Annotated in this window: 54 protein-coding genes and 3 pseudogenes (2 of these 57 running past the window's edge); 26 read left to right on the forward strand and 31 right to left on the reverse strand. The window is 63.2% G+C overall.

Features of this window, described 5'->3' with window-relative positions; translation table 11 throughout:
* The 4 genes in view from RBJ75_RS28990 to RBJ75_RS29005 are tightly spaced (at most 45 nt apart) and all read right to left on the reverse strand, a layout consistent with a single transcriptional unit that may run on beyond the window.
* Window positions 1-1,102, reverse strand: partial view of an acetate/propionate family kinase gene (locus RBJ75_RS28990; RefSeq protein ID WP_044409438.1) — the 5' portion only. Its footprint begins 29 nt before the window's first position; the window shows 1,102 of its 1,131 coding nt (coding positions 1-1,102); the start codon lies at window positions 1,100-1,102; its stop codon lies beyond the left edge, outside the window.
* Between the two features lie 12 nt (window positions 1,103-1,114).
* A complete protein-coding gene (locus tag RBJ75_RS28995) occupies window positions 1,115-3,496 on the reverse strand; it encodes a phosphoketolase (protein ID WP_044409440.1) in 2,382 nt (793 codons plus the stop codon).
* 45 nt (window positions 3,497-3,541) lie between these two features.
* Window positions 3,542-4,804: a DUF763 domain-containing protein gene (locus RBJ75_RS29000; RefSeq protein WP_044409443.1), complete on the reverse strand. Its 1,263-nt coding sequence runs from the start codon at window positions 4,802-4,804 to the stop codon at window positions 3,542-3,544.
* Window positions 4,804-5,412, reverse strand: coding sequence for an alpha-ketoglutarate-dependent dioxygenase AlkB (locus RBJ75_RS29005; protein WP_234707380.1), 609 nt, complete (start codon window positions 5,410-5,412; stop codon window positions 4,804-4,806). The genes RBJ75_RS29000 and RBJ75_RS29005 overlap by 1 nt, the downstream gene beginning before the upstream one ends.
* A gap of 278 nt (window positions 5,413-5,690) precedes the next feature.
* Between RBJ75_RS29005 and RBJ75_RS29010 the strand changes: the two are divergent.
* Window positions 5,691-6,884, forward strand: a pseudogene (locus RBJ75_RS29010) (SulP family inorganic anion transporter); the annotation flags it as partial.
* An 825-nt stretch (window positions 6,885-7,709) separates the two neighbouring features.
* Window positions 7,710-8,324 carry a diguanylate cyclase domain-containing protein gene (locus tag RBJ75_RS29560; protein WP_411194540.1) on the forward strand — a complete coding sequence of 205 codons (615 nt, stop codon included), beginning with the start codon at window positions 7,710-7,712 and terminating at the stop codon, window positions 8,322-8,324.
* Between the two features lie 117 nt (window positions 8,325-8,441).
* Here the strand turns inward: RBJ75_RS29560 and RBJ75_RS29020 are convergent, their stop codons facing one another.
* The 12 genes from RBJ75_RS29020 to RBJ75_RS29075 all read right to left on the reverse strand — a co-directional run bounded on the left by RBJ75_RS29020 (window position 8,442) and on the right by RBJ75_RS29075 (window position 21,977).
* On the reverse strand, window positions 8,442-8,756 hold the full coding sequence (locus tag RBJ75_RS29020) for a DUF736 domain-containing protein (protein WP_411194539.1): 315 nt from the start codon (window positions 8,754-8,756) through the stop codon (window positions 8,442-8,444).
* Between the two features lie 655 nt (window positions 8,757-9,411).
* The gene (locus RBJ75_RS29025; RefSeq protein ID WP_276156829.1) at window positions 9,412-10,338 is read right to left on the reverse strand and encodes an ArdC family protein; all 927 of its coding nucleotides are present in this window, start codon (window positions 10,336-10,338) and stop codon (window positions 9,412-9,414) included.
* Window positions 10,339-10,641: 303 nt separating this feature from the next.
* Window positions 10,642-11,229, reverse strand: coding sequence for a hypothetical protein (locus RBJ75_RS29030; RefSeq protein ID WP_044416859.1), 588 nt, complete (start codon window positions 11,227-11,229; stop codon window positions 10,642-10,644).
* 385 nt (window positions 11,230-11,614) lie between these two features.
* Window positions 11,615-11,941 carry a hypothetical protein gene (locus RBJ75_RS29035; RefSeq protein WP_044416856.1) on the reverse strand — a complete coding sequence of 109 codons (327 nt, stop codon included), beginning with the start codon at window positions 11,939-11,941 and terminating at the stop codon, window positions 11,615-11,617.
* Window positions 11,938-12,189, reverse strand: coding sequence for a hypothetical protein (locus RBJ75_RS29040; RefSeq protein ID WP_044416855.1), 252 nt, complete (start codon window positions 12,187-12,189; stop codon window positions 11,938-11,940). Before RBJ75_RS29040 ends, RBJ75_RS29035 begins: the two co-directional genes overlap by 4 nt.
* On the reverse strand, window positions 12,186-12,389 hold the full coding sequence (locus RBJ75_RS29045) for a hypothetical protein (RefSeq protein ID WP_044416853.1): 204 nt from the start codon (window positions 12,387-12,389) through the stop codon (window positions 12,186-12,188). The genes RBJ75_RS29040 and RBJ75_RS29045 overlap by 4 nt, the downstream gene beginning before the upstream one ends.
* A 3-nt stretch (window positions 12,390-12,392) precedes the next feature.
* The gene (locus RBJ75_RS29050) at window positions 12,393-13,265 is read right to left on the reverse strand and encodes a DUF7007 domain-containing protein (protein WP_044416852.1); all 873 of its coding nucleotides are present in this window, start codon (window positions 13,263-13,265) and stop codon (window positions 12,393-12,395) included.
* The gene (locus tag RBJ75_RS29055) at window positions 13,262-13,738 is read right to left on the reverse strand and encodes a hypothetical protein (protein ID WP_044416850.1); all 477 of its coding nucleotides are present in this window, start codon (window positions 13,736-13,738) and stop codon (window positions 13,262-13,264) included. The genes RBJ75_RS29050 and RBJ75_RS29055 overlap by 4 nt, the downstream gene beginning before the upstream one ends.
* Before the next feature lie 88 nt (window positions 13,739-13,826).
* Complete coding sequence (locus tag RBJ75_RS29060) at window positions 13,827-15,503, reverse strand: ParB N-terminal domain-containing protein (RefSeq protein WP_044416848.1); 1,677 nt, start codon at window positions 15,501-15,503, stop codon at window positions 13,827-13,829.
* A 252-nt stretch (window positions 15,504-15,755) separates the two neighbouring features.
* Window positions 15,756-20,858, reverse strand: coding sequence for a DEAD/DEAH box helicase family protein (locus RBJ75_RS29065; RefSeq protein ID WP_317529053.1), 5,103 nt, complete (start codon window positions 20,856-20,858; stop codon window positions 15,756-15,758).
* Window positions 20,859-20,965: 107 nt separating this feature from the next.
* Window positions 20,966-21,367 carry a DUF3085 domain-containing protein gene (locus tag RBJ75_RS29070; RefSeq protein ID WP_044416760.1) on the reverse strand — a complete coding sequence of 134 codons (402 nt, stop codon included), beginning with the start codon at window positions 21,365-21,367 and terminating at the stop codon, window positions 20,966-20,968.
* 10 nt (window positions 21,368-21,377) lie between these two features.
* Window positions 21,378-21,977 carry a DUF1419 domain-containing protein gene (locus RBJ75_RS29075; RefSeq protein WP_044416761.1) on the reverse strand — a complete coding sequence of 200 codons (600 nt, stop codon included), beginning with the start codon at window positions 21,975-21,977 and terminating at the stop codon, window positions 21,378-21,380.
* 290 nt (window positions 21,978-22,267) lie between these two features.
* Here RBJ75_RS29075 and RBJ75_RS29080 point away from each other — a divergent pair, with 290 nt between their 5' ends.
* Window positions 22,268-22,549: a metal-sensitive transcriptional regulator gene (locus RBJ75_RS29080; protein WP_173427391.1), complete on the forward strand. Its 282-nt coding sequence runs from the start codon at window positions 22,268-22,270 to the stop codon at window positions 22,547-22,549.
* Between the two features lie 54 nt (window positions 22,550-22,603).
* Complete coding sequence (locus tag RBJ75_RS29085) at window positions 22,604-23,308, forward strand: MauE/DoxX family redox-associated membrane protein (RefSeq protein ID WP_044416765.1); 705 nt, start codon at window positions 22,604-22,606, stop codon at window positions 23,306-23,308.
* 24 nt (window positions 23,309-23,332) lie between these two features.
* On the opposite strand, the gene RBJ75_RS29090 is transcribed toward RBJ75_RS29085, so the two are convergent.
* On the reverse strand, window positions 23,333-24,259 hold the full coding sequence (locus RBJ75_RS29090; protein ID WP_044416768.1) for a DUF3991 and toprim domain-containing protein: 927 nt from the start codon (window positions 24,257-24,259) through the stop codon (window positions 23,333-23,335).
* 402 nt (window positions 24,260-24,661) lie between these two features.
* Here RBJ75_RS29090 and RBJ75_RS29095 point away from each other — a divergent pair, with 402 nt between their 5' ends.
* The 3 genes from RBJ75_RS29095 to RBJ75_RS29105 are packed head-to-tail and all read left to right on the forward strand — an operon-like array spanning window position 24,662 to window position 27,862.
* Window positions 24,662-25,897: a tyrosine-type recombinase/integrase gene (locus RBJ75_RS29095; RefSeq protein WP_002718979.1), complete on the forward strand. Its 1,236-nt coding sequence runs from the start codon at window positions 24,662-24,664 to the stop codon at window positions 25,895-25,897.
* Window positions 25,894-26,859, forward strand: coding sequence for a tyrosine-type recombinase/integrase (locus tag RBJ75_RS29100; RefSeq protein WP_002718980.1), 966 nt, complete (start codon window positions 25,894-25,896; stop codon window positions 26,857-26,859). The genes RBJ75_RS29095 and RBJ75_RS29100 overlap by 4 nt, the downstream gene beginning before the upstream one ends.
* Window positions 26,852-27,862 (forward strand): tyrosine-type recombinase/integrase, encoded by a 1,011-nt coding sequence (locus RBJ75_RS29105; RefSeq protein WP_002718981.1) that lies wholly within the window; start codon window positions 26,852-26,854, stop codon window positions 27,860-27,862. The genes RBJ75_RS29100 and RBJ75_RS29105 overlap by 8 nt, the downstream gene beginning before the upstream one ends.
* A 74-nt stretch (window positions 27,863-27,936) precedes the next feature.
* Here RBJ75_RS29105 and RBJ75_RS29110 read toward each other — a convergent pair whose 3' ends face one another.
* Entirely contained in the window at window positions 27,937-28,116 is a 180-nt protein-coding gene (locus RBJ75_RS29110) for a hypothetical protein (RefSeq protein WP_044407375.1), read from the reverse strand.
* Between the two features lie 914 nt (window positions 28,117-29,030).
* On the opposite strand from RBJ75_RS29110, the gene RBJ75_RS29115 reads away from it, so the two are divergent.
* The 3 genes from RBJ75_RS29115 (at window position 29,031) to RBJ75_RS29125 (ending at window position 30,442) form a co-directional block, all read left to right on the forward strand.
* Entirely contained in the window at window positions 29,031-29,327 is a 297-nt protein-coding gene (locus RBJ75_RS29115; RefSeq protein WP_152647630.1) for a hypothetical protein, read from the forward strand.
* Between the two features lie 214 nt (window positions 29,328-29,541).
* Complete coding sequence (locus RBJ75_RS29120) at window positions 29,542-30,165, forward strand: acyl-homoserine-lactone synthase (RefSeq protein ID WP_044407372.1); 624 nt, start codon at window positions 29,542-29,544, stop codon at window positions 30,163-30,165.
* 31 nt (window positions 30,166-30,196) lie between these two features.
* Window positions 30,197-30,442 carry a hypothetical protein gene (locus tag RBJ75_RS29125; RefSeq protein ID WP_044407388.1) on the forward strand — a complete coding sequence of 82 codons (246 nt, stop codon included), beginning with the start codon at window positions 30,197-30,199 and terminating at the stop codon, window positions 30,440-30,442.
* Window positions 30,443-30,453: 11 nt separating this feature from the next.
* Here RBJ75_RS29125 and RBJ75_RS29130 read toward each other — a convergent pair whose 3' ends face one another.
* The 8 genes from RBJ75_RS29130 to RBJ75_RS29165 form a co-directional block, all read right to left on the reverse strand.
* Window positions 30,454-31,158 carry a hypothetical protein gene (locus RBJ75_RS29130; RefSeq protein WP_044407369.1) on the reverse strand — a complete coding sequence of 235 codons (705 nt, stop codon included), beginning with the start codon at window positions 31,156-31,158 and terminating at the stop codon, window positions 30,454-30,456.
* A gap of 24 nt (window positions 31,159-31,182) precedes the next feature.
* Window positions 31,183-31,896, reverse strand: coding sequence for a hypothetical protein (locus tag RBJ75_RS29135; protein WP_234707335.1), 714 nt, complete (start codon window positions 31,894-31,896; stop codon window positions 31,183-31,185).
* Complete coding sequence (locus tag RBJ75_RS29140; protein ID WP_044407363.1) at window positions 31,893-32,378, reverse strand: hypothetical protein; 486 nt, start codon at window positions 32,376-32,378, stop codon at window positions 31,893-31,895. The genes RBJ75_RS29135 and RBJ75_RS29140 overlap by 4 nt, the downstream gene beginning before the upstream one ends.
* 176 nt (window positions 32,379-32,554) lie before the next feature.
* Window positions 32,555-33,067: a hypothetical protein gene (locus tag RBJ75_RS29145; RefSeq protein WP_234707334.1), complete on the reverse strand. Its 513-nt coding sequence runs from the start codon at window positions 33,065-33,067 to the stop codon at window positions 32,555-32,557.
* A 32-nt stretch (window positions 33,068-33,099) separates the two neighbouring features.
* Window positions 33,100-33,690, reverse strand: a complete 591-nt coding sequence (locus tag RBJ75_RS29150; RefSeq protein WP_044407357.1) for a thermonuclease family protein — start codon at window positions 33,688-33,690, stop codon at window positions 33,100-33,102.
* Window positions 33,677-34,015: a single-stranded DNA-binding protein gene (locus RBJ75_RS29155; RefSeq protein ID WP_044407353.1), complete on the reverse strand. Its 339-nt coding sequence runs from the start codon at window positions 34,013-34,015 to the stop codon at window positions 33,677-33,679. Before RBJ75_RS29155 ends, RBJ75_RS29150 begins: the two co-directional genes overlap by 14 nt.
* Before the next feature lie 33 nt (window positions 34,016-34,048).
* Window positions 34,049-34,660, reverse strand: coding sequence for a thermonuclease family protein (locus RBJ75_RS29160; RefSeq protein ID WP_044407350.1), 612 nt, complete (start codon window positions 34,658-34,660; stop codon window positions 34,049-34,051).
* A 1-nt stretch (window position 34,661) separates the two neighbouring features.
* Window positions 34,662-35,162 carry a hypothetical protein gene (locus tag RBJ75_RS29165; protein WP_044407346.1) on the reverse strand — a complete coding sequence of 167 codons (501 nt, stop codon included), beginning with the start codon at window positions 35,160-35,162 and terminating at the stop codon, window positions 34,662-34,664.
* Between the two features lie 100 nt (window positions 35,163-35,262).
* Here RBJ75_RS29165 and RBJ75_RS29170 point away from each other — a divergent pair, with 100 nt between their 5' ends.
* The 15 genes from RBJ75_RS29170 to RBJ75_RS29240 all read left to right on the forward strand — a co-directional run bounded on the left by RBJ75_RS29170 (window position 35,263) and on the right by RBJ75_RS29240 (window position 50,092).
* The gene (locus RBJ75_RS29170; RefSeq protein ID WP_044407343.1) at window positions 35,263-35,997 is read left to right on the forward strand and encodes a lytic transglycosylase domain-containing protein; all 735 of its coding nucleotides are present in this window, start codon (window positions 35,263-35,265) and stop codon (window positions 35,995-35,997) included.
* A 13-nt stretch (window positions 35,998-36,010) separates the two neighbouring features.
* Complete coding sequence (locus RBJ75_RS29175; RefSeq protein WP_044407340.1) at window positions 36,011-36,313, forward strand: TrbC/VirB2 family protein; 303 nt, start codon at window positions 36,011-36,013, stop codon at window positions 36,311-36,313.
* Window positions 36,310-36,606, forward strand: coding sequence for a type IV secretion system protein VirB3 (locus RBJ75_RS29180; protein ID WP_044407337.1), 297 nt, complete (start codon window positions 36,310-36,312; stop codon window positions 36,604-36,606). Before RBJ75_RS29175 ends, RBJ75_RS29180 begins: the two co-directional genes overlap by 4 nt.
* A gap of 9 nt (window positions 36,607-36,615) precedes the next feature.
* Window positions 36,616-39,027: a VirB4 family type IV secretion system protein gene (locus RBJ75_RS29185; RefSeq protein WP_044407334.1), complete on the forward strand. Its 2,412-nt coding sequence runs from the start codon at window positions 36,616-36,618 to the stop codon at window positions 39,025-39,027.
* Window positions 39,024-39,920 carry a hypothetical protein gene (locus RBJ75_RS29190; RefSeq protein WP_044407331.1) on the forward strand — a complete coding sequence of 299 codons (897 nt, stop codon included), beginning with the start codon at window positions 39,024-39,026 and terminating at the stop codon, window positions 39,918-39,920. The genes RBJ75_RS29185 and RBJ75_RS29190 overlap by 4 nt, the downstream gene beginning before the upstream one ends.
* 10 nt (window positions 39,921-39,930) lie before the next feature.
* Window positions 39,931-40,647 carry a type IV secretion system protein gene (locus RBJ75_RS29195; RefSeq protein ID WP_044407329.1) on the forward strand — a complete coding sequence of 239 codons (717 nt, stop codon included), beginning with the start codon at window positions 39,931-39,933 and terminating at the stop codon, window positions 40,645-40,647.
* A gap of 204 nt (window positions 40,648-40,851) precedes the next feature.
* Complete coding sequence (locus RBJ75_RS29200) at window positions 40,852-41,046, forward strand: hypothetical protein (protein ID WP_044407326.1); 195 nt, start codon at window positions 40,852-40,854, stop codon at window positions 41,044-41,046.
* An 8-nt stretch (window positions 41,047-41,054) separates the two neighbouring features.
* Window positions 41,055-42,185, forward strand: coding sequence for a type IV secretion system protein (locus tag RBJ75_RS29205; protein ID WP_044407323.1), 1,131 nt, complete (start codon window positions 41,055-41,057; stop codon window positions 42,183-42,185).
* On the forward strand, window positions 42,182-42,898 hold the full coding sequence (locus RBJ75_RS29210; protein ID WP_044407320.1) for a virB8 family protein: 717 nt from the start codon (window positions 42,182-42,184) through the stop codon (window positions 42,896-42,898). The genes RBJ75_RS29205 and RBJ75_RS29210 overlap by 4 nt, the downstream gene beginning before the upstream one ends.
* Window positions 42,895-43,698, forward strand: coding sequence for a P-type conjugative transfer protein VirB9 (gene virB9 / locus RBJ75_RS29215; RefSeq protein WP_044407317.1), 804 nt, complete (start codon window positions 42,895-42,897; stop codon window positions 43,696-43,698). The genes RBJ75_RS29210 and virB9 overlap by 4 nt, the downstream gene beginning before the upstream one ends.
* Window positions 43,699-43,704: 6 nt before the next feature.
* The gene (virB10, locus tag RBJ75_RS29220; RefSeq protein WP_044407314.1) at window positions 43,705-45,054 is read left to right on the forward strand and encodes a type IV secretion system protein VirB10; all 1,350 of its coding nucleotides are present in this window, start codon (window positions 43,705-43,707) and stop codon (window positions 45,052-45,054) included.
* Entirely contained in the window at window positions 45,017-46,075 is a 1,059-nt protein-coding gene (virB11, locus tag RBJ75_RS29225) for a P-type DNA transfer ATPase VirB11 (RefSeq protein ID WP_044407311.1), read from the forward strand. The genes virB10 and virB11 overlap by 38 nt, the downstream gene beginning before the upstream one ends.
* Window positions 46,053-48,203, forward strand: coding sequence for a type IV secretory system conjugative DNA transfer family protein (locus tag RBJ75_RS29230; RefSeq protein WP_044407308.1), 2,151 nt, complete (start codon window positions 46,053-46,055; stop codon window positions 48,201-48,203). The genes virB11 and RBJ75_RS29230 overlap by 23 nt, the downstream gene beginning before the upstream one ends.
* 265 nt (window positions 48,204-48,468) lie before the next feature.
* Window positions 48,469-48,810 carry a helix-turn-helix domain-containing protein gene (locus RBJ75_RS29235; protein WP_044407305.1) on the forward strand — a complete coding sequence of 114 codons (342 nt, stop codon included), beginning with the start codon at window positions 48,469-48,471 and terminating at the stop codon, window positions 48,808-48,810.
* Window positions 48,800-50,092, forward strand: a complete 1,293-nt coding sequence (locus tag RBJ75_RS29240) for a type II toxin-antitoxin system HipA family toxin (protein ID WP_044407301.1) — start codon at window positions 48,800-48,802, stop codon at window positions 50,090-50,092. The genes RBJ75_RS29235 and RBJ75_RS29240 overlap by 11 nt, the downstream gene beginning before the upstream one ends.
* A 396-nt stretch (window positions 50,093-50,488) precedes the next feature.
* On the opposite strand, the gene RBJ75_RS29250 is transcribed toward RBJ75_RS29240, so the two are convergent.
* The 5 genes and pseudogenes from RBJ75_RS29250 to RBJ75_RS29270 all read right to left on the reverse strand — a co-directional run bounded on the left by RBJ75_RS29250 (window position 50,489) and on the right by RBJ75_RS29270 (window position 55,216).
* Window positions 50,489-51,328, reverse strand: a complete 840-nt coding sequence (locus RBJ75_RS29250) for an HNH endonuclease (protein WP_152647629.1) — start codon at window positions 51,326-51,328, stop codon at window positions 50,489-50,491.
* Window positions 51,329-51,331: 3 nt separating this feature from the next.
* The gene (locus RBJ75_RS29255; RefSeq protein WP_080900916.1) at window positions 51,332-52,846 is read right to left on the reverse strand and encodes an ATP-dependent nuclease; all 1,515 of its coding nucleotides are present in this window, start codon (window positions 52,844-52,846) and stop codon (window positions 51,332-51,334) included.
* A gap of 366 nt (window positions 52,847-53,212) precedes the next feature.
* A pseudogene (locus tag RBJ75_RS29260) lies at window positions 53,213-53,713 on the reverse strand (MFS transporter); the annotation flags it as partial.
* Window positions 53,699-54,845: pseudogene (locus tag RBJ75_RS29265) on the reverse strand (NAD(P)-binding domain-containing protein); the annotation flags it as partial. The pseudogenes RBJ75_RS29260 and RBJ75_RS29265, both read right to left, overlap by 15 nt.
* Before the next feature lie 50 nt (window positions 54,846-54,895).
* Window positions 54,896-55,216 carry an ArsR/SmtB family transcription factor gene (locus tag RBJ75_RS29270; RefSeq protein WP_044407298.1) on the reverse strand — a complete coding sequence of 107 codons (321 nt, stop codon included), beginning with the start codon at window positions 55,214-55,216 and terminating at the stop codon, window positions 54,896-54,898.
* A 124-nt stretch (window positions 55,217-55,340) separates the two neighbouring features.
* Between RBJ75_RS29270 and RBJ75_RS29275 the strand changes: the two genes are divergently transcribed.
* Window positions 55,341-55,429, forward strand: the 5' portion of a protein-coding gene (locus tag RBJ75_RS29275) for an ArsR/SmtB family transcription factor (protein WP_044407296.1). Its footprint extends 274 nt past the window's final position; only the first 89 of its 363 coding nucleotides appear in the window; it begins with the start codon at window positions 55,341-55,343; the stop codon falls past the right edge of the window.

Below are 55,429 nucleotides of genomic sequence, written 5' to 3' on the forward strand. Positions count from 1 at the left end.
CGATAACGAACTCTTCGTCAGTAGGAATTGCACGAACCGCAATGCGATGATCTGTACTGGCGCTTTCGCCCTCTTTTGAGAGGCCGATCCATTTCAGTCGCGCGCAAACGTTGTCGCGAATTTCCTGGCTGTGTTCGCCAATTCCCCCGGTGAAGACCAGCACGTCCACTCCATTCATGCTCGTCGCCATCACGAGGATCTGCTCGGCGACGCGGGCGCAGAACTGGTCAACGGCCTCCCTAGCTCTCGAATCCGAACTCGCGAGCAGCGTCCTCATATCGGCGGAAAGGCCGGACACGCCGAGCAGCCCGGATTTATGATAAAGCAGGTCCTCAATCGCGGCCGCGGACATGCGCTCCGACTGTTGCAGGTAAAGCAAGACGCCGGGATCGATAGAGCCGCTTCGCGTTGCCATCATGAGGCCATCGAGCGGCGTGAGACTCATCGTGGTGTTGACGCTTCGTCCATTGCGGATCGCACAGAGACTGCTTCCGCTTCCGAGATGAGCGACAACTATCCGCAGGTCACGCTGCTCGTATTGCTTCGCGATGTACTCGAAAGACAATCCATGAAAGCCATAGCGGCGAATGCCTTTCGCTTCATATTCGAGCGGCAGCGCAAAACGGCGATAAATCGGGGAAAGGTCGTGATGGAAGGCGGTGTCGAAGCACGCGACCTGGCGCAGCTTGTGTCGCGACGCCAGGAGACTGCGAACAAGATCGAGACAGGCCGGCTGGTGAAGCGGCGCCAGCGGCGTCAATCGATCGAAGTCCTGGACGATTTCGGTATCGATCAGGACGGGCGCCACATACTTCAAGCCCCCATGAACGATCCGATGACCAACCGCCACGAGCTCTCGGCCGTCGAGAAGCTGCTCCACTCGGTTTAACAAGGATGTGGCGAGATCGGCTTGCGGATCGACCGTCGGCGAATCAGCGCCTTGAACCGGCTTTCCAGCCGCATCCTTGATCGCGAAGTGGCCGTCCTTGCCGTGCAAATCCAGCAAACCGCGATAGAGAAGGACGGGCTCTGATGTATGCGGTTCGTACAAAGCGAATTTGACGCTCGACGAGCCGGAATTGAGGGCCAGGATGGCTTTCATTTTTTCACGCCCTCAGTCCATCGCTTCCTTGTTCTGCCAGTGCCAGTCCTGCACCTCCGGCATGTCTTCGCCATGTTCGCGAATATAGCGGTGGTGCTCGATCAGCTTGGCATGAAACGTCTGCCGCGCCGACGTGCCTGTGCGAGCAAGCGCTGGAACGCGTTCGATCGCCGCGATCGCCAGATGGTACCGATCAAGCTCGTTGAGGACGACCATGTCGAACGGCGTCGTCGTCGTGCCTTTTTCGCGAAAGCCGTGGACATGCATGTTGTCGTGATTGGCCCTGTTATAGGCCAGGCGGTGGATCATGTAAGGATAGCCGTGGTAAGCAAAAATCACCGGCGTGTCGGGTGGAAGTATCCGATCGTACTCCTTGTCGGAAAGACCGTGCGGATGCTGTTCCTGCGGCTGCAGCGCCATCAGGTCCACCACGTTCACCACGCGGATGCCGAGATCAGGAAAGGCTTCACGCAGTAGCGTGACGGCAGCGAGCGTCTCCAATGTCGGAACGTCGCCGGCACAGGCCATCACCACATCCGGAGATTCGGCTTTTTCCGTTCCGGCCCACGACCAGATGCCGATGCCGGCGGCGCAGTGTGCTTCGGCTTCCGGCATCGAGAGCCATTGCGGCGCCGGCTGCTTGCCGGCAACGATGACATTGATACGATCGTAGGTCCGTAGGCAGTGATCGGTCACCCACAAGAGGGTGTTGGCATCGGGCGGGAAGTAGATGCGGACAATGTCGGCATCCTTGTTGGCAACGAGATCGACGAACCCGGGATCCTGATGACTGAAGCCGTTGTGATCCTGGCGCCAGACATGCGAACTCAGGAGATAGTTAAGCGACGCGATCGGCCGCCGCCAAGGAAGACGTCGCGACACTTCCAGCCACTTCGCATGCTGATTGAACATTGAATCGACAATGTGAACGAATGCCTCGTAACAATTGAACAGACCGTGCCGTCCGGTCAGGAGATAGCCTTCGAGCCAGCCCTGGCACAGGTGCTCGCTCAGGACTTCCATGACGCGGCCGTCTTGCGCGAGATGGACGTCATAATGCTTGATCGGTTCCATCCACACCCGGTCGGTTGCCTCGAACACGTCATCCAACCGATTTGAGCTGGTCTCGTCGGGGCCCATCAGCCGGAATGTTCTTGCTTCCGCGTTGAGCCGGATCACGTCACGCAGAAAGCTGCCCATGACCCGGGTCGCTTCAGCCATAAGAGTGCCGGGTGCCGATACCTCGACCGCGTGCGCGCGATAGTCGGGCAGTTCCAGCTTGCGCTTTAGCGTTCCGCCATTCGCGTGCGGATTGGCGCCCATCCGGCGGCCGCCGACCGGGGCTAGCGCCTGCAGATCCGGGAGCAGACGCCCATCGGCATCAAATAGCGTTTCGGGCAGATAGCTCCGCATCCAGGCTTCGAGGATATCTAGGTGGGCGGGATTGGTCCTCACTTGGTCGATAGGCACCTGGTGCGCCCGCCAGAAGCCTTCGACCTTTTTGCCATCGACTTCCTTTGGACCGGTCCAACCCTTGGGGCTACGAAGCACAATCATCGGCCAACGCGGCCGGCTCACTTTGCCGGCGCTCCTGGCATCGCGCTGGATATCCGCGATCCGATCGAGCGCCTCGTCGACCACCACCGCCATCCGCTGATGCATCTTGGCAGGGTCATCCCCTTCGACGGCCAGCGGCTCGTGTCCATAACCTCTCAGCAGATTGAACAACTCGTCATCGTCAAGACGGCCGAGGATGGTCGGATTGGCGATCTTGTATCCGTTGAGATGCAGGATCGGCAGGACGGCGCCATCATGGACCGGATTGAGGAATTTGTTCGAGTGCCAGGATGCTGCGAGCGGACCGGTCTCAGCCTCACCGTCACCAATGACGCAGGCGACAACGAGATCCGGATTATCGAAAGCGGCGCCATAGGCGTGAACGAGCGCATAGCCGAGTTCGCCGCCTTCATGGATCGAGCCGGGCGTCTCCGGCGCGGCGTGGCTGGGAATGCCACCCGGAAAGGAAAACTGACGGAAGAGCTTTCGCAGGCCATCCATGTCGCGGCCGATATCGGGGTAGATCTCGGTGTAAGTGCCTTCGAGGTAGGTATTTGCCACCATGCCCGGTCCGCCGTGACCGGGGCCGCAGACGTAGATCATGTCCAGGTCACGGGCTTTGATGACGCGGTTGAGATGGGCATAGATGAAGTTCAAGCCCGGTGTCGTGCCCCAGTGGCCGAGTAGCCGTGGTTTGATGTGTTCCGGCTTCAGCGGCTTGCGGAGTAAAGGGTTGTCTAAAAGATAGATCTGGCCGACCGACAAATAATTTGCGGCGTGCCAATAGCGGTCGATGAGTGCAAGGTCGATTTCTGAAGCGGAGTCGGCCATGGTCATACGTCCCTCAGATATCGGGATAAAACATCCGGCCCATCCCGGAGTTCACTTCGATTGGTCAGAACGAGCAACCCGCGGTCCGCTCACGACCCCGTCACTTTCCCATCCGAACACAGAGCGTCCACCGAGCGAAACCGATTTATTTCTCTCATCGGTCACAAATGCGTCGAATGACGGACCGCTCGCGGATTTCTCCAAGCGCCGTGACTGTTCGTCGAGCCGCTTGAGCGCGAGTATCCGCTCGTCAACGCCGAGCTTCGCTTGCTGCACGGCCGATTTTAGAACGCGAATAGTCTCGTCATAGACTTTGATCGGCACGGGGTAGGGGTGGCGATCCTTGCCGCCGTGCGCCAGTGAAAACCGCGCGGGATCGCGGAAACGAAACGGCGCGCCATGGATGACTTCCGCGACCATGGCCAGTGATTGGACCGTGCGGGCGCCGACGCCCGGCGTCAGCAGCAATTCGGGAAAATCCACCGGTCCGCGTTCCGCTGCGGCCGCGAGCGTGCCGTGAAGCCGGCGCGTGAAGACGTCGCTCGCGCGCACGTCGTGGTGCGCCGGCATGATGAGATGTGGCAATTCAGGCTGTGCTACTGCCGGAGCATTTAGGGCTTGGTATTCGCGAATGATGCCCGTCGGTCCGAGGTCGCCCAGCATTTCGACTTGAGCGGAGCGCGATTGTTTAGCGCGTCGGTCCGTGAGGTTGACGATCTCGCCCTGGGCCGGGCCGTCGATGGCGCTGTGCGGCTCCTCGACGAAACTACTTAGATTCTGCGAATGCCAATGGTATCGCCGGGCCTGCCGCTTGTCGCCGTTCATGCCCTGCTGAACGACGGTCCACTTCCCATCATCGGTGACGAAGAAGCCGTGCAGGTAGAGATCGAAACCGTCCTGCACCGCCGCGCTGTCGACCTTGGCGACCAAGCGGCTGGCGCGTGTCAGCGCGCCCGCATCGAAGCCGGTGCGCTCGCCGAGCATAATCAGTTCATCGGGCGTGCGGCGCGAATGTCGTCCGCGACCCCCGCAGACGTGGATGCCGAGCTCCTGCTGCAGCGGCCCAAGACCGCGTTTCAGCGCGCCGATGACGCTGGTGGTGATGCCGGACGAATGCCAATCCATCCCCATCACGGCGCCGAACGACTGGAACCAGAACGGATGCGACAGCCGCTCGAGGAATTCGTTTCGGCCATAGTGGTGGACGACAGCTTGCGTGATGATTGCACCGAGCGTGGCCATGCGTTCGGCGAGCCAGGGTGGGACACGTCCGCCGTGCAGCGGGAGATCGGCGCTTCCGGTTCGCCGCGCCATCAGCTCGACGATCCTTTTTGATCGGCCGACGGGACATCGCCACCGCTTTTCAAAGTACGTAGTGTCACCGAATAACGCAGCTCATCGACAGCGGAAATGCTGTGCTCCCACTCCAGCCGGGAAGCCCCTGACATCTTGTAAACCGACCTCGGCTCAACCTCGAGGGCAAGGCGCTCCCACGTATCGCCAAGCGTCCGGCGGAAGCGAAGCTTGCACGAAGAGGCGAGGGAGATGCCGAATATCCGATCGAAATGCGGTTTGTCGCGGTGCCAGCCGATACCGACGCCGGGTTGGTACTCGGTGCAGAGGATTTGGGCGACGCGTATGCCGGGACCGCCGAATGTTTCAATCCGATGGATCAGCGGATTGAGCCAGCACGGAATAGGATCCGCTGGCAGAAGACGGCGCGCCGAATAATCGTAGCGCCAGCCAAACGAGGCCACGCGGCGCTTTCCCTCATATTGGCCGAACTGGAACGGCTGAAGCGGGAGGCCCGATGCGTGTCCGACGAGTTCCAACTCCTCCTCCCGGGAGATGAAGCCCGGGACATAATCAAGCCCCTCCGGAAGGCGGGCTTTTTCTGCAAAAAGGGCAAGCTGATCGGGCAATCCGGCTCCTTCGCGCGCTACCATGGCCAAGTTGATATGGGGTCCTGATGCGAGTGGAGAAGACCCGAGGTAGAGGCGATTTCGCCCTCCGGCAAATTGATTTTGCAAAGCCTTGCAACAGTCCAAATGAGCGTGATGCGAATTTCTTGGTTGGCGAGGGTCAATTGATCTTGGTTCGCGACGGTCATGCGCTTAAGAAGGGTTCTTTCCCACTCTCGGCGGTTCGCGCAGTGCCCGACGGCTCTTCCACAGCCCACCTCTATCGTCCCAAGCTCGCCATGGTATGGGCCGAGGGTTATCGACTTGAGGCCTTCAGAGCCGACGTGATGGCGGCGCTGACAGTCGCCATTGTCGCTCTTCCACTCTCTATGGCAATTGCGGTCGCGTCCGGCGTTTCTCCGGACCGCGGTCTTTATACGTCGATCATCGGCGGCGCGCTGGTTTCCGCATTGGGCGGAAGCCGCTTCCAGATTGGCGGGCCCGCTGGCGCGTTTATCGTACTGGTCTCCGCCACCGTAACACGGTTTGGCCTCGACGGACTTTTGCTTACGGTCTTGTTATCGGGGCTCATGATGACCGTGATCGGGGTGTTGAGGCTCGGATCGCTCATCCGCTACATTCCCCACGCCGTCACTGTCGGCTTCACCTGCGGAATAGCGGTGACGATTCTCGCGAGCCAGCTAAAGGATTTGGGCGGCCTGACGCTCGCGGGGCCCGAACCTGGCCCCCTCTTTCCGAAGCTCTCGGCTCTGGCGAATGTCCTGCCGACACTCACTCCAGCAGCCGCAGCGATCGGCATCGGAACGGCGACGCTCATCTTTGTCCTCCGCAGCTGGCGGCCGACATGGCCCGGAATGTTGGTGGCGGTTGCGTTGGCCTCTCTCGTCGCCCTCATTTTCCACGCTCCGATAGAGACGATCGGAAGTCACTTCGGAGGAATCCCGCATGGCCTTCCCGAGCCCCGTCTCCCACTGATTTCGCAGTCTTTGCTGGTGCAAGTGCTGCCCACTGCGCTGTCCTTCACTCTGCTCGGAGGTATTGAAAGTTTATTGTCGGCGAAGGTCGCGGATGGCATGACAGGAAGGAAGCATCGTTCCAACATGGAACTGGTCGCTCAGGGCATCGCCAATATTGCTTCTGCGTTTTTTGGCGGCATCAGCGTCACCGGAACGATCGCACGGACAGCAACAAATATTCGCGCTGGCGCACGCAGCCCGCTTTCATGAATTATGCATGCGGGCTTCCTGCTGATCTTTATGCTCGTGGCGGCGCCGTTGGCCAGCTACATCCCTCTCTCCGCGCTGGCCGGTGTCTTGGTGGCGGTGTGCTGGAATATGGCCGAGAAGGAGGAATTTACGCGCCTGCTCCGCCATTGGCGGAGTGCGAGCGTCCTCCTCGCCACCTTCGTTCTCACGCTTGTTGAAAGCCTCACAATCGGAATCATCGCCGGTTGCCTTGTAGCGACGGCGTTAGGGCTTGTTGAACGGCTCGGTCGAAGTCGGGATAACTCAACGACGCTATAGTGTCGTTTCCGTTTCGGCTTATCGAACGTAAGCTTCGCCAAGGGCGGCGACTGTCAGCAAAATGCCAGCGACTCTGTGGAACTCTCGCCTCTTGGCGTCGCTGTGAGATCGCCCCGCCGAGGAGTTTCATCGAATGCGACGCAATAATATCGTCATTCATTAACCGCTCCGTATTAGGGCCTGCTTTGCTACCTCGATGTTAACGTCCGGCATAGTATTCGTCGCCAGGCGCAAAGCAGATGCGACGGACCGGGAATGCCATTTCGAACAGAAACAGTACGTAATAGCGTCCATGTAGAGCTTGTACGTAGCATTTACACCACGCTGACGCCGACGACGATTATGTCGGTCGGCTTCGTGCTGTCGTTCAGCGCAATGGCGTTCGCAGCGCATGACATCATCCTCATGGCCTGCGCGCTCATCGGGGTTCTGTCGAGCGGCGCGCGGATCGCTGTACTCATTCTCGGTCGTGGGAAGTCCGCAGCGCCGCATCTCGATGTCCATGAGGCCCGCCTGCTGGAACAGCGGTTCGCGATTGCCTACTACCAATTTGCAGCGGTCCTCGGTTCGTCGGCAGCCTATGTCTTTACGCTGGAACCGGCGCGGTTCCATATGCTCACGGTCTGCCTCCTTGTCGGTTACGGGGCAGGCGCGGCAGCGGGCGTCGGTTTACGTCCGAGGATCGCGATTCCCAGCATGATCATCGGCATCGTTCCAGCCACGGTGGCCGCGGCACTACGTTGGGATCCGATTTACTGGGCGACGGCCGCGATGATGATCGCATTGCTCGCTGGCGGCGCGCAAAGCGTGCTTGCGCGATCGGCCGCAGCCAGTATCGAGATCGCGAAACGGTTGACATTCGAAGCATTGGCGCGCCGAGACGTGCTGACGACTTTGCCAAACCGGCTTGCACTGCGGGAGTGGTTCGATAGCCATATCGCAATCGCCGACAATCGCGCGTTGCTCGCCGTCCATTGTCTCGATCTTGATAAATTCAAACCGGTGAACGACGTATTCGGTCATCCCGTCGGCGACGGCTTGCTCAAGGCGATTGCGACGCGCCTGACGAATTCGCTTCGTCCCGGCGACATCGCGGCCCGGCTCGGAGGCGATGAATTCGCCGTCATCCAGCGCGATCTGCGCAATGTTGAAGAAGCCGCCGCCCTCGCGCAACGCTTGCGAAGCGCGATCGCCGAGCCGTTCTCAATCCAGGGCCATGAGATCAGCGTCTCGACTTGCGTTGGCTATGCGCTGTGTCGCCGCTCATCGGCTGACCTTGACGAGCTTCTCTGCTCCGCTGATCAAGCCCTTTACATCGCCAAGAACACTGGAACGGGCGTCGAATATAATGACGTGCTGATGAAAGCCATGGGGCGCTTGGCAGCCTGAAATGCCGCACAACCGGCCGCGTCATTTCGTTCTCGTGCATCGACGACCCCGAGACGCCCATTAGCTGCTTCACTGCGGGAAGGCCCCGCCTTACGGCGAGGCCTTCGTCGCAGAACCTCAGTCGCGGTTCGGGCGGGACCAGATGAGCGAGTGGCCTTCCTCGCCTTCGACCTCGACCAGCGTGGCGTAGATCGGAGCCGCGAAGCTCGGGTCGTCCAGCTTAACTGAGAGGTAGTCGCGGTTCTGCTCCTGAGATTTCTTCTTCCAGGCGGCGCCGAACTCGATGGTGCCGGCGAAGATGCGGTAGTCCGGGGCCTTGTCAGACGTGCGGTCGGCCGGGACGATCTTGGCCTTCACGGTGCCGAGAGCGAGAGTCTTGACGGAGCCGACGAAGCCGTTGCCGTTGACGGTGAAGTTGCCGATGGTAGCCATGTTCGTATCCTCTTTCGGTTCTCGGGTCGCGACCACCGCGGCCTCGATGGCGGTCGTTGACCGGAGGCGATCGGACCGCACCCCAAGGGCCGCCACGCAGTAGAGGGCGGCCAGGGCGAGGCTTTCTTGCCCCGCGAGGAATGGGCGCGCAGCGGCCAGGGGAAGAAAGCGGAGAACGGCCGTTGCGGTCTTGGAATCGAGGCGGAGCGCAGCGACGACGGCCTTCGGTTAGACATGCCAAATCGAGGACGCACTGGGCGCGGCAAGCCAACCGAGAGGATGTAACTGGCGACGGGCACCTCACCGCAGCGACGGTCGCCGTGCCGACGATGAAACGAGCCTTCCACCTGAGGTACATCCCGCGCGATCGATGCACCGGCAATGCCCCCGAACGCACTTCGCAGTTCGCCAAGCTGTCGCCGTCTCCGAAGACGCCGATCCAGGCAGACCCGATCACCTCGGGCTGACAGTGACGGCCCCGTCGCCGCACTGCCAGCCACGCCCCTGATGAGGTGACGAGGAAGTCTCGTCATTCCCGGACGCAGAACCCGCACAGCGGTTCACATGCGAAGGCCCCGCCACGAGGCGAGGCCTTGGTGAGCTCGCGAAGAGCTAGCGGTGGACGACAAGAAATCCGAGCGCAATGTCCTTGCGCTTATGCCGCCTCGTTGACCTCTGCTGCTTTCGGCTGGAGGCCGTGCAAGAACGTCACGGCGCGCTGCGCGTGCGCGGCAGCAGAGAAGATGAAGCGCTTGTCATTGGAGAGCACCTCCAACCACGATGCGAGGTAGCTCGCGTGGTCCGCGCGCGGATCGAGTTCGGGCACGATCCCGAGGTCTGCGCTGAGGAAGCAGGCGCCGAGCTCCGCGACCAGCTCTTCGCGGGCGCGCTCGCTGCGGTCCTTGGCGTAACGGCTGAGATCGCGGTTGACGCGATGTGCCGGCGCCGTCCAGTGCACGCACTCATGCGCGAGGGTGGCCGTGTAGCTCTCCGCGTCGCGGAAGCTCTCGAACGGCGGCATCTGGATGAGGTCGAGCGATGGCGCGAAATACGCCTTGTCGCCACCGTGCCGGATCGTCGCGGCGGTATTGGCGAAGAAGGCGTCCGCATGTGCGATGCGCTGCGCCGGCGGCGTGCTCGGAACACCGGCCTTGTAGTACTGCTCGGGCAGATCATCGATCTGGTCGACACAGAACACCGTATAGACGCGCAGGAACGGCACCGTCCGCTCGACGTCATCTCCGTTGTCGTCCGTCTCCGTCTTGGTGACCTTGTTGGCGTAGACCACTATCGTTCCGCTCTCGCCTTTGCGGATGTGGCCGCCGAGTTCGAGCGATTGCTTGAATGTCATCCACGTCGACGACGCGAAGCCGCGCGCGACGGCTTCCGACCACAGCAACACGACGTTGATGCCCTGGTACGGCATTCCATTGTGGCGCAGCGGCCGGGTGATGCGACCGGCGGCATTTGCTGTGCTCCAAGGCCTCACCCACGGCCGCACCCCGCGCTCCAGGTCGGCGACGATGCGATTGGTGATGCGCGCGTAGACGTCGGCGCGCGGCTTCTCTTCCATCCTGCTCATTTCAACAACCTCCGGTTCGGAGGCCGCGCCTGTCGCGGCCCCTCACGGGGTCCGCGGCGGCGGCATCTCGCGCTCGCGCACCCACCGGGCCGCAGCGGAGCGGAGGACGGCGCAGCCGTTGCGCGTGCGCGGCATCCGCCGCATGGACCGCGAACCGGGAGGGGCCGTCGGCGCGGAGCGTCGCTCTTCTCTTTCTCATCGGGTTTGTCTTGGTTTTGCCGGCGACACGAAAAAGGGCCGGTCTCACAACCGGCCCTTAGAGTGAGCGAAGTGAAAGGCGGGGCCCAAGCCCCGCCCTGAGGCCTATTCGAAAGCCGACATCTGGACCGCGGCGGCCTTCTTCGAGACGGTCTCACCGGCGTGTTCGACCTGCCGCTCGAAGGGCTTCCAGGCTTCGCCGATGACCTGCTCGTAGGCGGCGACGGCGCCCTCGGCCGCCATGCGGAGTGCGTGGGCCTGCAGTCCCATGTCGGCCGCGAACTCGCGTTTGCGCTGCGCCTGGCTGTCGAAGCCGACGGGGCCGTCGAGGTCCTCGTCGCGGGCATCGTTGGCAAGTTTGGCAGTGACCTCGCGCGCCTCGGTCACGGCGCGGGAGTAGAACTGGCCGGCGCCGTGGGCAGAGCCGACATAGGAGCCGACGATGCGCTGGAGGTGAATTTCCATCGCACGGTCGCTGAGCCCCTCTTTGAGGGCGTCGGCGGTCTCGACGACGAGCCGCTCGTGCAGGTCGCGGATGCCGTCGCTGTCGAGGACAGCGAGCCCGAAGCTCTCGGATATGCGCAGGGTCTGCGCCGAGTCGGGGCAGGCGAGGCGGACCATTTCGAGGGTCGTGCCGCGGCGGAGCGGGATGACGCGGGCTGCGGAGCGAGGAGAGCGGGCGGTCTTGGTCATGGTGTGATCCTTTCTCGGTTTCACCTGGGATGCGATTGGGCCTTTGCCGTCGCTCCCTCGGGTGCGGTCGACCAGAACCGGCCCCAGCGGGCCGCTTCAGGGGGCGGCGGCTGCCAGCGCGAGCATGGGCGGGTTGCGGACAAGCGGGCCTTCAGGCCTGCGAAGGACGCGGCCCCCCATCGCGAGACGGCGGCCGCCGATCGCTTCGCGACTTGCCCTTGAAGCGGACCGCGGACGGTTCAGACCGCAGCACAAACCGAGGGAGTGACGGCAAAGGGGCACCCGCCGCCGAAACCGGGAGGTCACGGCAGGCCGTACGACACACGACGCCGCCGGCACGCGTCAGGTCTCTTCGCTCGCCTTCGCAATGTTGAGGCTTGATCTCTCACTGCCCCGCAGCGGAAACGAGATTGCGACTCCGAAACTCGGCGATCGCCGTCTCCTGCCGGTCGAGCCTGCGTGTAAGTGCGTCGATGTCGCCGCGGCGGGCGAGGGCAAGTTCTGCGAGGTGCTGCTGAAACAGACGCTCGTCAGCGTTCGTCCAGCTCGAAGCGCTCCGGACGTGCCGCCGTCGCTTCGCCCGATCGGTGACCGTCAGCCGCTCTGCGCGTGCCGCGATCTGGCGCTCGATGACGCCGAGATGGCGTTGCGTCTCGGCCTGCGCGACCTCCATGCGCGCGAGCGCGAAGCGGCGGTCCGGTGGCCCGTTCATCGCACCGTCCCCACCGGCCACAAGGGAAAAGCGGACACGTCCGCCGTGTAGTCATCGGCGAGGGAGACACCCGCGATGGATGAAGAGAGATCGTCGCCGGCGACCGCCCAGTCGATCAGCGCCGAGTTGGCCCCGGCGTGCTTGCGCATATCAGGCGTCAGGATGCCGTCGAGCGCGTCAGCGATGGCGCTCTCGGGATTGTGGTGCGCGTGAACCAGGAGGTTCACGGCGACGAGGTACGCTTTCATGACCGGACCTCCTCTCTGGCCGTATCGGTTGGGTAAGGCTCCGGCGCGCGGACGGAGACGCGCACGGCGCGTCTCCAGGCGTCGGAGCCGGTGAAGTGCCGCTTGAGGCGCGGGTGCCAGACGACGAGGAGCGGCGTTTCGCCGTCCTCGTCGTTCGCGGTTCGCCAGCCGAAGGCTTTGGCAATGAGGCGCCAGGGCATGGGTCACCTCCATCCGGCGAAGTCGGAGGGGCCGCCGTAGATCTGGTGGCGTGCCTCGTCGATCACGAAGCCGAAGCGACCGATGCTGTATTCCGCGCACGGGACGAGGAAGCGGCGCTCCTCGGTCCCCGGGCCGCGCTTGCCGCCGAGCGTGGCAACGACCTCGACGAAGCCGGGCTCGTGCTTCGACGTAATGGCCGAGGTGACGATCCAATGGCCGGCGTGCTCGCGCTCGAACGCACGCCGGTCCTTCTCGTGGGACTCGCCCGGCTGCAGCACGGTGCCGAAGATCGCCTCCCAGGCATCCGGCCACGAGTCCTTGATCGTGCGCTCGGCGCAGCGACGCTCAAACGCCGTGAAGAGGTGCGGAAAGGTGATCGCGACGATCGCCCACGCGGCATCCTCTTCGTACCAACCGCCTGGTGAGCGGAGCATGGGATGGACGTTGCGGTTGCGCTCGGCCGAGAGCTTGAAGCCGCCGTGACCCGCCGTCGAATGCGCTGTGACACCTTCGGCGTAGACGCTCGCGCCTTGCGAGGCGCCCCACGGCGTGCCGGCGCGCGAGCAAATCTCGTGACGACCGAGCGCGCGCTTCTCGCGCTGGTGCTCGGCATTTTCGAGCACGCGTGCCCGAAACGCCGCCTCGTCGACGAGCTCGCCCGAGTGCCCGTAGAAATCGCCGCGCGTCCACTCGCCCATCGGTCGCGCGAGGCGCCAGGCGGTGACGCGATAGTGACGGTTGTCGCGCGCGTTCGCCATGGCGAAGGCGGTGTCGCCGACCAGCGCGACAGGCATGCCGTCGGCACTGGTGCCGAAAGAAACCCCCGGAAATCCAGGGGTCTGGGTTTGAGGGCGAGCAGGGGAGGGTGCGTTCATGCCGCGGTCCTCCCCTCGATGATATCGGCGCCGACTTGGTCGGCTGTCACGTCTTGAAGCACCGCGCGCGGATAGCCGTGGCGCGTGAGCCATTCTCGCGCGTCGGCCTCGTTGGTTGCGAGATAGACGAGCTCGGCATCGTCGCCGGCGCGGTCGAACACGCGAACCGAGCCGATCGCCGGACGCTCGGCGATCGTGAACTGCAGCCGCGAGCCGAGCGAGAAGGTCCGGTGGACGCGGATCGCGATGACCCCGCCGCCGCCGTAGTCGGCCTCGTGCAGGGTGAAACACGCCGACAGCGAGAGGTTGCCGACGCCACGCGCGCCCTGCTTCCGGATCAGCCGGCCGCGACTGTTGCTGGTCCGCCAGGCAGCCAATTTTTTGTTGAAGCGCGCCGGCGGCTGTGGCGTTCCGTCGGACCAGGCGATCAGAGACCCGATCGGTGCATTGTCGAAGATGGTGTGCGCGGACATGGTGTCCTCCTTGTTTGCGCGAGCGTTGAAACAGAGCCGCCGCCGGCAAGGCCGGCGGCGGCGGATCGTCCGGAAGGGAAGCGCGCCGCTATTCGGCGGCCTCCTGGAAAGCTTCGGTCGCTTCGTCAGAGGCGTCGTCGCCGGTGCTGTCGGCGTCCTCTTCCGTCTCGTCGTCGTCTGCCGCGGTCACGCCAGACGACAGGAAGTCGGAGAGTTTCGCCGGGTCGGGCGCGAAGAGCGCGGAGGGGTGGACGAAGTGTCCCTCCTTGAAGTGCTCGACGAGCGCGGCGCGCGTGTCCTTCACGCGCTGGCGCGGCAGGACCGGCGTGTCCTTGCACGACGCCTCAAGTGCCGGGCGCGAGAGGCAGGCGAGGAAGTCCTCCGTGCCCATGTTCGGCAGGAAGGCGTCAGCGCCGACGACCTCGCCGGCCACGCGGGCGACGATGCCGCTATTGGTGGCGTTCTCCCGGCACGAGAACACGTCGACCAGCATGGTGCGCGCCGCGACGCGCAGCGTGTCCATGTCGAAGGCGAGCTTGCCGTTGGCGTCGAACAACACAACTGCGTTCTTCGCCAGCCGGCTGTGACCATAGGTGGTGCCGCCGCTTCCCGTCGTCACCGAGACGTTCTGCCCGGCGAACGCGAGGATCAGCAACGCCATCAGCGTGTCGTCCTCGATCGGCGCGCGGCCGAGCGCTTCGCGCAGTGCGTCGGTGCGGAGGTCGCCGATCATCTCGACGCCCTTGCGCGTCACGTCGGGACGCGGCTTCGACACTTCGCCGACGTCGTCCGCGGCGTTGTCCGGACCGGTCGCGCCCTTGCCCTTCGGCTTCTTCGCCGCCGGCAGGCGGTAGTGGACGGTCTGCACGCGGCCGTCGCGGTCGAGGTACATCGCGGTGCAGTCCGACTTCGTCGGCTTGCCGTAGACGCGCTCGGCCTTCGGCGGCAGCTTCACCTCGCCGTAATTCGTGGTCTCGGCGATGACGCCCTTCTTCGGAAGGTTGGCCGTCATCCACTCCTGTTGCGCGCCGAGGAAGGCCTCGACGTCCGTGGTATAGCGGCTGTCCTCGTCCGCCGGGGCGAACAGGTCCTCGACCCAGGCAATGCCGTAGGCTTGCGCGAGGTCGTCGCCGAAGCTTGCGTGCCGCGCGTACATGCGTGTCTTCTGCAGCGCCTGGGCGACGCTCCACCACGAGACCTGTGGGTCGGCCTTCGACGGCTTGTGCTTCTTCCAGACCTCCTTCTGCTCGTCGAGCGATGCCGCCGCGATGGTGCGCAGCTGCCGCTCGTCGGGCATGTCGCCCTTGGCCATGTGGTCGAGCATCGCCAGCAGCACGTTGGCGAGCAGGCGCAGCTTCCTGATCTGGCGCACCGGCAGGGCGAGCGCGACGCCGATCGCTTCTTCGGTCCAGCCGAGCGCGACCAGGCGCTCGATCGCTCGCCACTGGTCGACCGGGTTCAACGCCTCGCGGGCGATGTTCTCGACCATCGAGCGCATGGCGCCGTTATCGTTTGCCGGATCGTCGACGAGCACGTCGATCTCCTCGAGGCCCGCGGCGATGGCGAGGCGCACGCGTCGCCGGCCGGCATTGATGAGGAAGCCGTTGCCACCGTCCGCCTGCTGCGACACGACGGGCGGTTGCACGATTCCGACGGCCTTGATCGATGCCAGCAAGAGCGCGTCGGCCTGCGGCGACGACTTGGTCTGGCGCGAATGGTCGGGGCTCTCCACCAGCGCGCGCGGATCGACCTTGATGAGTTGCATGGGAACACTCCTTTTGAGGTTGCGGACCGGCATCGCCAGCCCTTTCTCGTCTTCTTCCCGAAGACACCCCCCGGCCCGCGGAGCGGTCGGACCGGTGCAACTGCGGCCGAGCATCCCTGCCCGGCTGGACCAGCAGGGCCAAAGCCCTGCGCAGGACGACGGGCCGGGATCGCGCAGGCGGTGGTTGAGCGCCAGCGTCGACGGCCCGCCCGATCTGCGAGCAGGCATCTCTCCGGTTTTCCATTTCGTTTTTCAGGCGGCCGCGGCCATGCCGCCTTCGCTCTCGCTGTCCTCCGCCAAAGCCTTCTCCACCTCTGCGAGCTGCCTGCGCTTCTCCGCGAGCTCGCCGGCAAAGGCGAAGTCGCCGCCGTCGCGCGACTCGTAGGAGGCGAGCCGCTTGCGAGCGTCCGCCAGGCGCTGGCTGAAGCGCTCCCGCTCCCCGTCGAAGTCGTCGAGCGCGTGCTCAAGCCGGGCGACGGCGCCGAGCGGCGTGACCGTCACCGGCAACTCGATCTCGTAGTCGGCGCCGGTGCGCAGCAGCGCCGTGGCGTAGCGGTAGCCGTCTTTCCCGAAGCGCTCGCCGCTGTATTCAAGGTCAAAGCCGCCGATCGATCCGATCACGCTCTCGCCTTCCTGCTGGAGCTGCACCAGCGTCAGGATTTCCTTCAGCAGCGCCCGGCCCGCGAGCTTGCGCTCACCGTGCGTTTCGCCCGTCACCGTCATGGTGAAGACGTCGCCCGAAGTCGGAATGCGGCGCTCGATGTCCTGCCCGATCTCACTGACCCGGCGGGTGGAGAACTCGATGTCGCGCTCGGCGTCGCGGATTTGCCGGCGCACCGCGTGCTGGTCGTCGATGTGCGCAGCCCGCAGGCGCTCAAGCCGGGCGACGTCGGCCTCGAGCCCCGCTTTCAGCATCAGCCGCGGGTCGCCTGACGCGATCGCCTTGGCCATCGCGAACTGGTTCGCCTGGCTCTCGCCCATGTCCTCGAGCCGGCGGATCGAGGTGTCGCCCGAGAGCGCGGCCGCGATGAAACGCGCCTTGCGCTCGTTGTTCTGCCACATCTGCGCGTCGAGGCTGCCCTCAGTCGCGTAGGCGAAGACGTCGACCTCGTCGTTCTGGTTGCCCTGCCGCACGATGCGGCCCTCGCGCTGCTCGATCTGCGACGGCAGCCAGGGCACATCCAGGTGATGCAAGGCCTTCAGGCGCAACTGCGCATTGACGCCGGTCCCCATCGTCTCGGACGATCCGATCAGGAAGCGAACCTTACCGGCGCGCACGTCGCCGAACAGGCGTTGCTTCGCCTCGGACTTCTTGTAGTCCTGCATGAAAGCGATCTCGGACGCGGGCACGCCCATGCGGACAAGCTCGTCGCGGATCCAGCGGTAGGCGGAGAAGCCGCGCGACTTCTCGACACTGATCGTGCCGAGGTCGGAGAAGATCATCTGCGCGGCGCCTGGCAGTTCGAACGGCTTGCCGTCGGAGCGGACGTAGGCGTTGTCGGCCGTCTCGCTCCAAATGCGGAAAGCGTTGCCGACGAGCTGGTTCAGCTTGTTGTCGGCTTCGTTGTCGTTGTCCGGATCGACGAGGCGGAGGTCGATCGCCGCATGCCGCCCATCGGTGATAACCGACAACAGGATGTCGTCGCCGGGCTCGGGCGCGCGGTCGCGCTCCTCGATCGCCTTGATGCGCTCGCCGAGCAGGGTTTGGTAGCGCTTGAACGCCGACGACGGCTTCGCGGTGAGGATCTGCCGTTTGCCCGTCGAGATCGCCGGCACCCTCACGTACTGCCGCAGGTCCTGCGGCATCACGACGTCCGCGAAGGAGCGGAACATCGCGATCAGCTCCGGCACATTGACGAAGGTGGCGAAGCGCGTCACCGGCTTGTACTTGCCGGACGGCTGCAGTTCGAGCTCGGTCGAGACGTCGCCAAAAGTCGATGCCCAGGCGTCGAACTCGTGCAGGCCGCGCTCGCTCAGCGCCGCGTAGCCGAGGTAGCGCTGCACCGAGAACATCTCGCCCAGCGTGTTGGTGATCGGCGTGCCCGAGGCGAGCACGAGCGCGCGGCCCGGGTTCTTCGTCTCGACGAAGCGGGACTTCACATAAAGGTCCCAGGCGCGCTGCGAGCCGTTCGGGTCGACGCCCTTGAGCGTCGACATGTTGGTGGCGAAGGAGAGCTTCCTAAACTCCTGCGCCTCGTCGACGATGATCTGGTCGACGCCGATCTCCGAGATGGTCAGCAGGTCGTCCTTGCGCGTCGAGAGCGACTCCAGCCGCTCCTGCAGGCCCTCCTTCAAGCGCTCGAGGCGCTTGCGCGAGACGCGGTCGTCGCTCTCCACCTTCGTGAGCAGCGTCTCGTAAAGCTCCAGCTCGTCCTGGATCATCTGCTGCTCGAACACCGACGGCACGGCGATGAAGCGGAATGCGCTGTGGGTGATGATGATCGCGTCCCAGGTCGCGGTCGCCGCACGCGACAGGAAGCGGTGACGCTTATCCTTGGTGAAGTTCGTCTCGTCGGCGACGAGGATGCGCGCGTTCGGGTAGAGCGCCAGGAATTCGCGCGCGGCCTGCGCCAGGCAGTGGCCCGGCACGACCAGCATTGCCTTGGCGATCAGGCCGAGGCGGCGCTGTTCCATGACGGCGGCGGCCATCGTCATGGTCTTGCCGGCGCCGACGGCGTGCGCGAGGTAGGTCGATCCGGCCGAGACGATGCGCCAGATGCCGCGCTTCTGGTGGCCATAAAGAGAAAAGGCGCCAGAGGCGCCGGGAAGCTTCAGGTGGGAGCCGTCGAAGGCTCTCGGCGCGATGTTGTTGAAGCGGTCGTTGTAGACGCGCGCCAGCCGGTCGGTGCGGTCGGGATCGGACCAGATCCAGCGCTGGAACGCCTCCTTGATCTTCGAGAGCTTCGTCTTCGCGGCCTCGGTGTCGACGACATTGAGGACGCGCCGTTCGTTGTCGCCGTCCCTGATCGTGTCGAAGATCTGTGGCACCCGGCTGTTGAGAGCGTCGGCGAGTAGTTCTCCCGCGTGCCGGCGGTCCGTGCCCCACTCCGACGTGCCTGTCGCCGTCCACCCGAGTTGCCGCGCCTCGACGGTCCATGAGGCGAGCTCCGGCATGTGGTGGATCCTGATCTCTGCCTCCATCGTCTCCTTGACGAAGGCGACGACGTCGGCGGCCGGAATCCATGGTGCCCCGAGACGCGCCGTGATGTCGGACGGCTTTAGGTCGACGGGCTGCACGCTCTGCAGGGCAGAGACATTGCGTTCGTACTCCGGGTCGAGGGCGGCCGCGGCCTCCGCGGTTTTCAGCTTCTCGCGGACAGGGCCGGACAGGTAGGCATCGGCCGTCTGCCACGATCCGTCAGACGGGTCGCGGAAGATCGCTCTGCCGAGTTCGGCGACGACATCCTGCGTGTCGCGATGCAAGAGCTCGGCGATGTGATCGATATCGACGTGCCCGCGCTCGTTGAGGACGACGGCGAGTGCGTCGGCCGCACTCGCGATCACCGGCGCCGCCGGCGGCGCGATGACACGCTCGGTGAACAACGGCCCGGGCTTCGCGGTGTTGGTCTCGAGGTCGTAATCCTCGATCGAGGCGACGAGCCAGCAGTCGGGGTCGTCGAGGAAGGGCTGGATGTTCGGCCGGCGGTGCGTCTCGCGTGTTTCGCCGGTTTCGACATCCTCCGTCATGGAGACGGTCGTGAAATTGATCGGGCCGAAGTCGCGGACGAAGCTTGACCAGGCGATGCGCAGGCGGATCTGCGCGTCCTTCCACGGCCGGTCGAGCTCCTGGGCCTTCAGCACCTCGCGCACGGCGTCGCGGATCGGGATCAGCTTGCGGATGACGCGGACGTGTTTCTCCGGGATGCCGTCGGTACTACGCCCTTTGCGCGTTTTCACCGCGACAGGTTCACCGTCGAGGACCTGCATCAGCCCCTGGGCCTTGTCGAAGAAGTAGCTGCCCTCGCGGACGTGGCGATCGGACGGCCGGTCGACGCCGGACAAATCGCTCGCATCTTCCAGATCGCGATCGATCGCCTCAGGCTCGCCGTCGTAGACCGCTTCCGGAAGGAGATTGACGGCGGCCGCAAGCGCTGCGGCGAGGTCCTCGCCGTCACGCGGCAGGCACGTGTAAGCCTCGCCGAAGGGGCCCGAGGCGAGCGCGTGCACGCCGAGCACGAAGTCGGGGTGCCGCGCGAACCAGCGGTTCACGCGGATCGCGCTCTCGTCTTCGGTCGCTGGACGGACCTCCTCAAGGTCGAGCCACGACAGGTCACCCTCGGCGTCGCCGACCTTGCGCTTGCGGAAGAACAGGAGGTCGACCACGACGTCGGTGCCGGCGGCAAGGCGGAAGCTGCCCTCAGGGAGACGAACGGCGGCGACCAGGTCAGCCGACTTGGCGATGCGCTCGCGCGCGGCGAAATCCGCCTTGTCCATCGTGCCGTGCGAGGTGACGAAGGCGGCGAGCGCACCAGGCTTCAAGAGGTCGATCGCGCGCGCGATGAAGTAGTCGTGCAGGCGCAGGCCCATGGAACGGTAGGCGCGGTCGGACCGCACCGTGCGGTCGGAGAACGGCGGATTGCCGACGGCGAGGTCGAAACTCGCGGGCAACTCGGTGCGCGCGAAGTCGCCGGTAATGATGCGCGCGCCGGGCTGCAGCAGGCGGACGATCCGCGCCGTGACCGGATCGAGTTCGATTCCGGTGACGTGCGAGACATCGCGCAGTCCCTCCGGCATCAGCGCCGGGAACAGCCCGGTGCCGATCCCCGGCTCGAGGACGCGGCCGCCGCGCCAGCCGAGGCGCCGCAAGCCGTTCCAGATCGCGCGAACGATGAACTCCGGCGTGAAGTGCGCATACTGCGTGCAGCGCGCCAGCGAGGCGTGGTCGAGGTCGTCGACCGCGTCCTGCAAATCCTCGCCGATCGCTTCCCAACCCTTGCGGAATTCCGTCTCGCCAGGGCGTTGGAAGACGGAGTTGGTGAGCTCGGAGGCGCCGAATCCGGTGAAGCGGACCAACTGCTCCTGCTCCTCGGCAGTCGCCGCGCGCTCCTCCGCGTCGATGCTCGCTGCGAGCCGGATCGCGGTGATGTTGTCTCGCGCGCGGTCTTTCCAGCCCTTCGCCAAGGCGCGATCGCCGGCGAGGTGGAAATCCGCTCCGCGCGCTCGGTGGAGAGAGGGTGTCGGACGCGCGGCTGCCGCGACCGGAAGCGCGGGCGCCGGTGACGACGGACCGGGGTCGTCGCCATCGTCCGGGTCTATGCCCAGGCCAGCTCCGAAGGCTGTGACGCCGAGGCCGAGGCCGGATGAGAGTGCGGTGTCTCCGAAGAGATCGAGCGTGAAGGGGTCGTCATGCGCCATTGGAGCATCTCCTTGTGATGAAGGCGCGCGCCATCGGCCCGCCGGCGGATGTCAGCGGGATCGATGGTCGCGAGGGGTTGGGGAAGCCGGCCGTGCGACCGGAGAGGTCAGCGGCAGATCGGCTTGATCGACATGCTGTCGTCGGTCATCGCGAGCGTGAGGTGCGTGGCTGCGGGTGCTGCTGCGATCAGCTTCACGAGCATCTCGGCGTCGAGGAACTCGATGCCGTCGTCGCCCCCGAAATACTGGCGCTTGTAGTGCCAGTATTCGGGATTGGTCTTCGGATCGCATTCCTCGGCGTAGACGACGAGCGGGCGCTGCTGTCCCTCGGCGAGCTTGCCGTTGGACATGATGTAGACGCCTTCGTCGCCCACCAGCCAGACGCCGGGCTTCTCGTCCTTGCCGGGCGCGAGACCGTAGTGCGGATTGCGGAAGCCGCCGTTCAGAAAGGCGTCGATGCGCCCGCGCATGATGACGGCGCGTACCGCCGTGACGGAGAACGTGAACATCGCCGCCTCCTCACGCTGCCATCGCGTCGGGGAGGTAGCGCAGGTGCACCGGCAGCTTCGCCGAGACCTCCGCGTCGGTGAGTTCGTCCAACAGCTTCAGCACCGTCCCGCTCTGCCCTCCGTAGAAGAGCACTGTGCGCATACCGCGCTGGCGCTCGGGAAAGCGATCGCCCGCATAGCCGCGGTAGTCGTCGTGGGTGCTCGACCAGATGTGCTCGAGCCGCTCCTCACGCGTCATCGCACGGACTGGCCGTGACTCGCGCTCGACGATCGCGGTACGCATGCAGCCTGGCGAGGCGCGATCTGACAGATCGCAGTAGCCGTGGAAGTAGCGGGCGCGGTCGTCGATCATCAGTTCGAAGAACACGCTCGTGACGCTGCCTGTGAGGAATTCGCGCATGGCGAACATGTCGCTGCGCACCCACAGGGGTGGCAGGATGTCGAGCATGGTGTCGTACTCGGCCTCGCCGATCTCAAACCACTCGCCGCGGTAGAGGGCGCCGTCGTCCGGCGAGCGGTTCGGCCGCTGCGCGTGGCGATCGAACATGCGGAACATTTGCCGGCGGTCGGCGGTCCCTTGGAAGACCTTGCAGATCGGAGAGAGGGTCATGGGCGGGCTCCTTTCAGCCTCGTCGGGCTGGAGCGCGGCTCACCCTTCGGTCCGCCATCCTCTTCAGCCCTTCTGACCCCTCCTTCGCGGCCGCCTCTCCGGACCGGCGGGTCAAGGGCCGCGTAGCGGGCGAAGCCTCCCTTGACGCGCCGGCCGGGCATGCGGCACGTCATTCCTCCTTTCCTCGTTTTTCCCCCTCCCTCATCCTCAAAGCCGGCGCTCGGCGCGCCGGTTGGCGGAACGACGTCGATCCGGCAGCGTTCAACACATACTCAGTGGGAGTATCTGTGGTGGATGCGGCGAGCGCTCGGACGAAGGCGAAGGTAAACCGCTTCAATCGTATCGCCGGCCAGGTCCAGGGCATCGCGCGGATGGTGCAGGAGGGCCGCTACTGCATTGATGTGCTGCAGCAGATCCAGGCGGTGAAGACGGCGCTCGCGCGCGCCGAGGGCGAGGTCCTGCGCGACCACGCGGCCAACTGCGTCGCCCACGCGATCAGCACGGGAGACAAAGCCGAGCAGAGGGAGAAGGTCGACGAGATCGTCGCCCTCTTCGACCGCGCGAGGCGCTAGCAAGGAAGGGAAGAGCAAGTGAGCGCACCGGTGCGTCAAGCCCAGCTGTTTCGAATGGTGACGGACCAGCACATCTGCCCGTTCGGGCTGAAGTCCCGCGACCTTCTCGGGCGCGAGGGATACGAGGTCGACGACCACGAGCTGAAGACGCGCAGCGAGACCGACGCATTCATGGCCGAGCACGGGGTCAAGACGACACCGCAGACGTTCATCGGCGGAGAGCGCATCGGGGGCTACCAAGACCTGCTTCGCTACTTCGGCAAGGAAGTGGCGGATCCGAAGACGACGTCATACCAGCCCGTCATTGCCGTCTTCGCGATCGCGGCGCTGATCGCGCTCGCCGCGAGCTGGAGCGCGTTCGGGACTCTCGCGACGGTGCGGGCAGGCGAGTGGTTCATTGCGATATCGATGTGCATCCTCGCCATGTTGAAGCTGCGCGACCTCGACAGCTTCTCGAACATGTTCCTGGGCTACGACCTGCTTGCGCAACGATGGGTCCGCTACGCGTACATCTATCCCTTTGGCGAGGCGGCAGCCGGCATCCTCATGATCGCCGGCGCGTTGCTGTGGGTCGCTATCCCCGTCGCGCTCGTCATCGGCTCGATCGGTGCTGTCTCCGTGTTCAAGGCGGTCTACATCGACCGCCGCGAGCTCAAGTGCGCGTGCGTCGGCGGCGACAGCAACGTTCCGCTTGACTTCGTCTCGCTGACCGAGAACCTGATGATGGTCGCGATGGCAGTCTGGATGCTGCTCAAGTAAGGCGAGCGATTTCCCGCGGCGCCGTCACCCCGCTTTTGCCAGCGGCTCGCTCTCGATCCGCGCGAGAAGCGCCTTCAGGTCTTCGTTCCAGTCGCCGGCGCGCGGCCGCGAGCGTGCGTAGCCGGCGCCGGCCTCGGCCGCGATCGCGCGGATGCGGTCGGCGTAGACATCGCCCTGTCGGTTGTTGTCGGTCGCCGCCACCAGCCGCGTGCCCGGCCGCGCCGCGAGTCGGCGGATCGCCTTCTCGCTTGCGGGTGACCAGCCGCCACCTGTGCTGACGTAGAGCGTGTCCGGGCGAAGCACCTGGATTGCCGCGAGACTCATGGCGTCGATTGCCGCCTCGGTGACGCAGATCCGCGGCGCCGCCGATTGGCCAAACCGGAGCATCTCCTTGGCGCCGCCGGTGGCAAAGCCGCGCCACTGCGGGCCACGCTCCTCCCAACCGATAAGGGCACCGTCGCCATTGCGGTGTGCCGCCCACATGCTGCCGTGCGGTCCCTCGCGCAGCAGATCCTGCTGGACCGCCGTCGCCACGATCGATTCGGGGATACCGCGCTCTTCCGTCAGGTAGCGCCAGGTCGCCGAGCCGGGCCGGGGCCTCGCGCGGCGAGCCCAGCGGTCGGCGACGGAGTGGACGGGCGCGGGCCGGCTCTGCCGCTCCCATGCGGGTGCAGCCGGAATGAACCCAACAAGCGCGGCGACACGCGCCGAGGCTTCCATGAAGCCGTGGGCGCCCAAGTGCTCGGCCAAGTCGAACACGTCGCCTTTCGCAGTGGACAGCGGATCGAACCAGCCGCGGCCCTCGTGGATCACGATGACGATCTTCGCATCGCGGCGGTACTTCACCGCGCGTCGGGTGCTCTCCTTCACGTCGACTTTCCAGCCGTCGTCTTCCAACAAGGCGGCACAGCCGACCCTGTCTCTCAATTCTTCGATTTCGCTCTTCTCCATGGCTTCACTACTCGGGCTCCGGCCCGATCCTTTCTTCGGTTGACGCCCGTCGACACACCAACGAGACGCCGTCCGCCTGCCGCGAAGCGTGCCGGATGCAAGGGCGCGCTGGCAAGTCGTTACGATGGTTTCGTTTGTCCGCGGCGCAGCCTCCCTTGCATCTGGCGCAGCGCCAGCGGCACCGGTCGCCCGGCTCAGTGAGCCGGGGACCACGGGTCGTATTCATGCTTATGTCGATATCCGCATAAGCACGATTATGACCCGTTCGAGATTATGGAGAGCTGACACCTTAGACAGTCGGCCAATCCGCCAAAGCGCCGGGCGCTCAGCCCGGCGCTTCTCCTGTCGACTGCACATAATCCTCAGCTTCAGAATGATCTCCCACCAACGAGGAGATCAAGCATGGCCACATCTCTCAGACTTCAACTCCGCCCTGACGATCCTGCCAACGTTCTCGCACCGATCGTCCAAGACTATCGCGAGCACTTCGAAGCAAGGCGCTATCAGGCCAAACGCGTTCGCCGTTATGTCGCCAGCGTCTTCCATTTCGGGGATTGGCTGCGTTCGGAAGACTGGGCGGTCCAGAATGTCGACGAAGCAGTCGTCGGCCGATTCATTTCCGATCATTTGCCCAACTGCACCTGTCCACGCCCCGTTCAGCGCAACCCGATCATCAATAGGGCCGCCCTCAATCACCTGATCCACATCCTCTACGCGAAGGGGATCATCCGCCGTCCTGTCGCCGACCCGATCACGCGTGAACTCGCGTTGTTCGACGAGAAGATGACGGAAGTCTGGGGCTTGGCCCAAGGCACGCGCGATCACCGATGCCGGATCATCAGGCGCCTGCTCAAAGCTCAATTCGGATCGGGACCAATCGATCCAACATCCATCAGCCCATCGGCGATTCGAAGCTTCGTTTTAGATGACGCTACATGGAGCAGGAGTACGATCCGCGTCATGGCGGGCGCGGTTCGATGCTATCTCCGCCATCGCAAACTACTCGGCGACAACGTCACCGATCTGATGCACGCTGTGCCTCAACCAGCGTGCTGGGGTCAAACCAAATTGCCCGAGGCACTTTCTGGGGACGAACTGGAACAGCTTTTCCGGTCGTTCGATGCGGCCTGTCCATCGCGACGGCGCGGCTATGCGATGGTCCGATGCCTTGCCGATCTCGGTCTCAGAAGCAGCGAGGTCGTCCGGCTGAGCCTAGACGACATCGACTGGCAAGCCGGCACCATCCGGATCACCGCGGGCAAAGGCCGCCGAGCTGACGTGCTGCCGCTCCCAAGGGCGACAGGTGAGGCCATCGCCGACTATCTTCTTCACGAGCGGCCGAAGACGACATGTCGCCAGATTTTCGTTCGACATGTTGCCCCTTTGGGCGAGCCGGTTGGTCGGCGCGTGGTCCAGAAAGCCGTTCATGCCGCCTATCAACGGCTGGGTTGGGACCGCACACGCGTTCACATCCTGCGACACACCCTGGCCACTCGGCTCGTCAATGCCGGGACACCAATGAAGCAGATTGCCGATGTTCTGCGTCACCGCAGCATCGTGACGTCGGCCACCTACACCCGTGTTGACAGTTCGCGCCTCACGGCGGTCGCGCTGTGCTGGCCGGGGAGCGTGGCATGAGCGCTCCGTACACCATGCTATCGCGGGCGGAAGCCTACCTCGCAGAGCGCCGTCGCCTCGGCTTCGCGTTGAAACGACCAGGCAGTCAAATATTGGCTTTCGCGTGTTTTGCGGACGCGGGCGGTCACAAGGGGCCTTTGACGTCCGCCATAGTTCTCCGATGGGCGAAGGAAGAAGCGCAGGTCGATGACCCTTACACATGGGCCAGACGGGTCGACGTTCTTCGCCCGTTCGCACGCTATCTCACCGATCTCGATCCACACACCGAGTTTCCAGCCGGCTTTCCTTTCGGTCGTTCAAAACGCCGGCTCGCACCGCATATCTATACACCAGCGGAAGTCGAGGCGTTGATCGGAGCAGCGAGCCGTCTCTCGCCACAAGGAGGATTGACGCCGGCAACCTTCACGACGCTCTTTGGTTTGCTGGCCGCTACGGGCCTGCGGATATCCGAAGCACTGAACCTACGCTGTGGCGACATTGACGGCACGCGGGCGCACCTCACAGTCCGACACTCAAAGTTCCAGCGGACTCGGCTCGTTCCCCTGCACTCGACCACGACCCAGGTGTTGCGACGCTATCTGCGCGCACGCGCCAGATATGGTTCAATGAATATCACCACGCCGCTCTTCATGTCCGAGAAGACAGGGGGCGTGCTTCGGTACAGCGAGGTGCGAGGAGTATTTCTTCGCTTTGCGGCCGAGTTGAGGATCATTCCCCGCGGCGGCCATCGCTACATACGCGTTCACGACCTCCGGCACACCTTCATCTGTCGACGCCTGATGCTGTGGCAGGAGAACGGCACGGATGTCGACAACGCCATGATGACGCTCTCCACCTATGTGGGCCATGTCAACCTGGGGGATACCTATTGGTATTTGCAGGCCGTGCCGGAGTTGATGGCTGTCGCCGGCGCACGCTTCGAGGCACAAGCAATCATGACCGGGGAGGTGGATCATGGTTGATGCGAGCCTACATTCATCGTTTCCGACGTTGTTGCAGCACTTCTTCGTCGACCATTTGCACCAACAGCGGGCCGTCAGCCCGAACACGATCGCAGCCTACCGCGACACGTTCAAATTGCTCCTGCTCTATGCGGAGAAATCCATCGGCAAGTCGCCAACCGGTCTGTCGCTCCGAGATTTGGATGCGACGTTGATCCTTGGCTTCCTCGATCATCTCGAGCGGAATCGCGGCAACAGCGTACGTAGCCGCAACGCCCGCCTGTCGGCGATCCGATCGTTCCTGAAGTACGCTGCCCATCACGACCTCTCGGCCTTGGCCACCATCGAGCACGGCCTAGCAATTCCGTCGAAGCGTCATGACAAACCGGTGCTCGGCTTTCTGACCAAGCCAGAGATGGAGGCAATCATCGCGGCGCCCGATCAGCGAAGTTGGGTTGGGCGGCGGGATCGTGCGCTGTTCACATTGCTCTACAACACCGGCGCACGAGTATCGGAGGCCATCAATCTACGGGTCGGCGACGTCATCTTGGACATATCGCCTGTGGCACATCTCCATGGGAAAGGAAGGAAGAGGCGGAGCATGCCGCTCTGGAAAACAACAGCCAGCACTCTTCGACAATGGAAGCGCCAGCTCGCCAGGGCCGAAGATTCCGACTTCCTGTTTCCAAATGGCGCGAGCGGGAAGTTGTCACGCTCGAGCGTAACACAACGCCTCGCTCTGGCGGTTAAGCATGCCATTCAACAACATCCTCGGCTCGCCGGCCAAGCGATCTCGCCGCATACGATCCGCCACACGACGGCGATGCACCTCCTTCAGGCGGGCGTCGACATCACCGTAATCGCCCTGTGGCTCGGGCATGAAAGCCCGACGACAACCCACATGTATCTGGAAGCTGACCTAGCAATGAAAGAAGTCGCGCTCAGTCGATTGCAGCCCGTGAACGCTGCACCAGCCCGCTATCGGCCGCCAGATCAGCTTATGGCATTCCTCCAAAGCCTTTGATTATGTGCAGTCGACAGGAGAAGCGCCGGGCTGAGCGCCCGGCGCTTTGGCGGATTGGCCGACTGTCTAAGGTGTCAGCTCTCCATAATCTCGAACGGGTCATAATCGTGAACGATGGTGTCTTCTTCGCCGTCGTATTCGCTCGAAACCATCACGCCGAAGGCGTCGTCGACCTGGAAGAGCACAACAGGCACCATCAGGGTGCGGGCGAGGTTGAAGGCGTTCTCCTGGGCGAGGTTTAGGTTCTGCGACATCGTGGGCTCCCGTCTTTGGGCAGGGACCATCCCCGCTCGACAGGCGCCGACGTGTCCGGGCGCGGCCGCGGTCACCTCGCAGGCGAAGCCGCAGAGGTCGCACGCTTGCGTAGCGAACCCCTCGCGGGTTGATCGTGGAAGGCCGTGGCTGGGACCAAGGAAAGCCCATTTGAGAGCGGGGTGGGTCGTTCCCCGGACGCTTGGGGCCCGGTCGTCGCGGTGTCGACCAGACGATCGCCGCCGTCTGGCTCGCGCGGTGTCGCGCGCGCGTCGCTCCTCTGTGTCGACAAGCGGGTGCTGGCGGGTTCGCGTGGCGGCGGAAGCGGCGCACACCGCGAGGCCGCCGCCAGTTCGGCCTATTCCCCTGGTAAGTAGCGTCGGCACGCCAGGTCGAAGAATCCAATCGGCAGGCTCGAGCGCGCCGCGTCAGGGATGGCAGCCCGCCGGGGGAAGACCCGCGATGCGGGGCTTCAGCGCAGCCGCCAGCCCGACCCCGCAGGGGTGACGCCCAAACACTTCAGCCAAGGCATACGCCGAGGCATCCTGCAGCCTTGCCCGGCATGCCCCGCGGCGGCTTTCTCTAAATTCTTCCGTCCGCTCAAGTATTTGCTTCAGCCCGCTGGCGATTGCCCTGCGAATCCATCTGGAACAGCGCGTCGCGAGGGGTTATGAGTCGTGCGGGGCAGTACGCGCTGCCCTGGGGCGTGGAAACCCCGCTAGCGGTTTGGTGCCGGCCGTTACGGCGCCGCACTCCTTGACCTTATGGTCGGGGGGCCTGTGGCGTATGCAACAGGTTCACCCGAACTAAAGGCCATAGGGCCGTCTAGCACGGTTTCCAACTCCCCGATCACCAAGAGTCAGCGAGGGTTCGTTTGCGGGGGCGCACCGCAGACACTGCCCGCCGGGAGAGTTAAGTGGCGAGGGAGCGACGTGAAACTTCGCTCGAGGCGCGGGCGGTCGCGGCCCAGCGCGCCTATGTTGAGGCGCTGGCGGAATTGGAGCGCACGGTCCACATCGCGAATTGCCCGGCCTGCCGCCCCGACGGCACCATGGAGTGCGAGCACATTCTTCGCTGTTCCTCCGCGGAGGCCGAGAAGGAGCGCCGGCGCGTTTTCTTTCGCGACCTGTGCGACGAGCTCGGCTACGTCCCCGTCGGTCACGGGATCGCCCTGCCGGCCGTTCATTGCCCCTCGCAGCCCCGCGCCGGGTGACGTGATATTTGGCGTCCCGCCAATTACAGCGTCATCACCGCGTCGTCGCCTGCGGCTACAATGACACTGGTCGGCTCCGAATCTTTGGGCGCCGCCGCAACAGCGGCGCATCAACTGACTCCACAACTCGTCGCGGCAATGGTCATTTGTGACCATACCGGCGCGACGCCATGCGTGGCCAACTCGGCTCATTCAACAAGCCGAGGAGTCGCCTATGCTTATGGTCATCCCTGGCTCGGACATCAGCCGCCATGCTGTGCTGATGGATCGGGCCTTCCGTTTCCGCCACGCGGTGTTCGTCGAGGAGAAGGGCTGGGAGGACTTGCGCCAGCCAGACGGTCTTGAGCGCGATCGGTTCGACGACGCACATGCAACTCATCATATCTGCCTGCGCGGCGACGAGATCGTGGGCTACCAGCGCCTGCTGCCGACGACGCGTCCGCACCTGCTCACCGAAGTGCTGTCGGACCTGTGCCGTAAGCGCCCGCCGCGCGGGCCGCGCGTGGTCGAGTGGACCCGTTTTTGCGTCGCGCCCGGCCATCGCGAGATGCGTCCGCGCGGCGACAGTCCCTTTCTGGAGCTCGCGCAGGGCGTTGTCGAGTGGGGCATGGCGAGCAAGGTCGACACTGTCACGGTCGCGATCGACTGGCGATTGATGGTGATCGCGATGCAGCTTCGCTTCTTTGTCCGTCCCCTCGGATTTCCGAAACGCATCGGCCGCGACGAGGTGGTCGCTCTGCGTATGTCGTTCAACCGGGAGACGCTCGCCGCGCTCCAGCAGGCCCGCGGCTGCGAGGACCGCGTGCTTCCCGACACCAGGCTGCCTTCGGCTGCGTGAGTGAGTCATCTACAAGAGAGGAGGTCGCGTGGTGATCCGCAGTGCAGACACGAAGATCGTCGCCCAGGAACTTCATACGCGCTACGACCACATCCGTGCTGTTACAATCATCGGTCGCACGCTACAGAAGGCGCTCTTCGCCGGGCGGTCCGACGAGGTCGTTTTCTGGGCCCTCGTGCACGCGCACTATCGCGGTGGGAATTTATGTTCGACCACGGAGCAGCAGTTGCACGCCTTCGCCGACTTCATCATCCGCGATCCGTCAGAGGTGAACTGAGGTCACGATCGTTAAACGTCGGTCGGACTGACAACGATCGACGCGCTCGACGCGGTCGGGGGGTTGGCGGCGACGCCCGTTGTCGTCGGAAAATCGCCCGGCCCTGAGGGCCCGCACACGGCTTGCCCATCTTTGCAGTTCGGGTCCGCGAGCGCGCGCGCATTGTTCGACATCTTGCAGATGGTCGTCCCGTTGATGTCGGAGAAGCCGGAGCACGAGCCGGAATTCAACATTTTCTGGCAGTTGCCGGTGCCGAGCTGAATGCAGGCGGCAATAAAACTGGCGTCCACCTTCTGGCCGTCGAAGGTCGACATCGAGGCCAGCTGCCTGACAGCGGGTGAGTCGTAGCCGTCGTTAGTGAGCTTCGCCCAGGCGTCGACCTGGTCCTGCAGCGACATGCAGCCATAGCCCGCCCGGTCGGTCGCAGCGTATTTCTGGACGTTGGCGTTGTTGAGCTGAAAAACTCCGGTGCAGCAGCTGCCATTGTAATTGCCTTTGTTGCCGCTGGACTCGAAGCGTCCCAGGCCGCCAAGCGAGCAGGACGTTCCCTTAAGGTCATCCCGCAGCGGAGAGCTCCTCACCGCATCGGTGATCTGTTGGGCTGAGTAATTCGTGCGCTCGCAATATTGTGCAGCAACGGCCTGCCTGCTTCCCAGCCATTGAGTGATCACGCACAGGACCAGGAAAAGCACAAGGCTTCCAAACCGCATGCACATGAAATCCCTCCTAATTCCCGAATCTTACTTGAGCGAATAGACCCGTTCGCAGCTCGGCACGTCGCTTCCGCCGATCGACGTGCGGAAGCTGATGGTGCCGGCCGTCGCGTCGTAGCGCGTGTAGGAAATATCGTTGCGGTTCTTCGCGGGCAGATCGGGATCGGCATGGTCCGTGTAGCAGCCGGTGTCCGACTTGATGGATATCACCTTCCCGTTTTCGATCGTGACGATGCGCACAGGGCAGGTCGACGGCTCGATCGCGGCCCCCTTATCATTGGCGCCGCTATCGCACGCGCGCGATAGCGCCGTGCTCACGATGATGGTGCGGTTGCCGTCGCGATAGGTCGAGGCGAGCGCGGTGACAAGCGCGTTCTTGCCGTCGAGAGACCGCTTGAGCTCGGTCGTCACATAGGCGTTGGCCTCGCGGATCACGTCGGGCCACACCAGCGTCTGCAACGGGTCGGTCGCCGACGGGGTCTGGAAACTGTAATAGTTCATAGCCTGCCAGCCATCGGCAGCTTGATCCTGCGCGGCGGCGATGCCTGACATCGCAAGCAGCGCGAGAAACGGAAGGGTGAACCGGAATCGCATCGAATCCTCCTGATGCTGAGATCGCCAACCAGCATGGCACGGCTGCGAGCGCCGTCCAGGCCGCGCGCCAGCGCGCCCCGTAGGGGTCGCCTTGACGGCGCCCTCAGCGGGCGTGGCACCACGTTGGGCGGGCGGGCAGCGTTTCATTGGGAATTCAGCGCGATGTTTTGTGAGCAGCCGTCGACGGGCTGGTGATCGATGATGAGGCCGGTTTTCACGGTCTTGGTGGCGACATCGTAGGAAGCGTAGGAAGCAGCCTGTACGTCGCTGCTGCCGCCGGCGACGGCCGCAGCAAGTTCGAGAAAGCAGGCATAGCCGCCATCGAGAGTCCGGACCTGGATTCCCTCGTAGATGGCGATCCTCAACGGGCAAAGTTTGACGGTCGCACCGGCGGCCGCGCGCAGTTCTTTGAGCGTGCAGCCGGTGACCGTGTTAAGGATCGAGAGTACGACGGATTTCTTAGGACTCCAGATCACGAAGTGCGCCTCCGTGGCGGGGGCGTTACCGTCGTTGAATCTCTGGTCGCCACGCGCCTGATAGGCGCGATTGTTGATGTCGATGGCGTCTTTCCAAATGTCCCGATAGGTCGCAGTCCCCGGGGAGGAATTCTGGAGGTTTGCGTACGACATCGGCCGCCAAGATCCTGGGTCGAGCGTCAGCGATTGCGTGTGAGCACCGGTGGTAAGGCTGACTATCATCACCACCGCGCCAAGGGCGCGCGCGCCATTCCGTTTTAGCTGACGTCTCTTCGGACGCGGATAACATCTAATATATTGTCTTTGTCCGATCGGCACAACCGGGTTCCTTATTCGTAGCGGGGGCGGCCGGGGACCCACCACCAGACGTCCTGGGGGGAGCGCTCGCGATTGCGCCACGGCGCTGCGACGCGCGGCGGGTACACTGGCTGCATGTTCCAGATGGCGCCGTAATAGTAGAAATTTGCGGTCTCACGGCGCAGCCGTCTCCCGGAAGCATCCAGGAAATCCGTCGCGCAATGCACCACAGGGCCGCGATAGCGCGTCACCCGCGCGGTCTGCTCGTCGAGGGCCCCGGGCTTGCATCCGAACAGCCAGATCGACGACGCGTAGGAACGGTCCGATGGCGCGGCGGCGATCAGGCGACGATAGGCGGCGTTCGCCTCCGGCTGCGTGGGATAGGGGAAGCGTTCGGTCAGCAGCGGCGCGAAGGTCGAGCGGTCCGGCGCATATTCAAGGCGGCCCGGCTTGACCCGTTCGGGACTAAAGAGCGCTTCGGGCGCCGGCGGTCCCAGGTCGGCGACAGATGCCGCCGGCGCGGCGCAACCCGCCAGAACGATCAACAGCGGCGCAAACAGGATATGAGATGCACGGATCACGGCGTGGCCTCGCCCTGCGCGGCAGCCTGCCGCTTGGGATCATGATTGGCGCGCCAGTCCCACGGCATTTGGAAGGTGCTCGCCCACAGACCGCGATAGGCCTTGCGGGCGTCCTGCTCGGCGAGCGCATAAGCGCGAATGCGGGGATCATCCGGCGACGGCGGACGAGCAACGGCAACGCCCTCGCGCACCATGTCCGCCGCGATGTCGGGATGACCGGCCGAGGCGCATCGCGCCAGATGCTCACCGGCCTCGTCGCGCAGGGTTCTGCAGGCCAGCCAGACGTTGAGCGTCACCTTCACAAGCCAAGCCGTCGCCATCGTTCCACACGGCCAGGGCTGGCGACCAAGGCGCGCGGTTTGTTCGGGCGCGCAGGTCTCGATTCCATAAAGCCGATAGACCGCATGGGTCTCGATATCGCGAAAGCGTGTGCCGTCGACCACCTCGACGCGCAGCGGCGGCGACTGGACCGCAGCCTTCGGCGAATAGATGCCGGGTGGCGGCTCGGGCGTTTGTGCGAGGCTTGTCTGGGCGCCGAAGATAGCCAGACCTGACAACACACCCACAACGAGTTTAGGCCGCGGCATCGTCGCGTGATCCGAGATCGAGTTTGTGGAAGACGCTGGCGATGATGTCGGTCGTATAGATGGTTTCCCCATCCTTCTTGTAAGACCCATCCGCGACCCGGCATTCCGCATAGACCGCGTCGCCTTTGGCGACGTTGGCGATCGCCCATTCCGCCACCTTTTCGTTGAGGATGGTGACGGTCACCCAATCGGTTTCTTCGCGACGCTCGCCTTTACCATCGGTCCAGGCCCGATCGGTCGCGACGTTGATCTTGGCGGCCTTGTTGAAGGCTTTCGGAGCCTGGCCGACGCGACCGCGCAGGATGAACAGGTTTGTCGTTCTCATGATACTTCCTCCTCTTGGGTAGCTGCTTGGATGTCAGGGTGTTGTGGTTTGCGGGGATGACGTCGTCGAAAGAGACGAAGCTGGCGGCGCTTGCTCGCGCAGCGCACGCAGGATAATGGCGTTCGGGTCGGGCAGATCGGGAAACGCCCATAGGCCGGCCTTGGCGCGTTGCGCCACGAGCTGGGCGACGAAATAAGGCGCGTGCACCGGCTGACCATCCGGCTTCAGGGCCGCGAACGCAAAGCCCGTCGCGACCAGCGCCGTGCCGAGATCGATGCGGGATCCCGCGCCCGCACCAGTGGTGCGGCTTGAGACGCAAAACACGAAAATTGTCTTGGTCTTGGGTTGCTCGGCAGCGTCATAGCATTGCGGTCGCAGGTCGCGCGTGAGCGCCACCAGCATGGCAAGGGAGGCCTCGCCGCAATCGCGCTGGAGACCGTGCGCGTTGGTGAAGTTCGTTCCGCGCAGGCAGGATTGGACGCCATAGAGGCGATAGGTGACACCATTGTCGGACCAGCTGTCGCCCGTCAGATAGAGCGCATTCGCCGGGACCGGAAACCATCGTGATGCGGCCGGGTCTGCGATTGCCGCGTTGAATGCCAGCACCGGAACCACGACTGCGGCGAAAACCTCAGCTCTTGCCATGTCAGTAACCCCGCAAGGAAAAGTAGAACCGCTGGCTGCCATTCGCCGAACTGATGTCGACGTAATAAGGATCGCTCCGCGGGTCTCGCGCCGTCGTGGGATAGGTGGTGCTGCAACCGCCGTCGCCATCCGCACAAACTTGTTGCGGCTTCGACAGGTCCGCACAGAGATCGCCGTTCGGCGCTGCGGACAGACCGAGGACACCGTCCGGCGCTGATTGAACGGGCGTCAACCCGGCGGGACAGGCCTGATAAGGCTCGTAACCGACCCCACTGGCGTTCCCCTCGGGACACGACGGCCAGCCGCCGCCTTTTGCCAACTGCCGAAACAACGTCTGCATCACTGGCACGCAATAAGGGATGCCCGACCAGCCTGGCACGCTCGCGGCCGCGCAGAGCAGCACCTTGCATCCGAACGACGCATCCTGTGCGCGCGCCGTCCCGCCGATGCCGGACGCGCAACACAGGCCGACGGCCATCCACAGAACTGCACCGCGTTTCATCCATCCTCCGGGAGTGCGCGCAGGGGACGCTTGGCTTAATCCAGTTGCCAAAGTATCAACATTCAATATATTGTCTATTGGAAAGTGGAGGCGGGGTGGCATGTCTATTCGCATCGCAGCGCTCGGATTGGGCGTCCTGGCCATGTTCGCGACCGCAAGCGCGCAGGATTCATCTCCGCCGCCCAGGCTGGCGGCCATCGATGCGACGGGTCGGATTCTGCCGCTGAATACGCCTCCGGCCGCGATCGAGCGGATCGATATCGCTTTTGCCGCAACCGTTCCCTGCCTTGATGCCAAGGCGATGGCGCCGGAAGCGGCACGCGCTCTGGTCGTGCGTATCGCCACGGAGGAGAATTTCTATCCGGATTTTGTGCAGTCAGTCGCCAAGGCTGAGAGTGACTTCAATTCTGTCGCGCTGTCCGACAAGGGCGCATTCGGTTTGATGCAGTTGAAGCCGGAGACGGCGCGGCGTTTCAAGGTTGATCTCTGCGACCCCGCAGACAACGTCCGCGGCGGCGTTCGCTTTCTGCGCGCGCTTCATGACAAGTACCGCAATCCGCTCTTCATCCTCGCGGCCTACAACGCGGGCGAGGGGGCCGTAGAGGACAGCCATGGTGTCCCTCCGTTTCCCGAGACGGTGCGTTTCGTCGCCAAGGTGATCAACGACTTCTACGTCTGGCCCGCGCCGGGCGGCCGCGCTCACGCCGAGCCGCGCAACCGGATGAGCAGTCTCGACCTGATCGAGCCCGAAACCCCGCCCTCCGCTTCGCCTCCCGCACCAAAAGCAACGCCTCAAAAGGGCTGGAGCGACGGATTCGTTATGCATGTCGACTGAACCGGAGGATTGGATGAAAAAATCGATACCGCGCTGGACCCTTGCGGGAGCGCTCCTGACGGCGAGCATCGCGGACGCGGCCGCGCAGACCGGCGGCACGCTTCAACCTGTTCAATCCACGCTGACGCAATTGGTGTCGGCCCTCACCGGGCCGATCGCCACAGCGCTGGCAACGCTCGCCGTGATCGCTTGCGGATTTTTCGCCTGGTCCGGGCGGCTGACCTGGGGCATTGCGGGCAGCGTCATCTTCGGCATCGTGCTCGTGTTCGGCTCGGCGCAGATCGTGCAGTTTTTCCAGTCGGCGGTCGGACAATGACAGAGAACGAGCTTGAGGATCCCCTCATCACGCCGCTCGTCAAGGCATTGACGCGCGCGCCGACGCTGATGGGGGTGCCCTACATGTACTTCATGTTCAACGGCGTGGTTTCGAGCGTCTGCTTCCTCGTCACGCACAATCTCTTCATGCTGCTGGTGGCGATCCCGCTGCATCTGTTCGGCTTCGTCATGACGCTGCGCGACGATCGGATCTTCGAAATTCTTTTCGTCAAATCCACCAAATGCCCGCCTCGCTCGCGCGCCTTCTGGGCCGCGGACAGCTACTCAGCGTGAGGGTTGGCGATGGTCGCGCGTGCCCTGCTCGATGAACTGACCTTCGGCGCGGTCTCACGGCGCGAGCGGCCAGTCGCCTCGCACGTGTGCTATACACGCCACGTCGACGATAACATCATGAAGACCCGCGACGGCCTGGTGCTGACCGTTCTGAAGCTCGACGGGTATTCCTTCGAGACCTCCGACATGAGCGAGGTTAATGCCCGCCTGCTGGGACGCAACGATGTCGTCCGCACGCTGGCCAATTCGCGGTTCGCGCTCGTCAGCCACATCATCCGCCGCGAGGTGCAGCCACGGATCGACTCGACTTTCGACAATCCGTTGTGCCGCGAGCTCGACGAGCGCTACGACGCGGCACTGTCGCAGCGGCGCATGTTCGTCAACGACATTTACCTGACCATCGTGCGGCGTCCGTTGCAGGGTCAGGCCGGGACGTTCGACGTCATGCTGACCAAGCTGCTCGGCCGCAAGGACGAAGCCGGCGAGTCGGTCGCGATGCAGACCGCCTTAACTGAGTTGCGCGATGCCGCCACCGCAGTGCGCGAGAATCTCGCCGGCTACGGCGCGCGTCAGCTCGGCGTCGTGCGCCGCGAGGGCGTGTGGTTTTCCGAACCGCTCGAGTTTCTGGTGCAATTGCTCAATGGCGGCATTCCGCGCCCGATGCACCTTCCGCGCATGGACATCGCAGATGCGCTGTCGATGAAGCGGCTCTTTTTCGGTCGCAACGCGATCGAAATGCGCGGCGCCGGACCTGACGATACCCGCTTCGGCGCCATGGTCTCGATCCGCGAATACCCGGCGCAGACGGGACCCGGCTCGTTCGACAACCTCTTGCGTGTTCCCCACGAGTTCATCGCCACGCAGACCTTTGCCATCGTCGACCGCCCCGAGGCCGCCAAGCAGATCGACCGGGTATCGCGACAGGTCGATATGTCGGACGAGGCCGGCTCCATCGTCGCCGAGCATCTCGACGACGCGCGCGACGAGCTGCTCGCGTCGGAGGCGATCTATGGCGAGCACCACATGACGGTGATGTGCCTCGGCCGGAGTCTGCCGGAGGTGGGAGCCGCGGTCACGGCAGTCGGCGCGGCGCTGACCGATCGGTCTGTGATCTGGACGCGCGAGGACCTCAATTGCGAGCCGGCGTTCTGGGCGCAGCTTCCGGGGAATTTCCAGTACATCGCGCGCAAGGGCGTGATCTCCTCGAAGAACTTCGCCGGCTTCACCTCATTGCACAATTATCCGAGCGGACGGCCGAACGGCAATCATTGGGGTCCGGCTATCTCGGTGTTCGAGACGACGTCGCAGACCGCCTACTATTATAATCATCACGTCCGCGACATCGGCAATTTCACGGTGGTCGGGCCAACCGGCTCGGGCAAAACGGTGTTCCTGTCTTTCATCGCGGCGCAGACGCAGCGCGTGCAGCCGCGACCCAAGCTGTTGTTTGTCGACAAGGATCGCGGCGCTGAGATCTTCATCCGAGCGCTCGGCGGACAATACGAGACGCTGGTGCCGGGTGAACCCACCGGATTTAATCCTCTGTCGCTGCCGGACAACGCGCCCAACCGCGAGTTTCTGTATCAGCTCTTTGCCTTCATGTTGCGCCCCGCGAACGGTTCGGATCTGAGCGCGTCGGAAGAGCAGGTGATCCGCAACGCGATCGCAGCCGCCCTCATCGGCGGGCCAGCGGGTCGAACGCTGAAGGCGTTCTCGACGTTGCTGCGCGGACGGATCCGCGCCGGCGAGGGTGATCTGCTGGCGCGGCTCGAAAGCTGGATGCGTTCCGACCAGCGCGGCTGGCTGTTCAACAATGAGCAGGATCAGTTCTCGCTGTCGAGCGTGTTCGGTTTCGACATGACGCGGGTGCTCGATGATCCGGTGATCCGCACTGCAGCCCTCATGTACATTTTCCACAGGACGGCGGAGTTGCTGACCGGCGATCCGGTGATGATTTTCCTCGATGAGGGCTGGCGCCTGCTCGATGATGACGTGTTTGCATTCTTCATTCGGGACAAGCTCAAGACGATCCGCAAGCAGAACGGCATCGTCGGCTTCGGCACCCAGTCGGCCGCGGACATTGTGCGATCCAAAGCATCGAATACGCTGATCGAACAGACCAGCACCAACATCTTCTTCCCCAATCCAAAAGCGGATGACGAGAGTTACCAGAAAGCCTTCCGCCTCTCGGGGCGCGAGGTTGCATGGATCCGCAGCACGGCGCCGGAAAGCCGATCCTTCCTGATCAAGCACGGCCGCGACAGCGTGGTGGCGCGGCTCAATCTCGCCAGCATGCCCGATCTGATCAAGGTCTTGTCCGGGCGCACCGAGACGGTTGCCGAACTCGACGCGCTGCGCGCGCGTGTTGGTGACGACCCGGCGGTGTGGCTGCCGATCTTTATGGGAAGGAGCCAGGCATGAAGCTCCAGATCGCGATCATAGCAACAGCACTCCTGTTCAGTGTGCCGCCCGCGCTGGCGGATATTCCGGTCAACGATGCGGCGCAATTGACGCAGCGTTCGCAGACAGCCGGCACGACCGTGAAGCTCGTGCCGGTCACGACGCAGCGCCAAGACGCCAATAGCAGCGTCAAATGTGCGGTGACGACGGGGAAGAAGGCCAACGTCACCGATCCGACCGTGCAGCCGCAGAGCGGCGCCGGCGCCCAGGCGATCCAGTCCTACGGCCCGGATTTGCCTGTGACCCCCGATCCGGGCGCCCAGGGCGCGACGCTGAACAGCCAGACGCTGTTCAAGTTGAGCGGCGATGTCGTCGCCGGTCTCGATGCAAGCCGTCAGACGATGACGGCGGCGCAGTCGGCATTCCAAGCCTCCGCACAGCAGGTCGGGACCGCGCCGACGGTGATGGCCGCGATCGACATGAACAGTGCGGCGCGTCTTCAGAACAATCTGGTTTGGAACGGCGCGATCGGTTCGGCCAATCTGTGGGTCACGGCGCTGAACGCGCTTAATCTTGCTCTCAACAGCGACATGAGCCAGGCCGCACTCGGGATGCGGGCGACCGTGACCAGCACCCAGCCCGCGACCGGACCGGCATGCCCCGTCGGCATGATCGGCGCGGGAACGGCCGCCAATCCCTGCCGGCCGCCCACGGCCTGCTCGACCACACCACCCGGATCATCGCCCGACCCATCGTGCGTCAGTGCGCGCTATGTCGACAGCAACGGCAACGTCATCTTTTACCTCGCGCAAGCCCAGACGGCGGCGACCGGCGCCAACGCCGGCGCGACCGCGGCACTGAGCGTCGCTGACGTGACTGCGGCGCTTGGCGCGATTTCTGCAAACAGTCGATAGGGAGGCTCCGATGCGCTTGATTGTCTTGCTCGCCATGCTGTCTCTGGCGGTTGCCGGCGCTGCGCCGGCAATGGCGCAGGTGCCTGTGATCGACAGCGCCAATCTCGCCAAGGCGCAGCAGATCGCGACCAGTACCCAGCAAATCCTGAACGCCGATCAGCAAATCCTTCAGTTCACGCAAAAGACCTTGCAGGCCGTCACCGGCGATCGATCCTCGCAAGCACAGGGGACGCTGGCCCAGATGGCACTCGGCGGCGGTTTCTCGATGGCGCAGGCGCCTTCGCTCGGTTCGGTGATCTCGGGCGGGGCTTTGTCATTCGCCGGCATGGGATCGGCGTCGCAGAACATCGTCTCGACCCTGATCAACGGTCTGCAGCTCGTGCAGACCATCACCGGTCTCATCAGCGGCCAGACCCATCCGGCGGATACCGCCTACAAGAACTCGGTCAACGTAGCAGCCACCCTGTCGGGATTGATCAACTCAACCCAAGGCGCCGTGCAGCAGCGATCGTCGGCCTTCACGCAGGGCGGACAGCAAATCGGCAAGGCGCAGGATCTCAAAGGCAGCGTCGACCAGAACACGCAGGTTCAGATTCAGACCGGTCAGACCATCAACGAGCTCAATGGCGTTGTGAACAACGCCGCGGCCGCCGCCAACCAGGCAAACCTCGATCGGATCGCCGCCGAGTCATCGGCGGCCCGCGCAATGAAATTCACGCAGCAGTAACAGTCGTGTTGGAGGACTCGTGTCCAGGCGTACTCTGATCCTTATCGTACTCCTTGTGCTCGTTGCCGGCATCGCAATCGGCCGTTACGTGCTTGGGCCAGCTCGAGCGCCAGCCGTCAGCGCCGGGACGAGAGGCGCTCAAGATGCCGCGGCAAACGCCGCGTCGCGCGCCATGACATTCACCCAACCCAAGGCGCCGGCGCCGTGAAGATCATCACCACATTCGCCATCGTTGCGGTGATGGCTGCCGTGCTCGGCGGCTGCGCCTACAAGCCGTTGAAAGCGCCATGCTCTCCCGATGAGGGCGGGACGCCGCTCGCTTATTCGGATCTGACAACGCCGGCCGTTCCGGAGGCTTTCCGGCGCCTCGATCGTTGCGGCCCGATGCGGTCGATCTGAGAGGGGCGATGGCCAACACCTTCAACATCACCACGTTGCTGCAGTCGGTCGACCAGCTCGGTCAGAACTATGTCTCGACCGCCTATCAAGCTCTGGCGACCGCGGCGACGTCGGGCGGCGCCACCGGCGTCGCCGGTCTGCTGCTCACGCTCTATGTGATTTTTTGGGGTGTGGGCATCTGGCAAGGCACCGCGACCGGCGGCCCCGCCGACCATGCATTCCGGCTGTTCCGCGCGATGCTGATCTACGCCATGGCCACGAAGTGGGGCGACTTCCAGACGTTGGCGTACAACCTCCTCAACGACGGCCCCTCCGCCATCGGCAACGCCCTGCTCAGCGCCGTCACGACCGCCAACAACACCGGAACGTCTGCAAATCTCAACTCGGTCAACGGCGTGCAGTCGGCGTTGCAGAACATGTGGGACACCACCAACAGCGCGACCGAGGCGTTTCTGCAGAATGCCGGCATCACCAATTGGGGGCCCTATATCTTCGCCGCGGTGTTCTATGTGGTGATGGCGATCCTGATCGGCTTCGCAATCTTCCTGATCGTGCTGTCGAAGATGTTCATGTGGCTGCTGCTGGCATTGGCGCCGCTGTTCATCATCCTGCTGCTGTTCGGCGTTACGACGCGGTTCTTCAGCGGCTGGATGAGTTCACTGGTTCAGTATTTCCTGGTCCAGGTGCTCGTCTATGCGTTTCTTGCGTTCTATGTCTCGCTGATCCAGCAGACGATCGATACGCTGAACGGCGTTGCCAATTCCAAATCCGCCACCTGGGCAACGATCGGCCCGGTCGTGCTGCTTGCCATCATCGGAATCCTGCTGCTGAGCCAGATCAACAACGTGGCGGCGGCGATCGCCGGCGGCGTCCCTATATTTGCGCCGCGCATCGGATCGGTCATTGCCACTGCCACCGGCTATCGGCTCGGCGCAACGGCCAACCGGGCGCGCCTTGCATTCCGTAATCCGCTCGATCCCGCGTCGATGTCGCGGCGCGAGGAGCTTGTCTCGCGTCAACGGGCGCGTGTCGGTTTGCGCGCGGCGTCCTGGGCGCAGTCCGCTGAATTTCGTCGTCTGGCTGATCAGCTTCGCAATCCCGGCGTCCCACCGGCGTCCAGTGGGGGAGGGCGGCCATGACCGAAACGACAGCCCCGGAGCCGGCACGGGTCGATCCGCGCTATTACGCCGATGGCCTGACGTGGGAGCAGGATATCGCGCGCCGCAACCGCAATTCGCGGGCGCTCGCCTGGATCGTCGCTGCGGTGATGACCATCGTGGCCGTCGGCACGCTCGGCACCCTGGCTTTGCTGGTGCCGCTCAAGACCTACGAGCCCTACATGGTCGTGGTCGACAAGACAACCGGCTTCGTCGAGGTGAAGCGGCCCATGGCCGAGGGGTCACTGACGCAGGACGAGGCCATCACGACATTTAACGTCGTGCGCTACATCAAGGCGCGCGAGACCTATGATCCGAAGGCCCTGAAGGACAATTTCGATCTGGCGCAATTGCTCGCGACCGCTGACGCCGCGCGCGAGCTCACCGAGATCTACTCGCCGGCCAATCCCAGTAACCCCGTGAAAGTCTACGGTTCCAATACCGTGGTCGCCGTCACCATCAAGTCGGTCACGTTCCCGAACAATCGCACCGCGCTGGCGCGTTTTTCCACCGAAGAGAAGTCGCCGACCAACATCATCACCCGCAACTGGGTGTCGCTGGTTCGCTTCCGCTATACGTCCGCACCGATGCGCAATGAATGGCGGTTTGACAATCCGCTCGGCTTCCAGGTGCTCGAGTATCGCCGCGATCAGGAGACGGCGCCCTCGCCGGGAACTGCAGGTGCGCAGCCATGATCAAATGTTGCGTCGCCTCCATTTTCATTCTGTGCATCGCGTCTGGCGCTGCCTTTCCGGAAGCGTTGCCGCGACCGGGACGGGTGGATGCGCGGGTACGCGACGTCGTCTACAATAAGGACAACGTCACCGCGATCGACGCCAGCTACGGCACGTCGACGATGATCGAGCTGCAGCCGGACGAGAAGATCGAAACCCTGGCGCTCGGCGACTCGATCGCGTGGAAGGTCGAGCCGAACCGCAAAGGCGACATCATCTTCGTCAAGCCGGTCGACAAGAATGCGATATCGAACCTCAACGTCGTCACCGACAAGCGTATCTATTCGTTCCTGCTGCGCTCGAACACGCGGCCGCCCGGCGGGCAGATCTATGCGGTGCGGTTTCGGTTTCCGGATGATGAGGCGAGCGCCCGGCTTCTGGCCGAAGCCAAGGAGCGCGCCGCCAACCCGAACCTCAAGGATCTGAACATCGCCAACGCCAACAGCGACTACGGCTACAAGGGCTCGTCGGTGAACAAGCCGGTCGCCGTGTTCGACGACGGGACGAAGACCTGGTTTCGGTTTCAGGGCGAGACGCCGGCGATCTACATCGTCGATGCCGAGCGCAATGAAAGCCTCGTCAATTTCCGGACCGAAGGGCCTTACGTCATCGTCGACAAGGTGTCGCCGCAATGGACGTTGCGCAACGGTCAGGAGTCGACCTGCATCTTCAACCGACGTCTGACCAACGTGCATGAGCCGAACGGACTTGAGCCCTACGCGCCGCAGCGCGCGGGAGCGACCGCGGCTTTGGGAGGTTGACGCGCGATGCCCAGCCCCGACGACTATCGCTCGTTTGAACTTGAAGCCGCGGCCGCCACCTCCGTCGCGCGCGGTCGCACGGCGCTCGGCAGTTTCCTGAAATACGGGGTGCCGATCGGCGCTCTCGTGGTGGCGGCCTGGATGATCTACGGCTCCGTGGTGCGGCGTTCGCCTCTGCTGACGACGCCTGACAAGGAGGAATTCACCACTACGCAGTTTCCGGCTCCCTCGCTATCTGCGCGGCGGACGCAAACCAACCAGGGAACGATCGTCATCCCGCCGGCGCCGGCCGAACCGGTCCTGCCGCCGCCTCCGGTAGCTCCTCCCTTGGCGCTTCCGGCACCGCCGCCGCCTGAACCGCCGCTGGCCGCAGCTGTACCGAACGACGACGAAGCGCGGCGTCTCGCGGAGCTTGAACGTCAGCGCCAGGAGGAAGAGCGGCGGAAATGGGAGCGCCTGCGGGCGCCCCAGGTAATCGCCGACAATGCATCGGCGACGGCGAACGCTGCAAATCCGGATGACAGCGCGAGGACCGCCGCAGGCCCGGAGGACGATCCCAATCGTCGCTTTCTGGCGTCGGTGTCGGCCGCCGGCGTCGAGGTCACGCGCGCCACCAAGAACAACCGGATCGACGCGCTGGTGGCGCAGGGCACGACGGTTCGCGGCGTGCTTGAGACGGCCGTTCAAAGCGACCTGCCGGGCATGGTGCGCGCGGTCGTGACCGAGAACGTCTGGTCGTTCGATGGACGGCGAGTCCTGATCCCGGCTGGAAGCCGCCTTGTCGGGGAATACAAATCGGGGATCGCCCAAGGGCAGACGCGCGTATTTGTCGTCTGGACGCGCATGCTGCGGTCGGATGGCGTCTCGGTCCAGCTCGGATCGAACGGCACGGACGAACTCGGCCGTGCCGGCAATGCCGGCTTTGTCGATAACCACTACCTCGAGCGGTTTGGCTCGGCGATCATGCTCTCCATCGTGGGCGGCGCGGCACAGTTCCTGAGCGCTTACGGACAGAACACCAACGGCTATGGCAACGGCACGATCATCACCACGACCGACCCGGTGACGGGCGCGGTGACGCAGACGCAGACAGGCGTGAACCAGAACCAGTTGTCGCTGCAGGCCCGTCAGATTGCGGCGCAGAACGTATCGCAAACACTGACCAACATCGCCCAGGAGGCGCTGCGCAACTCGATCAACATTCCGCCGACCATCTACCTCGACCAGGGCACGCGGATCATCGTCTTCGTACGGCGCGATCTCGACTTCTCGGCGCTCTATCCCGATCCGGTCAAGGAAGCCTTGAGGGAGCTCAAGCGTGAACGCGCTGGCACGAAGTCTGACAGTCTTCATTGACCGCGCGCTCGATCCCGTTCGGCCGTGGCTCGAGGACGACCAGGTCGTTGAGATCTGCGCGAACGGGCCTGGGGAAGTGTGGGTCGAGCGCTTCGGACAATCGGCGATGGAGCGTCACGAGGTGCCAAGCCTGACCGAGCATGCGATCCGTCACCTGGCCGAACGCGTCGCCGGACACTCGGGCCAGAGCGTCAATGAGGAGCACCCGCTGCTCTCGGCCGCGCTGCCGACAGGGGAGCGGTTTCAGGGCGTGATGCCGCCGGCGACGACGGCCGGAGGCGCCTTCGCGATCCGCAAGCAGGTCATCAAGGAGATGCGGCTCGATGATTATCGCAAGCTCGGATCGTTCGACAAGGTGACGACGGCAAGCGACGGCACGCTGTCGGAGACTGATCGGCATCTGTGCGAACATCTCGACTCCGGCCGGATCGAGGAGTTCATCCGCCTTGCCGTCGTCAACCGCTACTCGATTCTTCTTTCGGGCGGGACAAGTTCGGGCAAGACCACGTTCCTCAATGCGATCCTTAAGGACGTGCCGGTCGACGAGCGCATCATCACCATCGAGGACACGCGGGAGGTCAACCCGATCCAGAAGAACTACCTGCCGCTTGTCGCCTCCAAGGGCGATCAGGGCGAGGCGCGCGTCACGGTTGAAACGCTGCTGCAAGCCTCAATGCGTCTGCGGCCCGACCGCATCTTCCTCGGCGAGATTCGCGGCGCCGAGGCTTATTCGTTTCTGCGCGCGATCAACACCGGCCATCCGGGCAGCATCACCACGGTGCATGCCGACAGCCCGGCGGGCGCGTTTGAGCAGCTCGCGCTCATGGTGATGCAGGCCGGCCTCGGGCTGCGGCGCGACGAGATTGTCGGATACATCAAATCGGTGCTGCCGATCGTGATCCAGCAGACCAAGGTTGGCGGATGGCGTGGCACCTCGGCCGTCTATTTCTCGCGGGTTGCCGAGTGGCGACAGGAACGGGCAGGGGGGAAAGGCCGCCATGGCACGCGTCGTCGCCTATAGGATCGGCATCGCTATCCTTCTTCTCCTCGCCTTCTGGCTGTTGTGGAGCATGGCCTATGAGGTGGTCGTGGCGCAGCGCTGGGCGCCGACGCGATTTCCCAGCGAAGGCGCCAGCCGCTGGGCGCTCTTCCGGATGCAGAATGCCGACCGCTCGGCCGACTTTTTCCTTGTCGCCTGGCGTCATTTCTATGACCGCCTTGTCTTTGCGCCGACCCGCACCGAGGCGCTCATCCGCGGCCTCTACGCCGCGGCGGCGGTCGTGACGCTGGGCCTGGCTGGCGCGCTCTTTGCGTTTATCAACCGCCGGCAAATGCCTTATGGCGCCGCTCGCTTCGGCACGGTGATGGAGGCCGCCAAGCAGGGCCTCACCGCCAGGCAGGGCATCGTGCTCGGAACGCTCAGTGGGGCAACGATCCGCTCCGACGAACCCGCTCATATCCTGGTCGTCGGGCCCTCGCGGTCGGGCAAAGGCACCGGCTTCGTCCTCCCGAACGGCTACTCCTGGCGGGGATCGGCGGTGTTCTTCGATCCCAAGCGCGAGAATTTCGACGCGTTGGCCAATCATCGGCAAGCGATGGGCAACAAGGTCTTCATGTTCTCGCCAGGCTCGAATGACACCCATCGCTATAATCCGCTGGATTTCGTGCGGCGCGACGAGCGCATGGCGACCGACTGTTTGGTGGTGGCTTCGTTCGTGATTCCCGAGAAAGCGGACGACACCTGGGCTGGCGCGGGCCGTCTCTTGCTGTCGGCGCTGATCGGCTACGTGCTGTCGTCGCCTTTGATTGCCGGCGCGCAACACATGCGCACCGTCGCGCGGATGACGACGACCGGCAAGGACATCTCCTCGGTGCTGCGTGCGATCGTGCGGACCGAACGCCAGCATTTGCCGACCTGGGTCATCGACAGCTTCAACCAGTACATCGCGCTCGAGCCGGAGACGCGCAACAGCGCTGTCTTCAATGTCAACATGGCGATGTCGCTGTGGAACAATGGGTTGATCTCGGCGGCAACGGAGACGTCGGACTTCGATATTCGCGAACTGCGCCGCAAACAGATGACGATCTTCATCGGCTGCACCATCGCGGAGCTGTCGATTTTCCGGCCGCTGATCCGAATTCTTTTTCAGCAGATCCACGATCTGATGATGGTGAAGATTCCGGGCGACGACGAGCCGCATCAGGTGCTGCTGATGCTCGACGAATTCTACCATGTCGGGCGGATGGATTCGCTGATCTCGAAGATCACGATCAGCGCTGGCTACGGCTTCCGCATGGCCATCGTCATGCAGGACATCGCGCAACTCGACGAGCTCTATGGTAGGAACACCCGCATCACCACGGTGTCGGGCTCGCAGATCAAGCTGTTCATTCAGATCAACGATCTCGAAACATCGGAGTTCGTCTCCGAAATGCTGGGCGAGACGACGCAAGTTTACAAGACGCCGATCCAGCGGCCGGGGCAGGGTATCTTCGCGCCGCGCGTCTGGGCGCCCCACTACACGCCGCGGCCGCTCCGCAATCCGCTCGAACTTCGGGAGATGTCGGCGCGGCTGTCAATCCTGATGGTGAAGAACTCGCGCTCGTTCGAACTCACGAAGATCCGGCACTATCTCGATAAGCCGTATCGCGCCTTCTATGAAAAGGCGAAGGGCTCGCCTCCGTCCCTTCCTGCACTTCGGCAGTGGCAGGACGAGGTGCTGGGCGGCGCGATCAGCCCGGCCTCTGCCGAGATCGCAGCCGCGGTCGAAGAGAGGGTCGAGGAGGCGCCGGCGTCGGCGCGCAAGTTGGCCGCCAAACGAACGCCCGCGCCAAAAACCGCCAAAGCGAAGACCGGGAGGAAGCCGGAGCAAACCGCCAACGGACCAATTACGCGGCTGGTTCTGACGCCACGCCAGACGGCTTCAAAGCCGAGCCGCAAGGAGCTGTCCTTGGGCGTGGCGCCCGCGCCGGTTGGCGAAAGCTGTGACCTTTGCGATATTCTCGCCTTGGCCGGGGAACGGCAGGATGAAGTCTTCGATACGATGATGGGTGTCTTGAAATCTCATCAAGCCGAGGCGGGGCCTGTGACTGAGGCCGCAAGAACATTGGAAGGCCTGCATCGTTTGTTCGGAGATGACGACAAGTAGACATATGGCTGCCCGTCTCGCCACGGCGGAAGAAGGCGGGATGTGAAAATCCGGTCATCCGCGTGCAGCGAACTTCAGCGTTGAGTGCGATCGTGTGTGAGCCACCACGCAGATCGGGCCTCCCCAAAAGACCGATAGTATGCTCTTAAGAGCACCAAATCTGTCTTATTGTGCTCTCAAGAGCACGATACACTTGCTGTTAGGATGTTTTTGCCTATATGCTCTTAAGAGCCTCAAAACCGGGATTTGGAGCCCTTAAGAGCATATGACCGCTAAGAACAACTTAGTCCAGGCGCCGCCCTTCGAGGTCGATCGAGCCTTGAAAAAGCTTGGTGCCGATCTGCGCACGGCACGCCTGCGACGCAACCTGACCGTCGAGGCCACTGCCGCCAAGATCGGGACCGGCCGTCGTGCCATCCTGGATGCCGAGAAGGGCAAGATCTCGACGCAGATCGGGGTCTATGCGGGCCTGCTGTGGGCCTACGGCCTCGTCGACCGCTTCAGTGACGCAGCCGATCCGCGATTCGATGAAGAGGGCCAGCGCCTCGCCTTGATTGGGGATCGTGTCCACGCCCGCAGCCCGAAGGGATTGGACAATGAGTTCTAACGTCACGCCAACAGAATGCTTCGTCTACGTTACTTTGCCCGGTCAAACCGCGCCGGTTACGGCGGCGCGGTTTGAGCTTACCAAAGACAGGCGCGACATTGCGATCGGCAGACTGGTCTATGGCCGCACCTATCTCGCCCGCGCCGAGGCCGTGCCGATCGATCCGATCGAACTCAGGCTTGCTAATCAGACCTATGGAACCGTCAGCATGAAAGGCTTGTTCGGCGCGCTGCGTGATGCAGGGCCGGACTACTGGGGCCGCCGCCTTATCGAAAGGCATCTCGGTGCTGCCCAGCTCAACGAGATGGATTACCTGCTGCACTCACCTGATGATCGGGCGGGCGCCCTCGGCTTCGGACTGAATCAGCAGCCTCCGGCGCCCAAGCGGGATTTCAACAAGACCCTCAGCCTCGCTCGGCTGCAGAAGATCGCCGATGCAATCGTCGATGAAGAAGATCGCCCCGATGACGCCGAAGTCGCTCAGGTCGAAGAACTGCTGCTGGTCGGCACGTCAATGGGCGGTGCGCGGCCGAAGGCCGTGGTCGAGGACACCGATGGGCTATGGATCGCCAAGTTCAACAGGAAGGACGACAAATGGAACAACGCGCGCGCTGAACACGCCATGCTCATGCTCGCACGGGCATGCGGTATCACGACGGCGGAAAGCAAGGTGATCGTCGTCGGCGGTCGTGACGTCCTCATGGTCAAACGCTTTGATCGCGAGCGGGCCGACGGTGGTTATCTGCGCGCCCGCATGCTTAGCGGTCTGACGCTGCTTCGCGCCGAAGAGGGGCATGACACGCGCGATCGATGGTCCTATGTGCTGCTGGTCGAAGAGCTGCGGCGAGTTTCGGCCAACCCCCGGGGTGATGCTGCCGAACTGTTTCGCAGGATGTGCTTCAACGCATTGATTTCGAACACCGACGATCACCCGCGCAATCATGCGGTCATGGCAATGACTCCTGACTGGAACCTATCGCCAGCCTACGATCTCACGCCGGGACCCTTGATCAGTGAGGAGCGGCGCGATCTCGCCATGATCTGCGGCGACGCGGGCCGCTATGCCAATGCCGAGAACATTGTCTCGCAAAGCATGCGCTTCCTGCTTGAAAAAGACGTGGCCGAAAAGATCGTGTCGGACATGGAAGAGCAGGTTCGAAGCAAGTGGTATGAGGTCGTACGGCGGGAGGGGCTCTCGGAAGCGGACTGCAACACGATCAGCCGGTCCTTCGTCTACCCGGGCTTCCGGTATCCTATATCACGAGCCGCGCCACCGATCTGACCCTTTGATCTGCTAAGTGCCTGCCAGTGAGCACGAACGCCGCGCCGGCGCGACACGTGCGAGAAGTGCGGACTTTATTTTCTCGAGATGCGCATCATCCCTTCTCGTTGCGAACAGCCCAGGTCGCCAATCCTGGGTCACGCCACACCTTGCTCGGCGCCAGCCGTATCCCCGCGTTGATCACCTACGAAGAAGTCCCCGAATCCACCAGCGGTAAGAAGACTTCGTCGACGATCTCGTTGATGGCTTTGTCTGACAGAGGCTCGAACGTCATCAGAATCTCATGGCGCGCAAGGTCCGTCGGAAGCAGCACGATCCGCGGGGTGAGGCGGGCAGCGACGATCTCGCCACGATTGATCGCGCGTCCCAGGAGAACCGACCCTATTTTCAGGTAAATCAGCTTTCCTCGATCAGCTTGAACCCGCCGTTGCAAAACTCATCGCTTGCCGCAAGGCCCCAATAGAGCGCCGCGCGCCACGCATTCAAATTGCCGCGCTGGCGGCTGCGCGCGGTGTGCTTTAGTTCCGATCGAAGGATGTCTGCACCGCCGGTAAAATTGCGCCGAAACGTGTCCTTGCATTCGACCAATTCGACTGCGGCACTCCCCGCGTACAATGACCCGAGTTCGAACAGCTCAAAATGTCGCCGCGCTCTGGCTATACGCGCCGCCGGCACTCCGGCGACGGGGTCGATGGAAAAACTGACCTGCACGGTGTTGGTAATACCGATCGTTGCTCGGAGAATCCGGTGCGAACTCCAGTCGTCAAAATACGGATGAAATGTCTGTTCGGCGTGTGCGCGAGGCGCATGTTCCTGTTTGACTTTGTTACAATCCGAACAGCTCGGCACCAGGTTGGCTGGAAAGACGGCAAACTCGGGATACCCTGATTGCGGCAGATAGTGATCGAGCGTTTTGACGTCCCGCGCGCCACAGAGCGGGCAGCGTCGATACTTCGCGCCCGCCCGCAGGCGGTCATAGACCGGGCGCCCTTTGCCACGGACGAGAACGCGATCATAGACGTTAGAAAGATCTTCCTTGCTGACACCGTCGGGATCTTCAGCCATCAGCTGGAAGAGTTCTGTGCGAGTCGCCAATTCCAGATATTCGGTCGCGCGCTCCCCGATCCGTTCGGACAGGGCAAGAAGCGCACTGCGAAGTTTTGGGTCTCGGGTGCGCGCTGCCAATCCGCGAAACACCACCTCTGCATCATCCGTTGGACACGAAATCGCAATCACGGCTCAGCGCTCCTCCCAGAGCGCGCGAACTAGTGCGCGGCCCTCGGCACCTATATGGTCCTCGAAGGTCGCCAGTGCCTGGTCGACAGTGTTTGATCTTGAAACGACGTCCGAGATCAGCGCGTGATATCCGCTTGCGGTGAATTCAACCCGAAAAATCTCGCGTGTCAGCAGCCCGACATTCTCAGCAAAGGTTTCGACCTCTGGACGCTCGATCCCAATGCTTGCTCCGTCACGGAAAAACAGCGACACACAATTGCTGGGTACTTCCTGAGCAATGACGGGTGAGTGAGTGGCCAGAATGGCCACGCCGTTGCGTTGCGCCAATAGACCCGAGAGCGCACGGACGAACGATGCCGCGAGCGGGGGATGAAGATGGGCTTCCGGCTCGTCGATCAGAACCAGCGTTCGCTCGCTGACCAGCTCGACTAACCGCGTCATGGTGAGCAACACAATCTTGTGGCCGGAGCTTGCCGCGTCAAACAATTGAACTGCAGTGTTCTCGAAGTCGTCTTGCGGCAAGTCGGCAAGTCGTTCTAATCGCAGTGCGGCAAAAAGCGGATCGCTTTCCAGGATGCGCATGGCAGACCGCCATCGCGGCTTTCGCGAGCTGCGCAGGCATTTGAGGGTACTCGCGACAAAGTCAGTGCGCAGATCAGCTGTCGTCTTATTTCGTGCCTCATGCCTACCGCTCTTCAGGCGCACGTTCTTCTTCAGGCCAATATAGGCGTATTGCAGGCCTGTGGCGGTCCCATCATTGGGTATGGCGGGGTCAAATTCATCGAACGCGCTGAAGGCCACGGTGACAAGGTTTGCGAAGCCTTCCTCACCATTGAGCTCATCGTCGTCGGTGATGAAGGTCAGGCGTCCGAGCGATCGTTTCCGCCCGACCCGCAGTAGGGTACTGATCGAACGAAGAAGTGTTGTTTTTCCGACGCCGTTGCGGCCGATAATGGCATGAATATTTGTCGGCGGAACCGCGTCGGGGGTCACCTGAACTTCGATGACGGCATCGTCCGATTCGGGAAACTTGTACCGGAAATGGAACGGCGTCAGCATCGCCTGCTCGTGTGCAATGGTTCTGAGTTTGGTCAACTCTCGTGCCGAAACAGACCGGAGCAACGACGTCTCGAACGCGGTTTCGTTCTGGACGGCGGCGAAAATATCATCATTCCAGACCACGTCCTGCAGTGCTTCGAAAATCGCGATGCGATCCTCTTCATCGACCGCAATTAGATTTTCGTAATATTCTTGGCTTTGTCCAAGTGATGCATATTCCGGCCCGAGGGCGGCAAAGCCGTCTTCGACCTGGGTGTATCCGTGGCGCATGTTGCGTTGCATAATCTTAACAGCGCCGATGTCATGACGGGTACCATCGCCGTCCAAATAGATAAGCGAGAACGCCGTTTTATAGGAATAGTCGTCCCAATTATCGGTTACGAGAAAACATTGCCGGCCACCGGCAATGTCGCGCTCCACGCGCGAACTGCGCGAATACGGTATGACCGTGAACTGCAAGGGGAATCTCCAAGCGGCGGCGTATGCAGGTCGCCGAATAAAATTGAGTAAAATTGATACGTGCTTTGCGGCGATCCCGCTAGCATCGGGCGGCTGCCGGGTGCTTGAGAACCCTTTGCGCCCTTACTAATGGGGAGGATGAGATGGGTTGATTTCAGAAGGGTCGCCTCGTGTGACATACGTCGCAGCTAGCAAGGTCGGATGGACGACTTGTTTCTGCCATAAGGAGTGCCTATCCATTGCTGTGAAATCTCTTATTTCTTCAACTATTTCAATTACTTATGTTCCATAATCTATATTATGCGAATCAAATTTCTAACCTGCTTAACAGCGGCCGATGTTATTAACGGTGGGATCGCAATGCCATCAGCTTTTCGCCTCTTCGGCCACGGTGTTCTTGGTTGCATGCCTTGGCACCAATAACAGCGCAGCGAATGCGACAAGACTCAGTAACGACAATACAACCAGAACCCCTCCCCATAGTGGATCAATCAGCAGGCTGAATCCCAACGGAGCCAATGCCTGACAAACGCGCGAAGGTGCGCCCAATAATCCAAGCCGATAGCCATAGTTTTCGGGGCCGAAGATCGCCAGCGGCAACGTTCCCCGAGCGATCGTGAGCAGGCCGTTGCCTGCGCCGTGAAGCAAAGCAAATGCCGCGGCCGCAGGCCCTCCGAATATCCCGATCACGCAGGCATCGATCGGATGCGTGATGCAGGCAAGCCGCGTCGAAAGCAATGGATGGAATCTGCCAAGCGTACTCGCTTCAAGGACATGCGCCGCGACCTGGGCCGGACCGATCATCATCCCCGCAAAGACGGCCTGCCCCGGTGTGGCACCGAACGCCTCGACGATGCGCGGTAGATGTTCACACCCCGTGATCATCAGGAACGTCGGCGCCCGCCCATAGGACTTCATGCCGGCGAGATACAGCCCCGGTTCATCCTGCCGGAGTTCGGGGGCGCACCGTCCCGCAACTGTGTTCGTTTGGATCGATCAAGGGCGCTAGATCGACCGGGGCCTCGATCGCGGAATCCAGGCGCAACCGCATTTCGCCCAGAAACGAGAGATCGGGCCGGAATCCCGTCGCCACGATCAACTCATCGACGACGACGTGGCGGCCGCAGCAGGCTAACCCTGCCCCGATGCGTAACCGTTCTCCCAACGCGGAAACGTGCGTGACGCCGAAACCATTCCACCTTGATCCTGCCGTTGGCAACGAGGCCAGCAAATACCGCGCCCAATTCGCCACGGGCGACCAACTTGTCGTTGGCACCTCCGCCGAATGCTTTCGACGGATCGGTGCCGCGGAGAAGCCAGATGACCTCCGTTGTCGGGGCCTCATCGCGAAGGCGCGCCAGATCGGTCAACGTACCGATGGCGGAATGGCCTGCGCCGAGCACAGCAACGGTTTTGCCCTTGTACCGCTCCCGATCGTTTCCGGAGACGTCAGGCATTCCATAGATGATCCGGCTTGCACAGTCCCGTTCCCCGATTGCAGGAAGCCCGTTCGCGCCCGCGGGATTGGGAGACGACCACGTTCCAGACACGTCGATCACGGCGTCGGCCCGCAAGACCTAAGGCCCCTTGCCGTTCTGAAACCGGATTTCGAACGGCGCGTTCTCACGGCCTCTCGTCTTTGCCTTGTCGAATCCGACGCGGCTGATCGCCGTCACGCGACTGGATGTCCGGATGACATCCTTCAGCGGCGTCTTGGTCCCAAGGGGATCGAGATAGTGGTCGAGCAACTCGCCGCCCGTAGGATAGACTTCCGGATCGGGGGATTCCACCCCGTTGAAGCCAGCAGGCGAGCCGCCGCGCCGTCGATGTTGTACTTCCAAGGCGAGAACAGTTGAACGTGCCGCCACTGCCTGACCGCGTGACCGGTCCGCTCTCCAGCCTCCAGCACGATCGGTGTCATGCCGCGTTCCATCAAGTGAGCGGCGGCGGCAAGACCGACGGGATCCCCGCCGATGACGGCTACGGTTTTCGATGTCATTTTCCATTCTCCATATTTCTAGAATGACCGAAATTTAAGGTCCGAAAGACTTAGGCAGCGGTCTTTGTCTCGTTACATCCGGTGGCTTCGTCGGCACAGCATTCAGCCACGAGGAAATCCACCAGCCCACGCATCGTGTCGTACTCGGCATGACACACGAGCGTCGTCCCTTCCCGGACTTGCCGGATCAGGCCGACGCTCACCAGCGACTTGACGTGATGGGACAAGGTGGACGGAGCGACCTTCAATTTTTCCTGCAAACGGCCAACGGGCATTCCGGACTGCCCCGCCCGCACGAGCGTCCGATAAATCCGGAGCCTCGTCGGATTGCCGAGGGCTTCGAGGCGCGATGCTGCGTCGATGAGTTTCATGCCAGAATACTGAGCGGGAAGCTTTCTGGAGTCAAACCATATTTCTAGAATATTCGAAATATAAGTACCTCCGATTTCCTCGAAACAGGTTGACAAAATCGAATATTTCCATAAGTCTGGATATATGGAAATCGAACAAGCCATTCTGGCGCTCGGCGCCCTCGCTCAGCAAACCCGCCTCCAGGCCTTCCGGGTCCTGGTACAACATGAACC

This window comes from Rhodopseudomonas sp. BAL398 (assembly GCF_033001325.1).
GTDB lineage: Bacteria > Pseudomonadota > Alphaproteobacteria > Rhizobiales > Xanthobacteraceae > JARJEH01.

What these genes read in the sequence shown, in the direction of transcription:
- RBJ75_RS28995 (WP_044409440.1), bottom strand. Translation starts at nt 3,496, where the DNA reads ATGACCATGGCCGACTCCGCTTCAGAAATCGACCTTGCACTCATCGAC.
- RBJ75_RS29000 (WP_044409443.1), bottom strand. Translation starts at nt 4,804, where the DNA reads ATGGCGCGGCGAACCGGAAGCGCCGATCTCCCGCTGCACGGCGGACGT.
- RBJ75_RS29560 (WP_411194540.1), top strand. Translation starts at nt 7,710, where the DNA reads ATGATCGCATTGCTCGCTGGCGGCGCGCAAAGCGTGCTTGCGCGATCG.
- RBJ75_RS29020 (WP_411194539.1), bottom strand. Translation starts at nt 8,756, where the DNA reads ATGGCTACCATCGGCAACTTCACCGTCAACGGCAACGGCTTCGTCGGC.
- RBJ75_RS29025 (WP_276156829.1), bottom strand. Translation starts at nt 10,338, where the DNA reads ATGAGCAGGATGGAAGAGAAGCCGCGCGCCGACGTCTACGCGCGCATC.
- RBJ75_RS29030 (WP_044416859.1), bottom strand. Translation starts at nt 11,229, where the DNA reads ATGACCAAGACCGCCCGCTCTCCTCGCTCCGCAGCCCGCGTCATCCCG.
- RBJ75_RS29035 (WP_044416856.1), bottom strand. Translation starts at nt 11,941, where the DNA reads ATGAACGGGCCACCGGACCGCCGCTTCGCGCTCGCGCGCATGGAGGTC.
- RBJ75_RS29040 (WP_044416855.1), bottom strand. Translation starts at nt 12,189, where the DNA reads ATGAAAGCGTACCTCGTCGCCGTGAACCTCCTGGTTCACGCGCACCAC.
- RBJ75_RS29045 (WP_044416853.1), bottom strand. Translation starts at nt 12,389, where the DNA reads ATGCCCTGGCGCCTCATTGCCAAAGCCTTCGGCTGGCGAACCGCGAAC.
- RBJ75_RS29050 (WP_044416852.1), bottom strand. Translation starts at nt 13,265, where the DNA reads ATGAACGCACCCTCCCCTGCTCGCCCTCAAACCCAGACCCCTGGATTT.
- RBJ75_RS29055 (WP_044416850.1), bottom strand. Translation starts at nt 13,738, where the DNA reads ATGTCCGCGCACACCATCTTCGACAATGCACCGATCGGGTCTCTGATC.
- RBJ75_RS29060 (WP_044416848.1), bottom strand. Translation starts at nt 15,503, where the DNA reads ATGCAACTCATCAAGGTCGATCCGCGCGCGCTGGTGGAGAGCCCCGAC.
- RBJ75_RS29065 (WP_317529053.1), bottom strand. Translation starts at nt 20,858, where the DNA reads ATGGCGCATGACGACCCCTTCACGCTCGATCTCTTCGGAGACACCGCA.
- RBJ75_RS29070 (WP_044416760.1), bottom strand. Translation starts at nt 21,367, where the DNA reads ATGTTCACGTTCTCCGTCACGGCGGTACGCGCCGTCATCATGCGCGGG.
- RBJ75_RS29075 (WP_044416761.1), bottom strand. Translation starts at nt 21,977, where the DNA reads ATGACCCTCTCTCCGATCTGCAAGGTCTTCCAAGGGACCGCCGACCGC.
- RBJ75_RS29085 (WP_044416765.1), top strand. Translation starts at nt 22,604, where the DNA reads ATGGTGACGGACCAGCACATCTGCCCGTTCGGGCTGAAGTCCCGCGAC.
- RBJ75_RS29090 (WP_044416768.1), bottom strand. Translation starts at nt 24,259, where the DNA reads ATGGAGAAGAGCGAAATCGAAGAATTGAGAGACAGGGTCGGCTGTGCC.
- RBJ75_RS29095 (WP_002718979.1), top strand. Translation starts at nt 24,662, where the DNA reads ATGGCCACATCTCTCAGACTTCAACTCCGCCCTGACGATCCTGCCAAC.
- RBJ75_RS29100 (WP_002718980.1), top strand. Translation starts at nt 25,894, where the DNA reads ATGAGCGCTCCGTACACCATGCTATCGCGGGCGGAAGCCTACCTCGCA.
- RBJ75_RS29105 (WP_002718981.1), top strand. Translation starts at nt 26,852, where the DNA reads ATGGTTGATGCGAGCCTACATTCATCGTTTCCGACGTTGTTGCAGCAC.
- RBJ75_RS29110 (WP_044407375.1), bottom strand. Translation starts at nt 28,116, where the DNA reads ATGTCGCAGAACCTAAACCTCGCCCAGGAGAACGCCTTCAACCTCGCC.
- RBJ75_RS29120 (WP_044407372.1), top strand. Translation starts at nt 29,542, where the DNA reads ATGCTTATGGTCATCCCTGGCTCGGACATCAGCCGCCATGCTGTGCTG.
- RBJ75_RS29130 (WP_044407369.1), bottom strand. Translation starts at nt 31,158, where the DNA reads ATGTGCATGCGGTTTGGAAGCCTTGTGCTTTTCCTGGTCCTGTGCGTG.
- RBJ75_RS29135 (WP_234707335.1), bottom strand. Translation starts at nt 31,896, where the DNA reads ATGAAACGCTGCCCGCCCGCCCAACGTGGTGCCACGCCCGCTGAGGGC.
- RBJ75_RS29140 (WP_044407363.1), bottom strand. Translation starts at nt 32,378, where the DNA reads ATGTCGTACGCAAACCTCCAGAATTCCTCCCCGGGGACTGCGACCTAT.
- RBJ75_RS29150 (WP_044407357.1), bottom strand. Translation starts at nt 33,690, where the DNA reads ATGCCGCGGCCTAAACTCGTTGTGGGTGTGTTGTCAGGTCTGGCTATC.
- RBJ75_RS29155 (WP_044407353.1), bottom strand. Translation starts at nt 34,015, where the DNA reads ATGAGAACGACAAACCTGTTCATCCTGCGCGGTCGCGTCGGCCAGGCT.
- RBJ75_RS29160 (WP_044407350.1), bottom strand. Translation starts at nt 34,660, where the DNA reads ATGGCAAGAGCTGAGGTTTTCGCCGCAGTCGTGGTTCCGGTGCTGGCA.
- RBJ75_RS29165 (WP_044407346.1), bottom strand. Translation starts at nt 35,162, where the DNA reads ATGAAACGCGGTGCAGTTCTGTGGATGGCCGTCGGCCTGTGTTGCGCG.
- RBJ75_RS29170 (WP_044407343.1), top strand. Translation starts at nt 35,263, where the DNA reads ATGTCTATTCGCATCGCAGCGCTCGGATTGGGCGTCCTGGCCATGTTC.
- RBJ75_RS29175 (WP_044407340.1), top strand. Translation starts at nt 36,011, where the DNA reads ATGAAAAAATCGATACCGCGCTGGACCCTTGCGGGAGCGCTCCTGACG.
- RBJ75_RS29180 (WP_044407337.1), top strand. Translation starts at nt 36,310, where the DNA reads ATGACAGAGAACGAGCTTGAGGATCCCCTCATCACGCCGCTCGTCAAG.
- RBJ75_RS29185 (WP_044407334.1), top strand. Translation starts at nt 36,616, where the DNA reads ATGGTCGCGCGTGCCCTGCTCGATGAACTGACCTTCGGCGCGGTCTCA.
- RBJ75_RS29190 (WP_044407331.1), top strand. Translation starts at nt 39,024, where the DNA reads ATGAAGCTCCAGATCGCGATCATAGCAACAGCACTCCTGTTCAGTGTG.
- RBJ75_RS29195 (WP_044407329.1), top strand. Translation starts at nt 39,931, where the DNA reads ATGCGCTTGATTGTCTTGCTCGCCATGCTGTCTCTGGCGGTTGCCGGC.
- RBJ75_RS29205 (WP_044407323.1), top strand. Translation starts at nt 41,055, where the DNA reads ATGGCCAACACCTTCAACATCACCACGTTGCTGCAGTCGGTCGACCAG.
- RBJ75_RS29210 (WP_044407320.1), top strand. Translation starts at nt 42,182, where the DNA reads ATGACCGAAACGACAGCCCCGGAGCCGGCACGGGTCGATCCGCGCTAT.
- virB9 (WP_044407317.1), top strand. Translation starts at nt 42,895, where the DNA reads ATGATCAAATGTTGCGTCGCCTCCATTTTCATTCTGTGCATCGCGTCT.
- virB10 (WP_044407314.1), top strand. Translation starts at nt 43,705, where the DNA reads ATGCCCAGCCCCGACGACTATCGCTCGTTTGAACTTGAAGCCGCGGCC.
- RBJ75_RS29230 (WP_044407308.1), top strand. Translation starts at nt 46,053, where the DNA reads ATGGCACGCGTCGTCGCCTATAGGATCGGCATCGCTATCCTTCTTCTC.
- RBJ75_RS29235 (WP_044407305.1), top strand. Translation starts at nt 48,469, where the DNA reads ATGACCGCTAAGAACAACTTAGTCCAGGCGCCGCCCTTCGAGGTCGAT.
- RBJ75_RS29240 (WP_044407301.1), top strand. Translation starts at nt 48,800, where the DNA reads ATGAGTTCTAACGTCACGCCAACAGAATGCTTCGTCTACGTTACTTTG.
- RBJ75_RS29270 (WP_044407298.1), bottom strand. Translation starts at nt 55,216, where the DNA reads ATGAAACTCATCGACGCAGCATCGCGCCTCGAAGCCCTCGGCAATCCG.